This is a genomic window from Streptomyces sp. F001 (assembly GCF_004187715.1).
Taxonomy (GTDB): Bacteria; Actinomycetota; Actinomycetes; order Streptomycetales; family Streptomycetaceae; genus Streptomyces; species Streptomyces flavusporus.
This window is the reverse complement of the sequence record NZ_QZWF01000024.1, coordinates 1-57,130: the sequence shown is the minus strand read 5'-3', so window position 1 is coordinate 57,130 and position 57,130 is coordinate 1. Positions and strand designations below refer to the sequence as shown.

49 protein-coding genes and 9 pseudogenes are annotated in these 57,130 nt (G+C 72.0%); 44 read left to right on the top strand and 14 right to left on the bottom strand.

Going from position 1 to position 57,130, the window contains the following annotated elements; all coding sequences use genetic code 11:
• Positions 1-156: 156 nt before the first annotated feature.
• The 10 genes and pseudogenes from StrepF001_RS38550 to StrepF001_RS38505 all read left to right on the top strand — a co-directional run.
• Positions 157-900, top strand: a pseudogene (locus StrepF001_RS38550) (arginase family protein); the annotation flags it as partial.
• Between the two features lie 55 nt (positions 901-955).
• Positions 956-1,519: pseudogene (locus tag StrepF001_RS48745) on the top strand (ABC transporter substrate-binding protein); the annotation flags it as partial.
• Between the two features lie 32 nt (positions 1,520-1,551).
• Positions 1,552-1,761: pseudogene (locus StrepF001_RS48740) on the top strand (iron ABC transporter permease); the annotation flags it as partial.
• A pseudogene (locus tag StrepF001_RS38535) lies at positions 1,751-2,128 on the top strand (ABC transporter ATP-binding protein); the annotation flags it as partial. The pseudogenes StrepF001_RS48740 and StrepF001_RS38535, both read left to right, overlap by 11 nt.
• Before the next feature lie 192 nt (positions 2,129-2,320).
• Entirely contained in the window at positions 2,321-2,554 is a 234-nt protein-coding gene (locus tag StrepF001_RS38530) for a hypothetical protein (protein WP_129802817.1), read from the top strand.
• A gap of 255 nt (positions 2,555-2,809) precedes the next feature.
• The gene (locus StrepF001_RS38525) at positions 2,810-3,037 is read left to right on the top strand and encodes a hypothetical protein (RefSeq protein WP_129802816.1); all 228 of its coding nucleotides are present in this window, start codon (positions 2,810-2,812) and stop codon (positions 3,035-3,037) included.
• A 122-nt stretch (positions 3,038-3,159) separates the two neighbouring features.
• The gene (locus StrepF001_RS38520) at positions 3,160-3,636 is read left to right on the top strand and encodes an MFS transporter (protein WP_240797856.1); all 477 of its coding nucleotides are present in this window, start codon (positions 3,160-3,162) and stop codon (positions 3,634-3,636) included.
• A 17-nt stretch (positions 3,637-3,653) separates the two neighbouring features.
• On the top strand, positions 3,654-5,480 hold the full coding sequence (asnB, locus tag StrepF001_RS38515) for an asparagine synthase (glutamine-hydrolyzing) (protein WP_129802815.1): 1,827 nt from the start codon (positions 3,654-3,656) through the stop codon (positions 5,478-5,480).
• 12 nt (positions 5,481-5,492) lie between these two features.
• The gene (locus tag StrepF001_RS38510; protein WP_129802814.1) at positions 5,493-6,749 is read left to right on the top strand and encodes a cytochrome P450; all 1,257 of its coding nucleotides are present in this window, start codon (positions 5,493-5,495) and stop codon (positions 6,747-6,749) included.
• Positions 6,750-6,884: 135 nt separating this feature from the next.
• Positions 6,885-7,819 (top strand): annotated as a pseudogene (locus tag StrepF001_RS38505) (isocyanide synthase family protein).
• A 37-nt stretch (positions 7,820-7,856) separates the two neighbouring features.
• On the opposite strand, the pseudogene StrepF001_RS38500 reads toward StrepF001_RS38505, so the two are convergent.
• Together StrepF001_RS38500 and aztA are read right to left on the bottom strand one after the other, a co-directional pair.
• Positions 7,857-9,106: pseudogene (locus tag StrepF001_RS38500) on the bottom strand (MFS transporter).
• Between the two features lie 158 nt (positions 9,107-9,264).
• Entirely contained in the window at positions 9,265-10,008 is a 744-nt protein-coding gene (gene aztA / locus StrepF001_RS38495; RefSeq protein WP_129802813.1) for a zinc ABC transporter ATP-binding protein AztA, read from the bottom strand.
• 15 nt (positions 10,009-10,023) lie between these two features.
• Here aztA and aztB point away from each other — a divergent pair, with 15 nt between their 5' ends.
• From aztB to aztD, 4 genes are all read left to right on the top strand, one after another.
• Positions 10,024-10,884 (top strand): zinc ABC transporter permease AztB, encoded by an 861-nt coding sequence (gene aztB / locus StrepF001_RS38490; RefSeq protein ID WP_129802812.1) that lies wholly within the window; start codon positions 10,024-10,026, stop codon positions 10,882-10,884.
• A gap of 21 nt (positions 10,885-10,905) precedes the next feature.
• The gene (locus StrepF001_RS38485; RefSeq protein ID WP_129802811.1) at positions 10,906-12,138 is read left to right on the top strand and encodes a hypothetical protein; all 1,233 of its coding nucleotides are present in this window, start codon (positions 10,906-10,908) and stop codon (positions 12,136-12,138) included.
• Positions 12,135-13,112, top strand: a complete 978-nt coding sequence (aztC, locus tag StrepF001_RS38480) for a zinc ABC transporter substrate-binding protein AztC (RefSeq protein ID WP_129802810.1) — start codon at positions 12,135-12,137, stop codon at positions 13,110-13,112. The genes StrepF001_RS38485 and aztC overlap by 4 nt, the downstream gene beginning before the upstream one ends.
• 87 nt (positions 13,113-13,199) lie before the next feature.
• Positions 13,200-14,402, top strand: coding sequence for a zinc metallochaperone AztD (aztD, locus tag StrepF001_RS38475; protein ID WP_129802809.1), 1,203 nt, complete (start codon positions 13,200-13,202; stop codon positions 14,400-14,402).
• Positions 14,403-14,512: 110 nt separating this feature from the next.
• On the opposite strand, the gene StrepF001_RS38470 is transcribed toward aztD, so the two are convergent.
• Positions 14,513-15,712 carry a hypothetical protein gene (locus tag StrepF001_RS38470; RefSeq protein ID WP_129802808.1) on the bottom strand — a complete coding sequence of 400 codons (1,200 nt, stop codon included), beginning with the start codon at positions 15,710-15,712 and terminating at the stop codon, positions 14,513-14,515.
• An 87-nt stretch (positions 15,713-15,799) separates the two neighbouring features.
• Between StrepF001_RS38470 and StrepF001_RS38465 the strand changes: the two genes are divergently transcribed.
• The 15 genes and pseudogenes from StrepF001_RS38465 to StrepF001_RS38400 all read left to right on the top strand — a co-directional run bounded on the left by StrepF001_RS38465 (position 15,800) and on the right by StrepF001_RS38400 (position 33,563).
• Complete coding sequence (locus tag StrepF001_RS38465) at positions 15,800-16,777, top strand: ABC transporter substrate-binding protein (RefSeq protein WP_206307069.1); 978 nt, start codon at positions 15,800-15,802, stop codon at positions 16,775-16,777.
• Between the two features lie 104 nt (positions 16,778-16,881).
• On the top strand, positions 16,882-18,048 hold the full coding sequence (locus StrepF001_RS38460) for an iron ABC transporter permease (protein WP_129802832.1): 1,167 nt from the start codon (positions 16,882-16,884) through the stop codon (positions 18,046-18,048).
• A 71-nt stretch (positions 18,049-18,119) separates the two neighbouring features.
• Positions 18,120-19,052, top strand: coding sequence for an iron ABC transporter permease (locus tag StrepF001_RS38455; RefSeq protein WP_240797858.1), 933 nt, complete (start codon positions 18,120-18,122; stop codon positions 19,050-19,052).
• A 20-nt stretch (positions 19,053-19,072) separates the two neighbouring features.
• Entirely contained in the window at positions 19,073-19,894 is an 822-nt protein-coding gene (locus StrepF001_RS38450; RefSeq protein ID WP_129802806.1) for an ABC transporter ATP-binding protein, read from the top strand.
• A gap of 56 nt (positions 19,895-19,950) precedes the next feature.
• Entirely contained in the window at positions 19,951-20,064 is a 114-nt protein-coding gene (amiA, locus tag StrepF001_RS48735) for a streptamidine family RiPP (protein ID WP_240797855.1), read from the top strand.
• 91 nt (positions 20,065-20,155) lie between these two features.
• The gene (locus StrepF001_RS38445) at positions 20,156-21,010 is read left to right on the top strand and encodes a hypothetical protein (RefSeq protein WP_129802805.1); all 855 of its coding nucleotides are present in this window, start codon (positions 20,156-20,158) and stop codon (positions 21,008-21,010) included.
• A pseudogene (locus tag StrepF001_RS38440) lies at positions 21,007-22,440 on the top strand (CocE/NonD family hydrolase); the annotation flags it as partial. The gene StrepF001_RS38445 and the pseudogene StrepF001_RS38440, both read left to right, overlap by 4 nt.
• A 40-nt stretch (positions 22,441-22,480) precedes the next feature.
• Positions 22,481-23,860: a YcaO-like family protein gene (locus tag StrepF001_RS38435; RefSeq protein WP_129802804.1), complete on the top strand. Its 1,380-nt coding sequence runs from the start codon at positions 22,481-22,483 to the stop codon at positions 23,858-23,860.
• A 674-nt stretch (positions 23,861-24,534) separates the two neighbouring features.
• Positions 24,535-25,020: a hypothetical protein gene (locus StrepF001_RS48730; RefSeq protein ID WP_240797854.1), complete on the top strand. Its 486-nt coding sequence runs from the start codon at positions 24,535-24,537 to the stop codon at positions 25,018-25,020.
• Positions 25,017-26,756, top strand: a complete 1,740-nt coding sequence (locus StrepF001_RS38425) for an ATP-binding cassette domain-containing protein (protein WP_129802803.1) — start codon at positions 25,017-25,019, stop codon at positions 26,754-26,756. Before StrepF001_RS48730 ends, StrepF001_RS38425 begins: the two co-directional genes overlap by 4 nt.
• Complete coding sequence (locus StrepF001_RS38420) at positions 26,753-28,510, top strand: ABC transporter ATP-binding protein (RefSeq protein ID WP_129802802.1); 1,758 nt, start codon at positions 26,753-26,755, stop codon at positions 28,508-28,510. The genes StrepF001_RS38425 and StrepF001_RS38420 overlap by 4 nt, the downstream gene beginning before the upstream one ends.
• Positions 28,511-28,628: 118 nt before the next feature.
• Complete coding sequence (locus StrepF001_RS38415; protein WP_240797853.1) at positions 28,629-30,125, top strand: Y4yA family PLP-dependent enzyme; 1,497 nt, start codon at positions 28,629-28,631, stop codon at positions 30,123-30,125.
• Positions 30,122-31,459: a pyridoxal-phosphate dependent enzyme gene (locus tag StrepF001_RS38410; protein WP_129802801.1), complete on the top strand. Its 1,338-nt coding sequence runs from the start codon at positions 30,122-30,124 to the stop codon at positions 31,457-31,459. The genes StrepF001_RS38415 and StrepF001_RS38410 overlap by 4 nt, the downstream gene beginning before the upstream one ends.
• Entirely contained in the window at positions 31,456-32,682 is a 1,227-nt protein-coding gene (locus StrepF001_RS38405; protein WP_129802800.1) for an aminotransferase class V-fold PLP-dependent enzyme, read from the top strand. The genes StrepF001_RS38410 and StrepF001_RS38405 overlap by 4 nt, the downstream gene beginning before the upstream one ends.
• Before the next feature lie 80 nt (positions 32,683-32,762).
• Positions 32,763-33,563, top strand: coding sequence for a class I SAM-dependent methyltransferase (locus StrepF001_RS38400; protein WP_129802799.1), 801 nt, complete (start codon positions 32,763-32,765; stop codon positions 33,561-33,563).
• A gap of 22 nt (positions 33,564-33,585) precedes the next feature.
• Here StrepF001_RS38400 and StrepF001_RS38395 read toward each other — a convergent pair whose 3' ends face one another.
• Both StrepF001_RS38395 and StrepF001_RS38390 read right to left on the bottom strand, forming a co-directional pair.
• Positions 33,586-34,116, bottom strand: coding sequence for a GNAT family N-acetyltransferase (locus StrepF001_RS38395; RefSeq protein ID WP_240797852.1), 531 nt, complete (start codon positions 34,114-34,116; stop codon positions 33,586-33,588).
• Positions 34,117-34,258: 142 nt separating this feature from the next.
• Positions 34,259-34,720: a Fur family transcriptional regulator gene (locus StrepF001_RS38390; RefSeq protein ID WP_240797851.1), complete on the bottom strand. Its 462-nt coding sequence runs from the start codon at positions 34,718-34,720 to the stop codon at positions 34,259-34,261.
• Between the two features lie 144 nt (positions 34,721-34,864).
• On the opposite strand from StrepF001_RS38390, the pseudogene StrepF001_RS48725 reads away from it, so the two are divergent.
• A pseudogene (locus StrepF001_RS48725) lies at positions 34,865-35,065 on the top strand (chorismate-binding protein); the annotation flags it as partial.
• Positions 35,066-35,160: 95 nt separating this feature from the next.
• On the opposite strand, the gene rpsR reads toward StrepF001_RS48725, so the two are convergent.
• The 4 genes from rpsR to rpmG are packed head-to-tail and all read right to left on the bottom strand — an operon-like array spanning position 35,161 to position 37,067.
• Entirely contained in the window at positions 35,161-35,397 is a 237-nt protein-coding gene (gene rpsR, locus StrepF001_RS38380; protein WP_129802797.1) for a 30S ribosomal protein S18, read from the bottom strand.
• A gap of 49 nt (positions 35,398-35,446) precedes the next feature.
• Entirely contained in the window at positions 35,447-36,601 is a 1,155-nt protein-coding gene (locus StrepF001_RS38375; RefSeq protein ID WP_129802796.1) for a GTP-binding protein, read from the bottom strand.
• Positions 36,601-36,855 (bottom strand): type B 50S ribosomal protein L31, encoded by a 255-nt coding sequence (locus tag StrepF001_RS38370; RefSeq protein ID WP_129802795.1) that lies wholly within the window; start codon positions 36,853-36,855, stop codon positions 36,601-36,603. Before StrepF001_RS38370 ends, StrepF001_RS38375 begins: the two co-directional genes overlap by 1 nt.
• Positions 36,856-36,902: 47 nt before the next feature.
• Positions 36,903-37,067: a 50S ribosomal protein L33 gene (gene rpmG, locus StrepF001_RS38365; RefSeq protein ID WP_129802794.1), complete on the bottom strand. Its 165-nt coding sequence runs from the start codon at positions 37,065-37,067 to the stop codon at positions 36,903-36,905.
• Between the two features lie 67 nt (positions 37,068-37,134).
• On the opposite strand from rpmG, the gene rpmB reads away from it, so the two are divergent.
• Positions 37,135-37,371: a 50S ribosomal protein L28 gene (rpmB, locus tag StrepF001_RS38360; RefSeq protein WP_129802793.1), complete on the top strand. Its 237-nt coding sequence runs from the start codon at positions 37,135-37,137 to the stop codon at positions 37,369-37,371.
• A complete protein-coding gene (gene rpsN / locus StrepF001_RS38355) occupies positions 37,371-37,676 on the top strand; it encodes a 30S ribosomal protein S14 (protein WP_129802792.1) in 306 nt (101 codons plus the stop codon). Before rpmB ends, rpsN begins: the two co-directional genes overlap by 1 nt.
• Positions 37,677-37,846: 170 nt before the next feature.
• Here rpsN and StrepF001_RS38350 read toward each other — a convergent pair whose 3' ends face one another.
• The 4 genes from StrepF001_RS38350 to StrepF001_RS38335 form a co-directional block, all read right to left on the bottom strand.
• Positions 37,847-38,674 carry a class I SAM-dependent methyltransferase gene (locus StrepF001_RS38350; RefSeq protein ID WP_240797850.1) on the bottom strand — a complete coding sequence of 276 codons (828 nt, stop codon included), beginning with the start codon at positions 38,672-38,674 and terminating at the stop codon, positions 37,847-37,849.
• A gap of 75 nt (positions 38,675-38,749) precedes the next feature.
• On the bottom strand, positions 38,750-39,937 hold the full coding sequence (locus StrepF001_RS38345; RefSeq protein WP_129802791.1) for a GTP-binding protein: 1,188 nt from the start codon (positions 39,935-39,937) through the stop codon (positions 38,750-38,752).
• Between the two features lie 6 nt (positions 39,938-39,943).
• Positions 39,944-40,114, bottom strand: a complete 171-nt coding sequence (gene rpmF / locus StrepF001_RS38340) for a 50S ribosomal protein L32 (RefSeq protein WP_129802790.1) — start codon at positions 40,112-40,114, stop codon at positions 39,944-39,946.
• Positions 40,115-40,585: 471 nt separating this feature from the next.
• On the bottom strand, positions 40,586-41,011 hold the full coding sequence (locus StrepF001_RS38335) for an ABC transporter ATP-binding protein (RefSeq protein ID WP_240797849.1): 426 nt from the start codon (positions 41,009-41,011) through the stop codon (positions 40,586-40,588).
• A gap of 387 nt (positions 41,012-41,398) precedes the next feature.
• Between StrepF001_RS38335 and StrepF001_RS38330 the strand changes: the two genes are divergently transcribed.
• From StrepF001_RS38330 to StrepF001_RS38290, 9 genes are all read left to right on the top strand, one after another.
• Positions 41,399-42,625: an MFS transporter gene (locus StrepF001_RS38330; RefSeq protein ID WP_206307072.1), complete on the top strand. Its 1,227-nt coding sequence runs from the start codon at positions 41,399-41,401 to the stop codon at positions 42,623-42,625.
• Positions 42,626-42,930: 305 nt separating this feature from the next.
• Positions 42,931-43,671, top strand: a complete 741-nt coding sequence (locus tag StrepF001_RS49765) for a DUF1775 domain-containing protein (protein ID WP_276322873.1) — start codon at positions 42,931-42,933, stop codon at positions 43,669-43,671.
• A 318-nt stretch (positions 43,672-43,989) separates the two neighbouring features.
• Complete coding sequence (locus StrepF001_RS38320; RefSeq protein ID WP_165396497.1) at positions 43,990-45,726, top strand: ABC transporter ATP-binding protein; 1,737 nt, start codon at positions 43,990-43,992, stop codon at positions 45,724-45,726.
• A complete protein-coding gene (locus tag StrepF001_RS38315; protein ID WP_129802788.1) occupies positions 45,723-47,525 on the top strand; it encodes an ABC transporter ATP-binding protein in 1,803 nt (600 codons plus the stop codon). The genes StrepF001_RS38320 and StrepF001_RS38315 overlap by 4 nt, the downstream gene beginning before the upstream one ends.
• 165 nt (positions 47,526-47,690) lie before the next feature.
• Positions 47,691-48,431: a class I SAM-dependent methyltransferase gene (locus StrepF001_RS38310; RefSeq protein ID WP_129802787.1), complete on the top strand. Its 741-nt coding sequence runs from the start codon at positions 47,691-47,693 to the stop codon at positions 48,429-48,431.
• 61 nt (positions 48,432-48,492) lie between these two features.
• The gene (locus StrepF001_RS38305) at positions 48,493-50,091 is read left to right on the top strand and encodes an ABC transporter substrate-binding protein (protein WP_129802786.1); all 1,599 of its coding nucleotides are present in this window, start codon (positions 48,493-48,495) and stop codon (positions 50,089-50,091) included.
• Positions 50,092-50,093: 2 nt separating this feature from the next.
• Complete coding sequence (locus tag StrepF001_RS38300; RefSeq protein ID WP_129802785.1) at positions 50,094-51,086, top strand: ABC transporter permease; 993 nt, start codon at positions 50,094-50,096, stop codon at positions 51,084-51,086.
• Positions 51,083-53,068 carry a dipeptide/oligopeptide/nickel ABC transporter permease/ATP-binding protein gene (locus StrepF001_RS38295; RefSeq protein WP_129802784.1) on the top strand — a complete coding sequence of 662 codons (1,986 nt, stop codon included), beginning with the start codon at positions 51,083-51,085 and terminating at the stop codon, positions 53,066-53,068. Before StrepF001_RS38300 ends, StrepF001_RS38295 begins: the two co-directional genes overlap by 4 nt.
• Entirely contained in the window at positions 53,061-54,863 is a 1,803-nt protein-coding gene (locus StrepF001_RS38290; RefSeq protein WP_129802783.1) for an oligopeptide/dipeptide ABC transporter ATP-binding protein, read from the top strand. Before StrepF001_RS38295 ends, StrepF001_RS38290 begins: the two co-directional genes overlap by 8 nt.
• A gap of 128 nt (positions 54,864-54,991) precedes the next feature.
• Here the strand turns inward: StrepF001_RS38290 and StrepF001_RS38285 are convergent.
• Positions 54,992-55,282: pseudogene (locus StrepF001_RS38285) on the bottom strand (malate synthase A); the annotation flags it as partial.
• A gap of 247 nt (positions 55,283-55,529) precedes the next feature.
• Between StrepF001_RS38285 and panD the strand changes: the two are divergent.
• From panD to StrepF001_RS38270, 3 genes are read left to right on the top strand one after another with little or no spacing between them, the layout of a single operon-like run.
• Positions 55,530-55,949, top strand: a complete 420-nt coding sequence (panD, locus tag StrepF001_RS38280; RefSeq protein ID WP_129802781.1) for an aspartate 1-decarboxylase — start codon at positions 55,530-55,532, stop codon at positions 55,947-55,949.
• 23 nt (positions 55,950-55,972) lie between these two features.
• Positions 55,973-56,320 carry a GNAT family N-acetyltransferase gene (locus StrepF001_RS38275; protein WP_129802780.1) on the top strand — a complete coding sequence of 116 codons (348 nt, stop codon included), beginning with the start codon at positions 55,973-55,975 and terminating at the stop codon, positions 56,318-56,320.
• Positions 56,321-56,338: 18 nt separating this feature from the next.
• Positions 56,339-57,034: an aspartate/glutamate racemase family protein gene (locus StrepF001_RS38270; RefSeq protein ID WP_240797848.1), complete on the top strand. Its 696-nt coding sequence runs from the start codon at positions 56,339-56,341 to the stop codon at positions 57,032-57,034.
• Positions 57,035-57,130 lie beyond the last annotated feature (96 nt).

Genomic DNA, 57,130 nt, shown 5'->3' with positions numbered 1-57,130 from the left:
CCAGTTGGAGCGCACCCGCCGCCAGCCGGGGCAACGACGCATCGCGTGCCCCTCAGCCAGGCAGCACGGTGCGCCCGGACTGACGTACGCCGCCGTGAGTACGCGAACGTGGTCCCGCCCCGTGCACCACGGCGGACCGCCCGTGAAAGGAAACCCATGAGCCACGCCACCACCTCCGACGGCGCCTCCCGCGGCGCGGGCGACCATCTACGGCTCGTCTGGCCCCAGTGGCAGGGCGCCGGCGCGGGTGTCGTCAAGGAACTCGCCCCCGAGTTCCCCCTGGACGTCGCCCGCCGCGGCTACACGGTCGGCACCACGGTCCTCGAAGCGGTCCTGCCGCCGCACGACGGCCCCACCGCGACCGTCCCGGTCACCATGAGCGACGACGGCCTGGAGGAACGCGACGGAGTCGAAGCCAAGCAGGTCGTGCTGAGGCAGTTGGCGGGCGCGTTGGATGTCATCCGTGACCACGATCCGGCGCGGATCACGACCCTGGGCGGCGAGTGCGCGGTCAGCGTCGCCCCGTTCGCCGAACTGGCCCGCCGCTACGGCGACGACCTGGCCGTCATCTGGATCGACTCCCACCCCGACATCGGTACGCCTGACAGCGCGTACAAGGGCTACCACGCGATGGCCGTCAGCGCGCTGACCGGGCACGGAGACCGCGACGTGCAGAAACTCCTGCCGGCCACCGTGTCCCCCGAGCGCGTTGCCCTCGTGGGCTTGCACGAGTGGACCGAGGACGACATTCCCCACGTCGCCGCCTGGGGCATCCGGTCGTTCGGCCCTGACGAGCTGCGGGCCTCCACCAGGCCCGTGCTCGACTGGCTCGCAGCCACCGGCTGCTCTCGGGTGGCGGTCCACTTTGACGTCGACACCGTCGACAGCGACGAGATCGGCCTCGGGCTCGGGTTCGTACCGGGTGGGCTCACCAGCGGCGAAGTGCGACGCGTCGTCACCGACCCGGCTCGGGTCGGCACGTGGCGACGGCGCGCCGCAGCCCCGGGTTTTCGTCATGGGCGCTCCCGGCGCAGGAGTCCGCGGCAATCCGGAGGACTTCAACTCCGAGCGGCAGTACCGGGCGATGGGCGCGCACCTGAACACGGTCGCCGCCAACGAGGCACTCGTACTCCGGGGCGCCGACCGGCTGCCCGGCCCGGCCTGCTTCGGCCTGAACCGGCAGGTCGGCAACGCGGTGATCACCCTGGCCGGTGCCCGCAACGTCTTCGCCGACTGCGACGGCGACTACAAGCAGGTCGGCTGGGAGGACGTGATCGCCAAGAACCCGGACTGGATCCAGCTCGGCGTCCGCAACCGGGGCAGTGAGGCGGCGAACGAGAAGGCCTTCGACGAGGCGGAGAAGTGGCTGAAGTCCAACTCGGCCGCCAAGGGCCTTACGGCGGTGAAGGAGGGTCACTTCCTGCGTATCGGCTCGGAGCAGACCACCATCGCCGGGGTCGAGAACGCCGACACGGTCGAGGAGATCGCGAAGACCCTCTACCCGGGCAAGGTCGGCTGACCGCGCTCGATGTCCCGGTGAGCAGGAAGGACATGGACGCCGCCCCCGCGCGGTCGCGGCGTTCCGTGCCCGCCGGGCCGTCGGCGCTGCTCCTCGGGGTGGCGCAGCTCGCTGCCCTCACGGCGGTGGTCGCGTGGGGCTCCACGTCGATCCCGCCGAGTGACGTGTGGCGCGTGGTCTGGCGGCGCCTGACCGGCGAGGCGCCCAGGCCCGGCACCAACGACCTGATCGTCTGGCAACTCCTTCACGGAACTGTCCGGCGACGAGCGCCAACGCGTGCTGCTGGCCCGCGCGTTCGCCCAGCAGCCGGACGTCCTGTTCCTGGACGAGTCCACGAACCACCTCGACAGCCGCCACCAGGTCGAACTCCTCGCCCTGCTGCGCGGCAGGCGCCGTACGACCCTGGTCTCGCTGCACGACCTCAACGCCGCCGCCTCCGTCTGCGACCGGCTGCACGTCCTGCACGACGGCCAGGTCGTCGCCTCCGCCCCGCCCCGCGAGGTGCTGGCCCCCGCTCTGCTGGCCGAGGTGTTCGGGGTGCGCGCCGCCGTGGTGGAGCACCCGCTGACCGGCGATCCGCTGATCGCCTTCGACCACCGGGAACCGGCGGACGGCAGCCTCTCTCAGAGGGGCGGAGCGAGTTGCCGTCAAGTTCCCCATAAATATTGTGAGATGACACATCCGCGCTCTGCGACTGGTGTGCGACGGGCGAGGGTATCACCCGGGCGGTACCGGGAAGTGCCCCGGGCCGGTTCCGGGCGGTCACCCCGGTGGGCGCCCCGAGCGCGAAAGGGTGAAACCATGAGTGACATCGACGGGCTGAACGGCCTCAACGGCTTGGAACCGGTGGCGACCTTCTGTGGCAACTGCAACTGCGGATGCCCTCAGCTGTTCGTCGACCCCGCCGCCCCCGCCGACCGCCGTGTCGTCCTCACGGACGACTTCGGGCAGCGGGTGCAGATGAGTGCCGACCAGTTCTCGAACCTGATCGAGGACGCCAAGTCCGGCAAACTCGACGGCGTGGCGACAGCCTGACGTAGGAGTCGAAGCAGCCGCTCCACCTCCTTCCCGCCCGGTCCGTCGCGGCCGGATGCGACGGGTTCCCAACACCCCCTCGGTGGGAAGGACTCCTCCGCGGTCCGCGACGGACACGGGCGTACGGGCCGACACGGACCGGGCGGGAAGGAGGCGTCAGATGGCTGGACCGGCTGGAGTCGCGCGGAAGTCCGGTGGGCTGGTGGATCCGTCCTGGCCCCCTGGGAGCCGGAGGCCGGAAGGGCTTGGCGGGCCGTGGGCCATCGCGCCTTCGGAGGCTCCTGGCCGCTGACCGCCGCCACCCTGTCCGTACTGGCGGGCGGCTATGGCTGGTTGGGTTCGGTCGTCGTCGGCGGCGGCTCCGGCGCCGTGGTCGGCTGTGCCGCAGGGCTCGCGCTGAGCGGACTGCTGTACCTCCTGGTGGAGACGGCTGTTTCAGGTCCGTGCGCCGCACGCCGTCACCGGTGCCGTTCCCCGCACTGATCTCCGGCCCGCCCCACTACCCCCACATTTTCGGCCAAGCCCGGGAACTCACTCCTTGACTCTCCCGACTTCTGGGACGAGGCCGCTGCTCGGCGGCCGACCAGAGTGGGGGAGGACCACAGGTGTCTGACCACGGATCCAAGCCGGAGCAGCCCGGGGACATACCCGAAGTCCGCGACCGCTGGCTCCTGGTGGCCGTGGCGGGCGCGCTGTCGTTCGTGGCGATGCTCGACATGAACATCGTGAACGTGGCGCTCGCGGACATCTTCGACGGTCTGCGGATACCGGCCGCGACGGCCCAGTGGGCGGTGCTGGGTTACCAACTCCCCGTCGTCGCCCTGTTGTTGCCCGTCGGACGCTGGCTCGACGCCGTGGGAACCCGATCGGCACTGCTGGCCGCGACCGTCGGCTTCACGCTCGGCCCCGCCCTGGCGACGGCTGTCTGGGGCCTGACCGGCCCGGACGGCGGCGTACGTGCGGGTCTGGCACTGGCGGCCGTCGCCGCCTGTCTCGCCGTACCGCTGCTGACCCTGCCGCCGCGCGGCCCGTCACCGCTGCCCCCGAAGACCACCGACGCGGCCTCCGCCGCGCACCACTGACCGAGGAGTCGTACCTCATGTGCGGAATCACCGGCTGGGTGTCCTACCACCAGGATGCCCGCACCCAGGCCCCGGTCATCGAGGCCATGACCGCCACCCTCACCCCGCGCGGCCCCGACGCGGGCGGCGTCTGGCTCGGCGAGCGCGCCGCGATCGGCCACCGCCGGCTGGCCGTCATCGACCTCGAAGGCGGCGCACAGCCGATGACCGACCGTCCGGACGCCCCGACGGCGGTCCTCACGTACAGCGGCGAGGTCTACAACCACCACGAAATCCGCTCCGAGCTGCGGCAGTTGGGTCATGAGTTCCGTACCCGCAGCGACACCGAGGTGGTGCTGCGCGCCTACGTCGAGTGGGGCGAGGAGGTCGCCGATCACCTGGACGGCATGTTCGCCTTCGCTGTTTGGGACGAACGTGCACAGCGGCTGCTCCTCGTCAGAGACCGGCTCGGCGTCAAGCCGCTGTACTGGGCGGCCGTCGGCGGTGGCCTGGCCTTCGCATCCGAGCCCAAGGCGCTGTTCGCGCACCCGGAGATACGGCCCCGGGTTGACGCGGACGGGCTGCGGGAGGCGTACAGCCTGCTGTTCAACACCGGGCCCACGGTGTGGTCCGGGGTGCGGGAGGTCGAGCCGGGCGGGATGCTCGTCCTGGACCGGGACGGCATCCGCGAACGTCGCTACTGGCAGCTGGAGGCCGGTGCGCACGAGGACGACCGAGACGCGACGGTCGCCCGTATCCATGATCTGGTGAGCACCTCGGCCCGCAGCCAGCTGGAGGCCGACGTCCCGCTGTGCAGCCTGCTGTCCGGTGGTATCGACTCCACCGTCCTGACCGCTCTCCTCGCCGACGAACTCCGCCTGCGCGAGGGCCCGGACGCCCGTATCCGCTCCTACGCCGTCGACTACAGCGACCAGGCCGAGCAGTTCACCGGCGACATCCTGCGCACCGGCCACGACACCCCGTACGCCACCGAGGCGGGTGCCTTCATCGGCACCGACCACAGCACCGTCGTACTGGACCCGCGGGCACTGCTCGACCCCGAGCACCGCAAGGCCGTGGTGGTGGCGCGTGACTCGCCCATCGGCGTGGGCGACATGGACACCTCCCTCTACCTCCTCTTTGGGGAGATACGGAAGCACTCCACCGTCGCTCTCTCAGGCGAGGCCGCCGACGAGGTCTTCGGCGGATACCCCTGGTTCCACAACCCCAAGGCGCTCGCCGCCGACACCTTCCCCTGGCTGCTGGTCACCGGCGACGAGGCCGCCATGCCGCTCAACCCCGAACTGGACCTGCACATCGGCGAGTTCCGCGACGACACCTACCGCAGCGCCCTGGACGCCGTACCGCATCTGGACGGTGAGAGCCCCACCGAGCACCGGCAACGCGAGATGCAGCACCTGTCCCTGACCCGCTGGCTACGCCAACTCCTGCACCGCAAGGACCGGTTGAGCATGGCGCAGGGCCTGGAGGTCCGGGTCCCGTACTGCGACCACCGCCTGGTCGAGTACGCCTTCACCACCCCCTGGGCGCTGAAGAGCTTCGACGGCCGGGAGAAGAGCCTGCTGCGCGCGGCAGGCGCCGGCCTCGCGCCGGACTCGGTCCTGCACCGGCCCAAGAACCACTACCCGGCCACCCACCACCCCGACTACAACCGCGGCCTCCAGGACATGGCCCGTGACGCCCTGGCCGACGACACCGTTCGGTCCCTCGCCGACGAGGCCCGTATCAAGCCCTGCCTCGACATCGCGCCCGACCAACTCCAGTGGGGCCACCGCCTCCGCCTCGAACGTGTCGTCGACCTGGCCCTGTGGCTGGACCACCATTGCCCCGAACTCGACCTTTGAGGAGCCCCGTTCATGACTGTCCAGGAACCCGAGACGGCCACTGAGGCGCAGCCCGAGCCCGTACCGCTGATGGGCTGCCCGTACAAGGCCAACCCCTACCCCCTCTACGAGCAGATGCGCGAGGCCGGCCCGGTCCACCGCGTGCTCTTCCCCAGCGGCGTACAGGCATGGCTCGTCACCGGCTACGAGGCCGCGCATTCCGCCCTCAACGACGACCGCCTGGGCAAGAACCACGACCGGGGCAACGACCGTTGGCGGGCGCGCGCCTCGATCATGCCCGAGCCTCAGCACTCCCAGCTCCAGGTCCACCTGCTCCACCAGGACCCGCCTGAGCACACACGTATGCGGCGCTTCGTCACGGACGCCTTCACCCCGCGCCGGATCGAAAGCCTGAAGCCCCGCTTCCAGCAGCTGGCCGACGCCCTCGTCGCCGCCCTCCCCGAGAACGGGCCCGCCGACCTGGTCACCGGCTTCGCCGCCCACTTCCCCTTCCAGGTCCTCGCCGAAGTCATCGGCCTGCCGACCGAGTTGGCGGCCCGCTTCGATCGCGACTGGGGCAAGGTCGTCCAGCCCGTCGGCCCCACTGACCCCGGACGACCGCTCTACGAGGCCCGCCTGCACGGTCTCCAGAGCTACATAGCCGAGGTGGTCGCCCACAAGCGGGAGCACTGGGACGACGACCTGCTCAGCCGTCTCGTCGTGGCCCGCGACCGCCGCGAACTGTCCCAGGAGGAGCTGGACTCCATGATCTTCCAGCTTCTCGTCGCGGGCCAGGAACCGGTCACCAACCAGATCACCACCGCCCTGATCGCTCTCTTCCGCCATCCCGCCGAACTCGCCCGTCTGCGCGACAACCCGGACCTCATGCCGCGCGCGGTCGACGAACTCCTGCGCTACGACAGTGCCTTCGAGCTGACCACCTGGCGCTTCTTCGACCGGAACGGCGACCTGCACGGCACCGAGGTCCCGGCCGGTGACTCCGTGATCATCTCCCTGTGCGCCGCCAACCGCGACGCGCGCCGCTTCCCCGACCCCGACACGCTCGACCTCGACCGCAGCCCCAACCCGCACCTGGCCTTCGGCCACGGCATCCACTTCTGCCCCGGCGCCGCTCTCGCCCGCGCCGAACTCCAGATCGCCCTCGGCACGCTGCTGACCCGGCTCCCGGGCCTGCACCTCGCCATCAGGGACGAGGAGATCGAGTGGATCCCGTCCGTCCTGGGCCGCGGCACCAACCACCTGCCCGTCGGCTACGACCGCCGCGTCTGACCGGCCGTACATGACCCGGCGAGGCTGACCGCCCACCGCCTGCCCGCACCCGTCCGCCGACGCCCGGCGCACCCCGCCGAGGCGCCGTACGGCCATGCCCGCATGCCCTCACACCGTCTCGGAGGACCCCACCCCATGCCACTGACGACCGCACCGGACACCCGCTCCACCAGCAGCATCAGCGCCGCGATCCTGAACCTGCTGCTCCCGCACCACCGCACCACCGACCCTTCCCGAGCAGGAGCGCAGGCGTTCCCGCACCAACTACGCCAGATCGACGCCTTCGTCCGCGCGGGCGAAGGCGTGGTCTTCACCCTCCCTGGCTTCCCCTGCAAGTCACCCAACCCCGCCAAGGTCCTCGGCCACCTCCCCGACCAGGGCGAACGCCTATCCCTCACCTTCCTGAACACCCTGTGCGGCGAGATCGAGCGGATCCACGCACCCGGCGCCCGCGTGATCATCTGTTCCGACGGCCACGTCTTCGGCGACCTGATCCGCGTCCCCGATGCCCACATTGACGCCTACTCCGACGAACTCAGAGCCCTCATACGCAACCTGGGCCTGCACCGCCTCTCCGTCTTCGACCTGCGAGATGTCCTCGGCGACCTCCCGCACGACACCAAACGCGCCCACGTGCACGAGCGATATGCCCCCACCCTGGACGCCCTGCGCGCCGAGGTCCGCACCCACGCCCCCACCCCGCCCTCTACCGGGGCATCACCCGCTTCCTCGTCGACGACACCGCCGACTTCACCGGCACCCGCTCCGCCCTCCAGCGCGAGTGCCGCAAGCGGGCGTACGGCGTCATCCAGCGCAGCCGCGCCTGGGGCGACCTGATCGCCGAGCACCATCCTCGCTCGGTACGCCTGTCCATCCACCCCCAGCCCGTCGGCACGCCCAAGTTCGGCATCCGCCTCCTCGACGCGCCCGACGCCTGGACAACCCCCTGGCACTCGGCGGCCCTGCGCCGCACCGACGGCACCTGGACCCTCATGCCCCGCGTCCGCGCCGAACAGCTGGGCCGCCTGGTCCACCACGACGGCAGACCGAGCCACTTCGAACAGGGCTGAGCCCCCCGCCCTCCGTGCCGAGGACCCGGCGTCACTGTCAGCGTGCCGGGTCCGCTTCCGGACCGCGCGGCAGCAGCCCTACCGTCAGCGTGGGTACGGCGGCGAGGACCAGCCATGGCACGGCGGCCGGGAGTCCCAGGTCGAGCAGGGAACCGGTGGCCGAGCTGCCGATGAGGACGATCAGCCCGAAGACGGAGGACAGGGCGCCCGTATAGAGGCCGATGCGGCCCTCCTCGGCGAGGTCGGGAACCCAGGCGCGCGCGGCGGGCACGATCAGCCTCTGGCCGAGGGTGAGCAGGACGAGGTACCCGGCGGCGGGCAGCAGCCCCGCGAGGCCGGTCCAGCCCGCCGGGCGCGCCGCCGCCACGACGGCGAACCCGGCCGCGACCAGCAGCAGCCCGTCGGCCATGGAACGGCGCAGGTCGAGCCGGTCGCCCACCCACCGGGTGACCGGCAGCTGTGCGACCACGACCAGCAGGGACGACAGGGCGAACAGCCAGGACAGGGCTGCCTGGGAGCCCGTCGTGCGCTCCACCTCGTCGGGCAGGGCGAGGTAGAGCTGGTTGTAGGCGAGCAGATAGCTGCCGTAGGCGCAGCACAGAGCGAGGAAGCGGCGGTTGCGCAGCAGCACGCGTATTCCGCCCTGGTCGCGGGTTCGGACCCGGCCGGGTATGGGCTGCGGCATCAGCCGCGCGTGCCCGGCGAGGACGAGGACGAAGACGCCCGCCCCGGCGAGGCAGGCGGTACGGAAGTCCACGGCGAGCAGCAGTCCGCCGAGCAACGGGCCGACGAAGGCCCCGGCCTGGCCGGCGGCGGACAGCAGGGCCAGCACGCGGGTGCGTGAGCCGTGTTCCTCCTCCTCCCAGACCACCGCCTGCCGGGCCACCTCCGATCCACGGCCGGGGAGAACAGCGCGGCCGCGAAGCCGATCAGCAGCACCGAGCCGATCACCGTCCAGGTGGCCTCCGCGAACCCCAGCCAAGCGAACCCGGCGACGCGCAGGACGCAGCCCACGAGGACGACGGGCCGTACTCCGTACCGGTCGACGAGCCAGCCACCGACCACGAACAACCCCTGCTGGCTGAAGGTCCTGAGGCCCAGTACGAAACCGACCAGCCGGCCCGCCATGCCGATCGCCGTGCCGAGGTGCTCGGCGAGAAACGGCAGGACGGCGTAGAAGCCGATGTTGAAGGCGAGTTGGGTCAGGATCAGCAGCCGCAGGAGCGGGGAGAGGTGCTTCCACGTGCGCGGCGACGAGACCGGTGACCGGCGCTCTTGGTGCGTCAGCGCCCCACGGCGGCCCCTGACCGGGAGAGCTTCTCCCAGTGGGGGCCGGGCGGGAGGCTCCTCACGGTCGGTGTGGGCACGTCGGGCCGGTGCCTCGGTCCCGGGTGTTGACCGGCGACCTCGGCCCGGCCGTCGAAAGTGGTGTGTGTCGCCGCTTTTCAGAGGGGTTGCCAGATGCGGGCCAGTGCCGACGTGGTGAGGACCTGGTCCGGATGTCCCTGCCCGGCAAGGCGGCCGTCCCGGAGCAGGAGGCATGCGTCCGCCGTGCGCGCGGCCTCCAGGTCGTGCGTGGCCTGAACGACCGTCACCCCGTCTGCGACGAGGTCCTTCAGCAGCGCCCCGATTCGCTCCCGCGCTTCCGGATCCAGGCCCGTGGTCGGTTCGTCGAGGAGCAGCAGGTCCGATCCCTGCGCCAACCCCTGTGCGATGAGCGCGCGTTGACGCTGCCCGCCCGACAGCTCGCCCAGTTGACGTGAGGTGAGGTCCCGGATGCCGAGCCGGTCGAGCGCGGCGTCGACGATCGCGTGGTCCTGGCGGGCCAGCCGGCGCCACGGGCCGCGCTCGCCCCAGCGCCCCATCTCCACGGTCTCCCGGACGGTGAGCGGCAGGGTGTCGCCGACGGCTCCGCGCTGCGGCACGAAGGCGGGCGGCCGGTCTCCGTTGCGGTGGAGATCGCCGGATGTCGGACGGATCACACCGGCGAGCACGCCGAGCAGGGTCGACTTGCCGCTGCCATTCGGACCGACAAGCGCGGTCGTGGCCAACGCGGGTACTTCCGCGCTGACTTGATGGAGTACTGGGCGCCCTGGATAGCCGGCACACAGCCCGTGGAAGCGGATGTGGGCGGTCCGCTCCAGGGGTGGGGTGGGTGAGGGGCCGGGTTTTTTGAACATGGTTTTCATTGTAGTGTCTCGGTCATGGAATGGTTGACGGCCCCCTTCGAGGTCACCTTTGTGCAGCGGGCCCTGTGGGGCGGGATTCTCGTGTCCGCGATCTGTGCACTGGCGGGCACCTGGGTGGTGCTGAGGGGAATGGCCTTCCTGGGGGACGCCATGTCGCACGGGCTGCTGCCGGGTGTCGCGCTGGCCGCGCTGTTCGGCGGGAACCTGATGGTGGGCGCGGTGGTCAGCGCCGCCGTCATGACGGCCGGCGTCACCGCGCTGGGCCGTACACCGAGGCTGTCCCAGGACACCGGCATCGGACTGCTGTTCGTGGGCATGCTCTCGCTCGGCGTGATCATCGTCTCGCGTTCGCAGTCCTTCGCGGTCGACCTGACCGGTTTCCTCTTCGGTGACGTGCTCGCCGTCCGGCAGCAGGACCTCCTCGTGCTCGCGGCGGCGCTGCTCGCGGCGCTGGTGGTGTCGGTCCTTGGCCACCGCGCCTTCCTGGCCCTGACGTTCGACGCGCGCAAGGCCCAGACCCTGGGGCTGCGGCCGCGTCTGGCCCACGCGGTGCTGCTCGGCCTGCTCGGCCTGGCGATCGTCGCCTCGTTCCACATCGTGGGAACGCTGCTCGTCCTCGGACTGCTCATCGCGCCGCCGGCGGCCGCGCTGCCCTGGGCGCGCAGTGTGCGCGGGGTCATGGCGCTCGCCGCCGTCCTCGGAGCCACCGCCACGTTCGGCGGCCTGCTGCTGTCCTGGCACTTGAGCACCGCCGCCGGCGCGACCGTCGCGGCACTCGCGGTGAGCCTGTTCTTCCTCTCCCACGCGGCGTCCGGTCTGCTTCACCGCCGTGCGCCCCACGCCCCCGCCGCCGCTGCCGTACTCGAAGTCAACTGAAAGAAGCTTGAGGCGATCGTCATGACCGTCCGCAGAAACGTCACTCCGTGGGCTTCGGCCGCACTGGCACTCACCGCGCTGCTCGCCACGGGCTGCGCGGCGGACAAGGGCGACGACTCCCGCCCTGCGGCGAGTTCCCCCTCCGCCACTCCGCACGGGTACGTCGAGGGAGCGCGGGAGGCCGCCGAGCAGCAGTCCCGGCTCCTGCTGAACGACCCCCGCAGCGGCAGTAGCAGGGTTCTCGACCTCATCACCGGCAAGGTGCAGCAGACCGACCGGGTGAAAGGCGCCGTCCGGCTCGGAACGGACGGGCGGTTCGGCTACCTCCACGCGTCCGGCGGTACCCATGTGATCGACAGCGGCGCCTGGATGGTGGACCACGGTGACCACGTCCACTACTACAGCGCGGCGGTACGCGACGTGGGTGAACTCCCCGCGCGCAGCCGGGCGCAGGTACGCAGCGATGCCGCCGTGACGGCGGTGACCGACGACGGGCGCGCCCTCCTCTACGACCGCGGCAAGCTGGAGAAGGGAAGGATCGCATCCCCCCGGACGCTGCCGGGCACCTACACCGGCGCCGTCGTGCCGTACGAGGAGCACCTGCTCGCCTTCGCGGACAAGGGCGGCGCCACCAGGCTCGTCGTCCTCGACCGCAAGGGCGAACGCGTCGCCTCCCCGGACGTGGAGTGCGAGCAGCCCCGAGGAGACGCCGTCACCCGGCGGGGCGTGATCCTGGGCTGCGCCGGTGGCGCCCTGCTCGTCCGGACCGAGGACGGCGCCTTCACCGCCGAGGAGATCCCCTACGGAAGGGACGTTCCGGCGCGGGAGCGGGCGACCTCCTTCCGCCAGCGGCCCGGCAGCGACACCCTCACCGCCCCGGCCGGAAGCGACGCCGTATGGGTCCTCGACGTCACCGAGCGGACCTGGACCCGGGTCGACACCGGTCCGGTCGTCGCGGCCAACACGGCCGGAGAAGGCTCCCCACTGCTCGTCCTGCAGTCCGACGGCGCGCTGCACGGCTACGACATCACCACCGGAAAGCGGACCGCGCGGACCAAGCCTCTGCTGACCGGAGGGAAGGGGGCAGGCGCCGACGGCAGCGCCCCCGTGATCGAGGTGGACCGCAGCCGCGCCTACGTCAACGACCCCGAAGGCAAGAAGGTGTTCGAAATCGACTACAACGACGGCCTGCGCATCGCGCGCTCCTTCGACCTGGACGTCAAGCCGGTCCTCATGGCGGAGACCGGCCGATGAGCCGGACCGAGGCGAAGCAGCGCGCGAGGGTGGGCATCGCGCGTCTGCGCAGTCTGATCGTGGGCCTGCTCGCCCTCGTCACCGCCGCGACCGCGACGGCGTGCACCACCGACGACGACCGGCCCGGCGTCGTCGTCACGACCAACATCCTCGGCGACGTCACCCGGGAGATCGTCGGTGACCAGGCCGACGTCACCGTTCTGATGAAGCCCAACGCCGACCCGCACTCCTTCGGTCTGTCGGCGGTGCAGGCCGCCGAACTGGAACGGGCCGATCTCGTCGTCTACAACGGCCTGGGGCTGGAGGAGAACGTACTCCGGCATGTGGAGGCCGCCCGCGAGTCCGGTGTCGCCACCTTCGCGGCCGGCGAGGCGGCCGACCCGCTCACCTTCCGCACGGCCGACGACGGCGGCCCTCGCAGTGAGGAGGGGCAACCCGATCCGCATTTCTGGACCGACCCCGACCGGGTGCGCAAGGCCACCGGTCTGATAGCCGACCAGGTCATCGAGCACGTCGACGGCGTGGACGCCGGCACGATACGCGCCAACGCCGACCGCTACGCCGAGGAACTCACCGGCCTCACCGCCTGGATGGAGAAGTCCTTCGACCGCGTTCCCGAGGGCAAGCGGGCCCTGGTCACCAACCACCACGTCTTCGGATACCTCGCCGACCGCTTCGGCCTGAGGGTGATCGGCGCGGTCATCCCCAGCGGCACCACGCTGGCCTCGCCCAGCTCCTCGGATCTCCGCTCCCTCACCGAGGCGATGGAACGGGCGGGCGTACGCACCGTCTTCGCCGACTCCTCCCAGCCCCGACGGCTCGCCGAGGTGCTGCGTGCGGAAATGGGCGGCCGGGTTCAGGTCGTCGAGCTCTACTCGGAGTCGCTGACCGCCAAGGGCGAGGGCGCCGACACCTATCTGCGGATGATGCGGGCCAACACCACCGCCATGGTCGACGGTCTGACCGGCGGCTGACCCCACGGGCCTCACTTGCACCACCGGCTGACGAGCCATCCCTCCACCTCACTGCCGCCACCGAGCGGCGCGGAAAGGAACACACCGATGAACAAGTCGATACGCAACAGAGCTCTCACGGGCACGGCACTCGCCCTGGCGGTGTCCACGGTTCTGACCGCCTGCGGAGGGGAGGACTCTTCCTCCTCTTCCGACACGAAGGCGAAGAACGCCCCGGGCGCCAAGGCCACCGCGGTCAAGGACCCGCTGGTTGCCACCTTCGACGGCGGCCTCTACATCCTGGACGGCGAGAGCCTCAAGACGGCCAGGACCATCGAGCTCCCCGGCTTCAACCGGGTCAACCCGGCGGGTGACGAGGACCACGTCGTCGTCTCCACCGACACCGGCTTCCGCATCCTGAACGCCACCGGGCAGACCCTCACCGACATCGCGTACAAGGGTGCCGAGCCCGGCCACGTCGTACGTCACGCCGGGAAGACGGTGCTCTTCACCGACGGCACCGGAGAGGTCAACGTCTTCGACCCCGCAGACCTGAGCAGCGGCAAGAAGCCGGAAGGACGCACCTACACCTCCGCCGAGCCGCACCACGGTGTCGCCATCGAACTGGCCGACGGCACACTCCTCAGCACCCTGGGCACCGAGGAGAAGCGCACCGGCGCGCTGGTGCTGGACAAGAACAACAAGGAGATCGCGCGCAACGAGGACTGCCCCGGTGTCCACGGCGAGGCGGCCGCCAGGAACGAAGCCATCGGCATCGGCTGCGAGGACGGCATCCTGATCTACGAGGACGGGAAGTTCACCAAGATCGACGCCCCCGACGACTACGGCCGCATCGGCAACCAGGCCGGCAGCGACACCTCGCCGATCCTCCTGGGCGACTACAAGACCGACCCGGAGGCCGAGTTGGAGCGGCCCACCCGCATCTCCCTCATCGACACGGAGAAGAAGAAGCTGCGCCTGGTGAACCTGGGCACCAGCTACTCCTTCCGCTCACTGGCTCGCGGACCGCACGGGGAGGCCCTGGTCCTCGGCACCGACGGCGCCATCCACGTCATCGACCAGAACACCGGCAAGGTCGAGAAGAGGATCCCCGCCGTGGGGGAGTGGCAGGAGCCGCTGGACTGGCAGCAGGCCCGGCCGACCCTGTTCGTCCGCGACCACACCGCGTACGTGTCCGAGCCCGGCAAGAAGGCCCTGCACGCCATCGACCTGGAGACGGGGAAGAAGATCACCTCCGTCACCCTGCCGAAGAGCACCAACGAGCTGTCGGGCGTCGTCGCCGGTCACTGACCGCCTGCTGTCCTGCCACGCCATCGTGCCCTCGCCGCCCCGGCCTTCCGGCCGCGCCGGCGGGGGCACGCCGCTCGCCCGGACCGGCCCGGTCCGGTCCGGAACTCGCCTCAACGGCCGACGGGATCACCGTCGGCACCGTCGTTCCGGCCGCACAGTGCCATGTGGCCGCCGTGATGCAGAGGTGTGCTCAGCCGGACGCGGGTCGCCTCGTGGCCGGTCTCCGCGTCGACGAGGTGCACCTCGCCGTGGCCGCCCCGGCTGACGGCGACCCAGTCGGAGCCCGGTGAGGCGGCCACCGCCCGGCGCTGGACGCCCTCCCAGGGGGTGCCGCCGCGACGTGGAGCGCCGTCCATGGAAGGCAGGGGACAGCGGTGGACGCTGCCGTCGTCGTCCAGGAGGACCAGTTCGTCGCCGTCGGGGTGGATCCGCGTGAAGGCGGTGTGGCGCCGGGCGAGGGCCAGGCGGAAGACGAGTCCGGGGCCGAGTTCCGTGTGGAACGTGCGTCCCGTCTCCAGGTCGTGCCGCCACGCCTGGTTGGTCCATTCCGGCCACCGCAGCGGGTCCGGATCACCGCCGCGCAGCGTGCTCCACAGGGCCTGCCGGCGGGTGTCGAGCCGGAGGTACCAGCCCCGGGCGGGCGATCCCCAGGGGATGACCGTCTCTGCGGTGAGTGCGTCCCCCTTCCTCCGGGCCCGGTGCACCCCCTCGCCCGTGGCCGCGAACACATGTTCCGTGCGGGGATCCTGAGCGTCCCCGTGGCCGTCGTCCGGCAACGGCAGAACTGCGTGGGGTGTGACCGGAGGACAGCCGGGCGCAGCCGCGAGGAGGTCCGCGAACCGGTGCACGGCCAGCGCACCGGATTCCCGGTGCCGCAGCACGACCAAGGGGTCCTCGCCGCCCAGCACCGTCACGCCCGGCTCGCCGACACGCGTGCGTACATGGGCGGCCTCTCCGGTGGCCAGGTCGACGACCGTCAGCAGGTCCGACCACGGTTCGGTGTTCCCGCCCAGGCCGGTGGTCACGGCCAGCCGGTGACCGGACGGGTCGCACGCGATGTGCTCGGCCGGCACGGCGACCGGGACCGCCCGTTCCACGAGCTCCTCCGCGAAGGGATCGAGCACCAGCAGCTCCCCACGGCGGTCGTCGACACAGGCCACCCGCCCTCCCGGCAGCGCCAGAAACCCGGCGTGCTCCGAGAGATGACGGCCGGTGAGACGCCCCGCGACGGCGCCGTCCGGCACGGTCACCACATGTACGGAACCGTTCACGTGGTCGGAGACGAGCAGGACGGGAGCGGCAGCGGGCATGAAATCCTCCAGAAAACCGGTCTGGTGAAAACGATTATCATGTATCTTCGGTGCGTTCCCAGCACTTGAGAAGAAGCGAGGGCATCGATGCTGCGCTCACCGTCGAGATTCGTCCGCACTTGGATCACCGCAGCGGTGGTGGGTTCCGTCCTGGTCGGCTGCGGCTCGTCGTCCGAGGAACCCGCGAGCGACAAGGCCAGGCCCGCCCCGAAGACCGAGGTCACCGTCGAACCCATCGAGGCGGCGACGGAGTTGACCGACACGAACGGCGCCAAGATCGCCCTGAAGAAGAAGCCGGAGCGGATCGTCTGCCTGTTCGCCCTGTGCGACGACATCCTGACCGAACTGGGCATCGTGCCGACGGCCACCAACAGCGCGCTGCTGGCCCACCCGGACTTCCTGGGGGAGGCGAAGGCCAAGGAGGTCGACGTCATCCCCGGCGGCTTCATCGCCCCCGAGGTGGAGGCGATCCTCTCCCACAAGCCCGATCTCGTCATCGGGCTGGGGGACACGCACGGCAAGCTCGCCCCGGCGCTCAAGGGCGCCACCACGTTCTGGGCCATGCAGCCCGAGACGTGGGAGGACAGCGTCGGATACCTGCGCGACGTCGCCGCGCTCACCGGACGCACCGCCGAGGGGGAGAAGGCCGAGAGGACCTTCCGGACCAAGCTCGCCGCGGCCGAGAAGGCCCCGAGTGAGAAGACCGCCCTCATCATCTACGGCAGTGACGAGAACTTCGGCGTGGCGACCCCGGAGAGCGACGTGGCCGCGAGCCTGTTCCCCAAGATCGCCGACTACCCGTGGAAGTCCCGTGGTGTGGAAGGCAGTTACAGCCTCGAGGAAATCCTCGCCAAGGACGTCGACGTACTGTTCGTCGAGACGATGAGCTTCGGCGACGCGGACGGCAAGCTCTCGGAGAAGCTGGCCGAGAACCCTCTGTGGGGCAAGATCCCGGCAGTGAAGAACGGCGACGTCCACGAGGTGAACTCCGAGGTGTGGGCCAAGGGGCGCGGCACCCGTTCGCTGGGCATCGTCCTCGACGAGGCCACGGCCGCGCTGCGGTGAGGTCGCCCCTCTCGGCTCCCGCCGCGGTGGATCGCACCGCGGCGGGCGGCCTTCGGCCGTCGCGCGACGCACGGAGGTGGCAACCACTCCTGGTCGTCGGACTGCTGGCCGTGTCCTCGGTCTGCGCGCTCAGTCTCGGCACCCCCGGCGTTCCCCCGCACCGGCTGGTCGCCGCGGTGCTGGACGGGGACAGCACGCTCGCCGGGATCGTCGTCACCGAACTCCGCGTGCCCCGACTGGTGCTTGCGCTCGTTGCCGGAGCCTGTCTGGGGGCGGCCGGGCTGGTGCTCCAGGAGGCGCTGCGCAATCCCCTGGCGGTGCCGGAGATGCTGGGTGTCTCGTCCGGCGCCGCTCTGGGGGTGGCCGCGCCGCTGGTACTGAGCCTGTCGCTGCCGGCCGCCGTCGTGCCGCTGCTGGCCATCGGCGGGGCCGCGCTCGGCGGCGGGCTCACGCTCCTTGTCGCCGGGCTGGGCCGCAGTCCGTCCGCGGTGCTGCTGACCGGTGCCGCGGTGGCGGCCGCCCTGCAGGCCGCGCTGCTCGTCCTGATGGTCATGGCCGACCAGTTCGACCTCCAGCTCATCTACCGCTACCTGCTCGGCTCCCTCTCGGCCCGGACCTGGGACGACGTGACGGGCCTGTGGCCGTGGCTGCTCGTCGCCGCCCCCGCACTCGTGCTGTGCGCGCCGGTGCTGTCGGTGCTGCGGCTGGGAGACGAGGACGCCGAGGCGCTGGGTGTGCGCGCGCAGCGCGCGCGGCTGGCCGCGCTGGCCATCGCCGTGGTGCTGATCGCCCCGGTGACGGCTGTGTGCGGACCCGTCGCGTGGGTGGGTTTCCTCGCCCCGCACCTGGCGCGCTGGTTCGACCCCGCTGCGGGGGCGGTGCGCTGGCTTCCGTGGTCCGCCGCCTGGGGTGCCGTCGTCGTGACGGCCGCCGATGTGCCGGCCAGGCTGGCGCTGGCTCCCGTGGAGACACCGGCCGGTGCCTGGACGGCCCTGCTGGGGGTGCCGGCCGGGGTCGCGCTGATGCGGTCCGGCGGGCGCGGCCGTGGGGGCCGGGGTGGAACGGCCGCTGCGGCTGCCGTGCGCACGACGCTGCACCGGCCGAGGAGGCCGGTATCCGGTGCGGCGGACGGAGTCCCCCGCACAGGGGCACCGGACAACGCACATCGATACGAGTCCGGACGCGGTGGCCCCGGCGGTGCCTGGCCGCCACCTTCCAGGACTTCCGGAACGGAACCTTCCAGGACTTCCGGAACGGAGGACGTACGGTGACCCGGCGCTTCACGGTTCTCGCGGCACTGGCCGTCGTGTGCGCCGGTGTGGAACTGGTGGCCGGGCGCGGCATGTCCCCGGGCGCGGCCTGGGACGTCCTCAACGGCGGCGGTGACGCGACGGAACGTCACATCCTCTTCGAACTTCGCCTGCCCAGGCTTCTGGTCTCTCTCGGTGCGGGCGCGTGCCTGGCCGTGGCGGGACTAGTCCTGCAGTCCGCGCTGCGCAATCCCCTGGCCGGGCCGGAGGTGACGGGCGTGACCCCGGGTGCGGTGCTCGGCGCCGTCACCGCGACCGCGCTGGGACTCGCCGGGTGGGACTCGCCCCTGGCCGTGGTCCTCGCCGCGTGCGCGGGCGGGTGTGCCGGAGCGGCGCTGCTGTGGCTGCTCGCCGGCCGCGGGCGCGGTGACCCCGCGCAGACCGCCGTGCACGGGGTGCTGGTGTCGGCAGTGCTCGGCGGACTCACCGCCATGGTGCTGCTCGTGGAGCCCGGCGAACTCGGCAGCGTTGTCCAGTGGCTGGTGGGCACCACGGAGGGCCGGGTGTGGCAACACTGGCACCTGCTGTGGCCGTGGGCGCTCGCCTGGGGGGCCGCCGCCTGGCTGCTGGCCGGGCCGCTGACCCTGCTGCGCTGCGGGGACGACATCGCCCTGGCCGCCGGGCTCTCGGCTCGCCCGGCCCGGACCCTGGCCCTGCTGTGCGCGGTGGCGCTGACGGCGGGCGCGGTGGCCGCCGTCGGGGCGCTGGGCTTCGTCGGTCTGCTCGTTCCGCACCTGGCCGTGGCCGTCTTCGGTGCGGACCTGCGGGTGAGCCTGCCCGGCGCCGCCCTGGTGGGGGCTGTGGTGGTGTGCGGGGCGGACGCGACGGCGCAGCTGTCCTCGCGGCTGCTGGCGGGGGCGCTGGACTCCGGGCGGCTCACGCTGCCGGTCGGAGCGCTCACCGCCTGCCTCGGCGCCGCCCTGCTGCTGGTCGTCGTGCGCCGCACGCCGAGCCGTACGTTCTGACGTCGAATCGAGGACAGAGCATGACCGAGTCCGTGGGGATCCACGTCGAGGGGGTCCACTTCGGCTACCCCGGACGACCTGTACTGCGGGGCGTCGACCTGACCGTCCGCCCGGGCGAACTGACCGCCCTCATCGGGCTGAACGGCTGCGGCAAGTCGACCCTGCTGCGGCTGGCCGCCGGGCTGCTGCAACCGGACGAGGGGCGCGTTCGCCTCGGAGGGGACGACCTCGCTCGGCTCTCGAGGCGCGCCACGGCCCGGCGGGTGGCGCTGCTGCACCAGTCCGCCCCGGCCGTCCCGGGCATGACGGTCCGTCACCTCGTGCGACAGGGGCGATACGCGGCGCGCGGACCGCTGGGCATGCTGCGCGAGGGCGACGACCCCGTCGTGCACCGGGCGCTGCGTGACGTCGGGGTGGAGGAGTGGGCCGACCGTGACGTCGACGCGCTGTCCGGAGGCGAGCGGCAGCGGGTGCGGCTGGCGATGGCGCTCGCCCAGGACACCCGCGCCCTGCTGCTCGACGAGCCGACCACCTACCTGGATCTGCACCACCAGCTCGACGTGCTGCAGACGGTGGTCCGCCTGCGCGAGGAACGCGGGCTCACCGTGGTGATGGTGCTGCACGACCTGGCCCACGCGGCCCGGTTCGCCGAGCGGATCGTCGCCCTGCGCGAGGGCCGTGTGGTAGCCGACGGAACACCGGGTGAGGTGGTGACCCCGGGATTGCTGGCGGACGTGCTGAAGGTGGCGGGACGGGTCGGCCGGGACCCCGAGGGAGGCTGGCCGGTGTGTTATCCAGATCACCCCCTCTCAGGTCTAGAATATGAAAATCAGATTCATTAGCGTGTGTCACGGCGCTCACTCGAACGCCGCAACTCCCGGATGTATGAGGAGAGTTCATGGACAACGAGCAGATCTTCACCCCGATCGCCGACCAGGGTCAGCTGGCCCACGCCTCGGCCTCCCACTCCAACGCGCTCGTCGAGAACCCCTTCGACGACAACGAGGAGTAAGCGAGGGTCCAGCCACCCTCGACCGTGGGCCCGCCCGTTGCCTTCCGGGCGGGCCCACGCCCATCCCCCACCTTTCGTCAGGAGGATCACCGTGTCCCGCAGCCGACTCGTCCCCGGTGTCGAGGTCGTCGCCGTGCCCGGACGAGGGCTCGCCGTCCGGACCCAGGAAGGGGAGTTCCTCAGCGTCAGGACGGGGAGGGCCGACGAGGACGTTCTGCTCTCCCGGCTCACCGGCGTGACAACGGACCCGGTGGGCGAGGAACTCGAGCGTGTGGTGCGGGCGTTCGAGGCGGCAGGCTACCTGGCGGAGGGGCCGCAAGACTCGCAGTGGCCCGCCGCTCGCCGGGACATCCGGGTCCTCGGCGACTCGGTACTGACGGAACCGCTCGCCGCACAGCTGGCCGCCCTGGGCGCCCGGCCTCTCACGACCGAGGCCGCCACCGCCTCGGGCCGATCACCGGTGGGCGTCGAGGACCTGCTCGACGGAGACCCCTCCGCGGTCGTGTGGTGCCTCGACGGACCCGTCCCGGACGGACTGTGGGACGCCGCCGACACCCTGCCCGGCCACGGCGTCGCGTGGCTGCGCTGCCACCGCGAAGGCTGGCAGGCGTACGTCGAGCCGGTGGCCGCCGCTCCCGGAGACGTCACCTCGGCCCACGTCCGCTCCCGCCGGCTCGCAGCCACCGCCGCCCACCGCGAACTGGCCGCGTACTGGAGCGGGTCCCGCACCTCCGGCGCGCCGGTCCGGCTCACCCCACCCGCCGCCACGCTGCTCGCGGCGCTTCTCGCGGACGATCTCACTCGGTGGGCCACCGGCGCCCCCGACCAGGCCGGCCTCCCGGCACGTCGCCGGCTCCGGTGCGTGGACCTGCGCACGCTGACCGTCACCGAGCACCCCGTCCTCCCGGTGCCCGTCGTCGCACCGATGCCGAGGAAGGAGATATGACGGCGTTCAGTGCGGCGGTGGCGGAACTCGCCACTGACGTATGTCTTCCGGCCGGCGACGGCCCCTTTCCCGCCGTCCTGATCCGCACCCCCTATGACCGGACCCGGCACAGCGCCGAGGCGCGAGGCTGGGCCCGCCGCGGATTTGCCGCCGTCGTCCAGGACGTGCGCGGCCGCTTCGCGTCACCGGGGGAGTGGCACCCGTACACGCACGAGGCCGCCGACGGAGCGGCGGCCGTGCGCTGGATCCGGCGGCAGCCGTGGAGCGACGGGCGGCTGGTGGCCGTCGGCGCCTCCTACGCCGCCCACTGCGCCCTCGTCCTCGCCCTCGACGTGCCCGAGGACGCCCGGCCCGACGCCGTCATCGCGGCCGTGCCCGCACTCGGGCTCGCGGACACGGCGCGCGAGCCGTCCGGCCCGGAGCGGCTGCTGTCCCGCGCCGGATGGTGGGCCGCCCACGGTGACCGGCGGGACTCCGACGAGAGCGCGCTGGACAAGGCCCTCGCCGCGGACCCCGGCCTCCTCTCCCACCTGCCGGTGTCCGGTCTCCCCGAGCGGCTTGGCCGGAGTCTGCCCTCCTGGGAGGGGCTGTGGCGCCACCATGATCGCGGGCGCCTCGTCGTTCGGGCGGCACACGCCGGGACACCCCTGCTCGCGGTGGGCGGCCACCACGACCACTTCACCGCCGAGACCGTCGCGCTGTGGCACGCCTGGGGCGGTTCCTCGGCGCGTCTGCTGCTCGGTCCGTGGGGGCACGGCCTGGTCGGCGCGCCCGGCCCGGACGCGGGACCCGCGCATCGGCTGAACCTCGGCGAGCTGTACGTGCGCTGGGCCCGCCGCGCGCTGACCGGCGAACTCGCCCCCGGCCGCCACGGTGCGCTCGCGCTGGGCGACACCGGCCTGTGGCTGCCCGCCGGCACCGACGGCGCACCGCGTACCCCACGGCTGCGGCCGCTGCACGGCCTCACCTTCACCGCCGACCCCGACCGCCCGGTCCGCTCCGACGACCTGACCGTCCCCACCGACGGCCCGCCCGACCGCTGCCTGCTGGTCACCGCGCCGCTGCCGCGTCCGCTCGACGTGGTCGGACCCGTGCGGGTCCGGCTGCGGGTCACCGCCGACACGCCGTCCGCCGACTGGGCAGTCCGGCTCGTCGCCCTCGCACCGGAGGGCACCGCCGAGCGTCTCGCCGTCGGCGTCCTGCGGCGCGAGGAACCTGCAGGAAGGGCAACCGAGTTCACCGTCGAGCTCGGCCGGCTCGCGCGCCGGCTTCGGGCCGGTACCCGGTTGCGCCTGGAGATCGCCGGGCACCACTTCCCGGCCCACGCCCGCAATCCCCACACCGGCGACGACCCGGTGACGGCCGGCCGGCTGCTCGTCTCCCGGCGCGAAGTCGACCCGGCCGGGGTGGCGCTCACGCTGCCCGTGCTTCCGTCCCGCCCACCCCATCGACCGCCGAGGAGATCCTGCGATGACGGCGCTGCCCCTGGAAGCACTCGTCGACCCTGTCTGCGGCATCGTCCGCAAGGTCGAGCCCGTCGAGCACCCCGCGGGCGCCCCGCCCCGGTACACCGCGCTCACGGCCGAGATATCCGACGCCCGCAGACACGGGTTGTGGCCCGCCGACCGGGTCTCCCTCGGCACCACCTTCGGCGACCCGGCACAAGCCCGCGTCGCCGCCATAGCCGAAGGGGTGGAACGCTACTGCGGCAACCGTGTGCCGCCGCCCGGCCACCCCGACGCCCCCGTGCGGGCCACCGCCACGGAACTCACCGACAAGGGTTTGCGGCTCTACGGCCCGCAGGACCTGCCCGCCTACGCCGACTGGCAGTACGCCCGCGAGAAGTTCCCGTACCGCCCCCTCACCGCCGACACCCCGGCCCTGTGGACCCGCGGCAGCGAACGACTGCCCGACGGGACGGCCGCCGAGGTCTGGGCACCCGTCTCGCTCACCCACCTCAACTGGCGCCAGGGCGCCCTGCGCGAGCTGCCGCGCACCCACCACCTCAACTACGCCGGCATTGCCACCGGGCAGGGCTTCGAGGACGCCGTCGAACGCGGCCTGCTGGAGATCGTCGAGCGCGACGCCCTGGAACTGTGGTGGCACCTGGACGGCCCGGCCCGCGGTATCGACCCGGCGAGCGTGCCCGGCCTCGCCGACGATTTGGCCGGCTCCGCGTTCGACGTCCACATCGTCGAGATGCACTCGGAGTTCGCGCCCTGTATGGCCGCGCTCGTCCACGACCCGCGCCTCGGCCTGTACGCCGCGGGTTTCGCCTGCAAGTACGACCCGGCCGAAGCCGCCCGCAAGGCCGTCCTGGAAGCCGTGCACACCTGGGTCTTCACCCAGGGCCTGACGGACGCCGGGGGCTGGGTGTTCCAGGCCGTCGAGGCCGGGCTGCTGGCGCGCGGGCTGTACCTGGACCACCGGGCCGACGGCCGCTATCTCGACGTGTGCGGCGAGCAGTTCGAGCATGTGCGGGACCTGGGCGCGCATGTGCAGGTGTGGCTGGACGAGCGGATGGCGGCCGAGGCCCGGCGGTTCACCGCACCGGCCCTCGGAACCGTGTCCGTCGACGCGGTCGAGCCCGGCAGCCGGGAGCGGCTGGACAACGCGCTGCGCGCCGGCGGCCACCGTGTCATGACGTTCGACCTCACCACCGAGGACGTGGCCGAGACCGCGCTGCGCGTCGCCAGGGTCCTGGTCTCCGGGCTCCTGCCGAACGCCCCCGCGGCCTTCGGCTACTTCGGCTGCCCGCGCCTCGCCGAAGCCGCCGTCACCCGCGGCTGGCGCGCCGAACCGCCGCAGGCGCCGGGGGACTTCACCCTGGCGCCCCCGCCGCACATGTGAGGGCCTCCCCGTGGAACACGCCCGTGAGGACCGTCTGCCGGACCTCGTCGCCGCCCTCGCCCGCGCCCGCTCCGTGGAGCGGCCCGGCCCCGACACGCCCGCCGGAACAGCCGTCCGGGCGTGGCCGGGTGCGCCGCGCCCGATTCCGGCGGCAGGCCCGGCGGACCTCGACCTGTGGACCCTGCTGCGGCTGTCCCTGGCCGCCTCGGACAGCTCCGGACGGTTGCGGCCCGCGCCGTCCGCGGGTGCGCTGCATCCGGTGGACACCGAACTCCTGGTGGGCGCCGGCTGCTCCCTGCCGCCCGGACGCTACGGCTACGACCCGCTGCGCCACCGCGTCCACCCTCTTGGCCAGCCTCCCGACGGCACACCCCCGGGTGTGACCGCCGAACTGTCCGTCACCGCTCGGCGCACGGTGTCCCACTACGGGCACCGGGGCTGGCCCCTGCTGCTGCTCGACACCGGGCACGCGGCCGCCGCGCTGTTCCTGGCGGCTCGCTCACTGGGCGCGGGCGAGCCCGGGGTACGACTGGACGGACTCACCGAGAAGCCCTTGGCCGTCGTGCACATCCCCCTGCCCGGCGGGCGGAGCCCGGTGCGTCCGGCTGACGGCGCCCGCACCGGGGAGCCGGCGGGAGGCCCGACCCCGCACGCGGCACTGCTGGCGCGCCGCAGTGCCCCCGCCCCTGCAGGGAGCCCCCTCCCGGGACGCGCTGGCAGCGGTCCTTGCCACCGCCGCCCGGGCGGGCACCGGCGACCTGCGCTGGTGCGCCGCCGTCGGCCCGCCACGGCCCGGCCTCGTGGAACTGGCCTCCGACGGCACGACCCTGCGGCGGTACGCGTCCGGCGAGGCCCGTCCGACGCTCGCGGTCTGGGCCGCGGGCCAGGCGTGGATCGCGGACGCGGGCGCCGTCCTGCTCGCCATCGGCTGCCCCGCCGACGCCGACGCCCCGCACATCCGCCGCGCCCACCTGCGGGCCGGCTTCGCCGTTCACCTGGCCCATGTCACCGCCCGGCGCCATGGCCTGTCCGCCCGACCCGTCGGCTCCTGGCAGCAAGCGGACCTCGGCGCCGCCCTCGGAGCCACGCCGGGCCATGACTGGGTCGTCCACGCACTGGCCCTCGGCACCCGCCACGCCGACGAGGAGAACACCCCGTGATCGTCCACCCCGAGCTACGCCGCGCCGCCCGGCCCGCACGGCTCCCCCTGCTCGCGGCCACCCTGTTGCAGGGCGCCGTCACTCTCACCCACCTGGCGCAGGCCGCACTCCTGGCCCTCGCGCTCGCCGGCCTGGCCCGCGGCGATACCGGCCGGCTTCCCTGGCTGCTGGCGGCGGTGCTCGCCGTCGTCGCCGCCCGCGCCGGGCTCGCCGTGTGGCAGCGGCGCACCGCCACCCGCGCCGGGGCCCGGGTCAGGGTGGCCCTGCGGGACGAACTCCTGGCCCACCTGGGCCGGTTGGGTCCCGCTCATCTGACCACCGCGCGGGCCGGAGCGGTCCGCACCACCCTTGTCGACGGGGTGGAGGGCGTCGACGCCTACGTCTCCCGATACCTGCCCCAGCTCCTGGTCACCTTCACGGTGCCGTCCCTGGTGCTGGCCGGTCTGGCCGCGGTCGAACCGTGGGCCCTCCTCGGCCTTGTCCCCGCCCTGGTCCTGGCGCTGGCCGGGCCACGGGCATGGGACCGGGTGCTGGCGGCCCGCGGCAAGGAGCACTGGGACACGTACGAAGGGCTGGGCGCCGACTACCTGGAGGCGCTCCAGGGCATGCCGGCCCTGCGCGCCGCGGGCGCGGTCGGCCGCACCCGGGCCCGTCTGGAGGAGCGGTCGGCGGCGCTGCACCGGGCGACCGTCGCGAAACTGCGGGTCTCCCTGGTCGACACCGGCATCACCGACCTGGCCATCCAGGGCGGCACCGCCGCCGCGGCCCTCCTGGCGTGCTGGTCTGCCGTCACCGGTTCCACCACGGCGACCGGCACCTATCTGGTGCTGCTGCTGGCCTCCGAGTGCTTCCGGCCGGTCCGTGACCTCGCCCGTGAATGGCACGCCGGATACCTGGGCGTGTCGGCCGCGGACGGGCTCCGGGCCCTGCGCACCGCAGAACCGGCCGTCCCCGACACCGGAACGGCCTCCGTGCACGGGCAGGCGCCGCCCGAACTAGGCTTTGAGAACGTCCGGTTCACCTACGACGGTGCATCGGTACCCGCCCTGGACGGCGTCTCCTTCACCGCGCGGGCGGGCCGGACCACGGCGATCGTCGGGCCGTCCGGCGCGGGCAAGTCCACGCTGCTGGCGCTGCTCCTGCGCCATCACGACCCGCAGGAAGGACGGATCACCCTCGACGGCCGTCCCACGACCGAGTACGCGCTCGACTCGCTGCGGCAGCACATCGCCGTGGTCTCGCAGGAGACGTACCTCTTCCACGCCAGCATCGCCGACAACCTGCGCATGGCCCGTCCCGGCGCCACGGACGACGACCTGGCCCGGGCGGCGCGCGCCGCCGGGATCCACGACGAGATCACCGCCCTTCCGGACGGCTACGCCACCGTTCTCGGTGAACGCGGTGCCACCCTCTCGGGCGGCCAGCGCCAAAGGCTCGCCCTTGCGCGGGCCCTGCTGGCGGACGCCCCGGTGCTGGTCCTCGACGAGGCCACGAGCGCGGTCGACGAGCGCCGCGAGGCGGACATCGTCCGGGAGTTGCTGCACGCGGCGAGCGGCAGGACGGTCCTGGTGGTCGCACACCGGCTGGCCGCCGTCCGGCACGCCGATCACATCGTCGTCCTCGATGCCGGACGGGTGGACGCCGTCGGCGACCACACCGGCCTGATCGAGGCCGGCGGCGTCTACACGAGGCTCGTCGAGGCCGGCCGCGCCCACCGAGGAGAACTCGCCGCATGAGCACCGTCACCGCCACGACCACCCCCGCCGGAGCGGACGTCCCCGCGCGAGGCGCACTGCGCGCCCTTCTTCCTGCCCTCGCCGCGCACCGCGCCATGACGGTGCGCACCTGTGCCGCCGCCGTGCTCGAACAGGGTTCCCTCGTCGCGCTGCTGACCCTGGCCGCGCACACCGTGGGCACCGCCGTCATCGACGGGCACGGCCCCTCGGCCGGCACCGTCGCCGCGCTCGTCGCCCTCGTCGTGACGCGCGCCCTGATGACCTGGCGGGAGATGGACCTCTCCCACGACCTCGCCTACCGGGTGCTGGCCGTCCTGCGGGTGCGCGTCTTCGACGGACTGGCCCGCAGCGCGCCCGCCCGGGTCGCGGGCCGCCGCAGCGGCGACCTCGCCGCCACCGCCATGGCCGACGTGGAGGCCCTGGAGTTCTTCTACGCCCACACCACCGCCCAACTGCTCGCCGCGGGAACGGTCTTCACCGGCGGCTCCGTGGTTCTCGCTACGGTGGAACCGTGGCTGCTGGCGGCCGTCCTGCCGGTCGCGGCTCTGCTCGCCGTGGCGCCCTTCGCCGACGCCCGGGCGCGCGCGGCGCGCGGCGGCCGCACCCGTACGGCCGTGGCCGCGCTGTCGGCCGACACGGTGGAGACCGTCGACGGGCTGCGCGAACTGCTCGCCTTCGGCGCCCTGGGCGGACGCCGCCGCACCCTGGCGGAGCGGGGGCGGCAGGTGGGCGACGCCCAGCGCGCCGAGGCCACCTGGGAGGCCGTCGCCGCCGCCGTCCGCGACCTGCTCATCGTGGCCGCCGTCCTCGGCGTGGTCGCCGCGGCCGCGCAGTCCGTGACCGCCGGACGGCTGCACGGCGCCTGGGCCCCGGCGGCGATGACCCTGGCCCTGTCCGTCCTCGGGCCGGTCGCGGAGTCGGCCCGCGCCCTGAGCCAGGCCGTGGCACTGCGGGCCGCCGCCTCCCGGGTCGACGCGGCCGTCAAGGCCCCCGCCCTCGCCCCCGCCCCCACGCCCCGCGCCCTGCCGCCGGGACCGCTGGGTGTCCGGCTGCACCGGGTGCGGTTCGACTACGGCGGCGGGCCCGTGCTGGACGGCGTCGAGCTGACCGTTCGCCCGGGACAGACGCTCGCCCTGGTCGGCGCTTCGGGCGCCGGCAAGTCCACCTGCGCCCACCTGCTGGCCCGCTTCTGGGACCCTGCCGAGGGCGCGGTCCAGCTCGTGTCCGCCCACGGCGACCCCGTGGACGTCCGGGAGGTGAACGACGCGGAACTGCGGCGCGCGGTCGTCCTCGTCGGACAGGAGACACCCCTCTTCCACGGCACCCTCGCCGAGAACCTGCGGCTCGCCGCACCCGAGGCCGACGACCGGGCGCTGGCCGAGGCGGCACGGCTGTGCGGCGTCGACCGGATCGCCCCGCTGGACACGCTGGTCGGCGAGCGCGGCGCCACGCTCTCGGGAGGCCAGCGGGCCCGCATCGCCCTCGCCCGCGCGCTGCTGGTCAGCCCGAGAGTGCTGATCCTTGACGAGTCCACCGCACACCTGGACAACACCGGCGACGCCCAACTCGCCACCGCCCTGCGGCGGGAGGGCCATACCACCATCGTCATCGCACACCGCCCGGCCACCATCCGCCGCGCCGACCGCATCGCCGTCCTCGAGGGGGGCCGCGTCACGGAAGAGGGCACCTGGGAGGCACTCACCGGCCGCCACGGCAGCGCGCTCAACCGCATCCTCACCACCACCCCCTCCTGAGCACGTGACGCCGGCCCGGTATCCGGGCCGGTGAGGCTTAGCGGCGGGTTTACCTGGAAACGACTACTCCCGAACGATTGTCCGGACGACGGTCGGCCGACACCGGGAGGGGTCCCACGTGGATGCGCCCTTGTACCTGAGGCCGAGGGTGGATCCGCCGCTCGCCGCACTGCTGGCGGACCGGCCTTTCCTGCACTCGCTCGTCGACGCCCTGGGGTCACCGCTCCATGTGCTGCTCCCCGAGGCCGTCGCGGAGAACACCGCCCGCTTCCGTTCGGTCTTCCGCCGCCACCATCTGGCCGGACGCGTGTACTTCGCGCACAAGGCGAACCGCTCCAGCGCCCTGGTACGGAGACTGGCGGCCGAGGATCCGGCCGCCGTCGGTGTCGACGTCGCCTCCCTGGAGGAGCTGAAGCACGCACTGGGCTGCGGATTCACCGGGGACCGCATCATGGCCACGGGCCCCAAGGACGCCGCATTCCTCTGGCTGGCGGCCCGCGTGGGCGCGACGGTGAACCTCGACTCACCGGGAGAACTGGAACGGCTCTCCGGCCTGGTGCGCTCGCATGGTCTCGGCCGGGTCGCCGTACTGGTGCGCCTGTCCGGATTCGAGTCCGCCGACGGCCACGGGGGAGCGGGCACGCGGATTGTCTCCCGGCGCAGCCGCTTCGGCACCCCGGTGCGGGACACCCAGGCGCTGCTGTCGGCGCTCGAACGCAACGCGGATGCCGTGGAGTTCACCGGCGCCGCCTATCACCTGGACACCACCGGCGTGGAGGAGAAAGCGCGGGCGCTGGAGCAGTGCGTGCTGTTCCTGGACCAGTGCCGGGCCCGGGGACTGGCGCCGCGGGCCCTCGATGTCGGGGGCGGATTCGGCGTCGGCTACGTCGCCGAGGCGGGGGAGTGGGAGCGGTGGACCACCGCGCTGACCGAGGCCGTGCTCGGTGTGCGCCCGCCGCTGACCTGGCGCGGTCACGGCTACGGGCTGCGTAACGAGGGCGGCACGGTGCGCGGGGCCGCCGCGCTGTACCCGGCGTACCGTCCCACCGCCGGCCCCGGGTACCTCGACGAGCTCCTCTCCCTCCCCGCACCGGCGCTGGGCCGGTCGTCGGCCACCCTCCTCCTGGAGCACCTCCACGATCTCTACATCGAACCCGGTCGTTCCCTGGTCGACCAGTGCGGGCTGTCGCTCGCGCGGGTGCTGGACGTCCGGCCCGCGGACACGGACTCCGGCCACCACCTCGTCCGCCTCGGCATGAACGCCGGAGACATGAGCCTCGAGGAGCACGGAGTCCTCGTGGACCCGGTCCTGCTGCCCCGCGGCGAAGCAGCGGCCGGTGACGAGGCACCGGCCGGCGTCTACCTCACCGGCAACCTGTGCCTGGAAGGCGATCTCATCACCCGTCGCCTGGTGTTCCTGCCCCGGCTGCCGCAGGAGGGGGATCTGCTGGCCTTCGCCAACACCGCCGGCTACGCCATGGACTTCCACGCCCACCACGCACAGCGGCAGCCCATCGCGCGGACGGTCGCGGTGGAGCGCCAGGGCGACTCCTGGCGCTGGTGCCCGGACGAGGACTACTGGCCGATCACACCCTTGGGGGGAACGACCGCATGAGGTACGACAGCATCACCGAGGCCATAGGCAACACACCCCTGGTGCGCATCGATCCGGCCGTGCACGGGCTGCGCCACATCGACCTCTACGCCAAGCTGGAGATGCTCAACCCCTTCGGTTCCGTCAAGGACCGGCCCGCCTGGCACATGGCCCGGCCCCATCTGGAGGCCTCCGCCGGCGGCGACGGCACGGTCGTGGAACTGTCCAGCGGCAACACCGCCAAGGCCCTCGCCCTGCTGGCCGGCATGCACGGGCTGAGGTTCAAGAGCGTCACCAACCGCATGCGCGTACCCGAGATCAAGGAACTCCTGCTGCTCCTCGGCGCCGAGATCGAGGAACTCCCCGGGCGCAGCGAGTGCCTCGACCCGACCGACACGGACGACCCGCTGACTCACTTCCACCAGGCGCTCTCCGACCCGGACAGCACCTACCTGCACACCGACCAGTACTTCAACCCGCGCAACGTCGAGGCGCACGCGGCGGGCACCGGTCCCGAGATAGTGAAGGACCTGGACGGGCGGGTGCCGGACTGGTTCGTCGCCTGCGTGGGCACGGCGGGCTCGTCGACCGGTGTCGCCAGGGTGCTGCGCGAGCACGACCCGCGGGTGCGCGTCCTCGGCCTGGTCGCCCACAAGTCGGACTTCATCCCCGGCATCCGCACCATCGACGAGGTGCACCAGGTCGGCCTGTTCGACTCGGCGACGTACGACACCATCGAGTCGGTGACCTCCGGGGAGGCCATCGACGGGATGCTCACCCTGATCCGCCGCTGCGGACTGCTGTCGGGGCCGACCGGAGGCGCCGCCTACCAGGGAGCGGTCCGGCACCTGCGGCAGGCCGACGCGGAGCTGGACGACACGGGGGAGCGCCGGACGGCGGTCTTCATCGTCTGCGACCGGGCCGAGAGTTACCTCAGCTATGTGCGTCAGCGACGTCCGGAACTCCTGGGCCGCACGGACCGGGGGCACTCCGCGACGGCCGTCACCGACGCCGAAGCCCGCGCGGTGGCCCGCGTCATCGGCGTCGACGACGCCCGGCGCTGGACCGCCGGGGGTGATCCCCGGCCGCTCGTCGTCGACCTGCGCAGCCCGCACGCCTATGCCGCCCTGCACATCGAGGGCTCGGTCAACATCGTCGACGAGGTGTTCGAGGACCTGCTCCGCGGCGGGCTGCCCTTCAGCAAGCGCACTCCCGTGCTGCTCGCCTGCCCCGTCGGGGAGAAGTCGCTGCGTTACGCCGCTGCGCTGGCCCGGATGGGCCACCCGGACGTCCGCAGCCTCGACGGCGGGATCGTCGCCTGGCGGGACGCGGGCGCGCCGCTGGTGCGCGAATGAGCGCCGCACCGCCGCTGCCCGGGACGGACGGCGAGGACGACCTGTCCTGGCAGCGGGACCTGAGGGAGCAGTTCCCGATCATCGAAGACCATCCCGAGCTGGCGTACCTCGACAGCGCGGCGACGTCCCAGAAGCCCCGTGCCGTACTGGAGGCCGTCCAGACCTACCTCACGACGTCGAACGCCAACGCGGGCCGTGGCACCTACCCCTGGGCCAACCGGACCACGGAACTGGTGGAATCGACCCGGCAGCGGGTGAAGGAGTTCCTCCACGACCCCGAACCGGACCGCTCCGGCGTCCACTTCACCGGCGGCACCACCGAGGGACTGCGCACCGTCGCCCGCGACTGGCTCGTCCCGTACCTCACCGACGGCGACGAGATCCTCGTGCCCCACGCCGACCACCGGGCCAATCTGGACCCCTGGCTCGAGGCCCGGCGGCTGCTGGCCGAGCGCGGTGTGGACGTCCGCGTACGGGCACTGCCGTACCAGCCGCTCTCCGGCGACTACGACCACCGGGCGCTGGGCGAGGCAGTGGGCCCGCGGACCCGCTTCGTGGCCGCCACCCACGTCCACCACGTCTACGGCGGTGACATGAACGTGCACCGCATCCGCGCGGCGGTCGGCCCGGACGTACCGATCTGCCTGGACGCGGCGCAGAGCGTCGGCCACCTGCCCGTCCACCTCGACGATCCGTCCCTCGACGTCGACTTCGTGGTCTTCTCCGGGCACAAGGCGATGGCCCTGCCCGGATCGGGGGCGGTATGGGCGCGCAACGCCCGGGGGCCCGTGTTCCGGCCGGGCGGCTGGCAGGGCACGCCCAACACGGCGGGCATCGCCTCCCTGCGGGCCGCGCTCGACTGGCTCGACGCGGCCGGAGTTGAGCGGATCGCGCGGTGGACGACCACGCTCACGACCCGGCTGACGGACCGGCTCAGGCGCCTCGGTCCGTACGAGGTCCTCGGCTGCCCAGCGAGCCTGGCCGCCGACTCCGCGCTCCCGACGGCCCAGCGCCGCCACGCCATCGTCACCTTCCGGCACCGCGACATCCCCTCCGACGACCTGGGGTTCATCCTCTACAGCCACGGCTTCATGGTGCGCGCCGACAGCCTCTGCCAGGCCGGAGCCGACGAGCGGGAGGGTTCGGTACGGGTGAGCCTGCATGTCTACAACACGGCGGAGGAGGTCGACCGCCTGCTGGGCGTTCTGGCCTCGATCACGTGAAGGGTAACTGATAACCGTTTCCACCTGTAGATTCGTCAGTGCCCAGGGACGGACGAGAGACGGACGAGGTGGCGCGAGCGATGGGCGTGAGCATGGCGACGGCCCGGATGTGGGTGGAGCGCTGGGAACGGCAGCAGGAGCGGTACGCCGTGGACCGCGAGGAGCGGTTCACCGTGATCGCGGACGTCGTCGAGCACACCACCACCGGCCGTGACCACCCCCTCCTGCTCGATCTGGGGTGCGGCCCCGGCTCCTTGGCCGCCAGGCTCGCCGCCCGCTTCCCGCATGCCGAGATCGTCGCCGCAGACATGGATCCCCTGCTGCTGGAACTGGGGCGGACGCATCATGTCGACGCCGCACGCTACGTCGACACCGTCATCGGTGAGGAGGGCTGGACCGACGTCCTCGCACTGCAACGCCCCCTGGATGCCGCCGTCTCGTCGACCGCGCTGCACTACCTGCCCGAGCAGGCGCTGCTGCGCACGTACCGCTCGCTCGCGTCCCTGCTCCGCCCCGGCGGCGTCCTCGTCAACGGCGACCACTTCCCGCCGGGCGCGGCACCGTGCTCGGCCCTCACTGCCCATGTGGGCCGTCGCAGGTCCGAGCGTACGGGCGGACCCGCCGAGGAGGACTGGCGGTCCTGGTGGGAGGCCGCGGCCCGGGACCCCGAACTGGCCGACCTGCTCGACGAACGCGGACGGCGCCAGGCGGCGCACGCCGGGAGCGGGGGCGACGAGGAGATGACGGTGTGCCGCCACGCCGAACTGCTGCGCCGGGCCGGCTTCGCCCATGTGGCGCCGGTCTGGCAGTACGGCGACAGCGCCGTACTGGTGGCGGTCATGGACGACGCTCGCGGGGGCGGTGCTCCCGTCGGGCCATGAGCCCGCAGGGGAGAGAGACGCTTCAGAGGGCCAGGCTCATCAGGATCTCGTCCCGGTCGTCACCGGGCGCCACGCGCAGCGCGCCCGGCCACCGGCCGACCTCGGTCCAGCCCGCCTTGCGGTAGAAGCCCTCGAGTCCGAGGCCGGACCGCACGGCGAGCTGCAGCCGTTCCAGACCCATGTCGTCGCGTGCGACGCCTCTGGCGTGTCGCAGCAGAGCGGTCCCCACGCCCATGCCCCGGAAGCGGACATGCGTTTGGACGTGGTTCACCATGCCGCAGTGCGCCACGAGAGGGTGCTGCTCGCGGCGCAGCAGCATCCAGCCCGCGAGCGCGCCGTCCACCCTCGCCAGAAGGAGTCTGCTCCGGTCCGGGGACAGGTCACGCGTGATCCTCTCGACGGCCGGCCGGAGCGCCACCTCCGTCACCGGCGGGAGTGGGCAGTCCATCGGCACGACGGCTCCCCCGGCGTTGATGACCGCCGCCCAGCATGCGGTGAGTTCCCTCCGGACGGCGGCGGTGGCGCCTTCGGCGTGGCTGATCTGTGCGGTCACGGGATTCCGCACTGCCTCATGAGCTGTCACAGCCGGTAGCTTGCCAGCCTTCCGCTGCCCCTGGGCGTTGTCCGCGGACTTGGGCAGGGCCTGCTTCCCCGGCGGGATCCCGCGTGCCACCGGCCCGGGTGTGAGCCGCCGCTCAGGAGTGCTGCTCGGCTGAGCTCCGCACGGCCGGGGTGACGCGGCAGCGGTCGCAGACGCCGGTCAGTTCCACGGTGTGCTCGACCTCGGCGAATCCCATGGTCCCTGCCACGTCTTCGGCCCAGCGTTCCACCGCGTCCGCGTCCACCGCCGTGCTGAGGCCGCAGTCGCGGCAGACCAGATAGTGGCGGTGTCCGTCGGCGGGCCGGGGCCGGTAGAGCCGTTCCCCGGACTTCTCCCGCACGACGTCGACCTGTCCGGAGCGGTCCAGGGCGTGAAGGGCCCGGTACACCGTGGTCAGGCCGATGGGGATGCCGTCGGCCTCGAGCGCCTCGTGCAGTTCCTGCGCGGAGGTGAAGCCGGCGCAGTCGTGGAGTGCGCTCAGTACAGCCTTCCGCTGCCGTGTCGGGCGCCACGGCACCGATGACGGTGCCGCCGTTGCGTCGCCCAGAACGTCCACCTCCCTCGAAGTGGGGCTCAGTTGACTGTATGTCAGGACGGCCGCGCTGCTTGGCCCTCCGAGATGACGCACATGGTAATCATTTCCATAACTGAATCAAAGGGTACCCCCAGGTGGTCGGCGCCGCCGGGTTCCGTGGGGGCCGGTGGCGCCGTCTTCCGGGGGAACACCGGCGGCGCACTGGACGCCGCCCTCGTCCTGCGCACCCTCATCGGCGCGGATGACGTGGCGTGGCTACGGGCGGGTGCCGGCGTCACCATCCAGTCCAGCCCCGAACGCGAGATCGAGGAGACCTGCGAGAAGCTCCGCAGCATCGCGCCGTACCTGCGGTTCGCCAGGAACTGACTGTCTGAATCGCGCACTGGAACAAGGGAAATGCACCCCATCTTGCACGGGGTGCATTTTCTTGCGCGCTGTCAGCAGTCGAGCTGTCGTCAGCCCTACCGGCTGGCGTACGGGAGCAGCGCCATCTCGCGGGCGTTCTTGATCGCCTTGGCGAGCTGCCGCTGCTGCTGGGCGGTGACGCGGGTGACGCGGCGGCTGCGGATCTTGCCGCGGTCGGAGATGAACTTCCGCAGCAGGTCCGTGTCCTTGTAGTCGATGTACGTGATCCCTGCCGCGTCCAGCGGGTTGGGGCGGGACTTCAGCGGCTTGCGGGGGTCTTGGCGGCGGGCCATGCGTGTTCCTTCTGTGATGGGTTGCGGCCGGGCTGTCCGCGGACGGCGTCTATGTGACGGGGTCGAGGAGGGAGTCGAACGCGGCCGGCAGGTGCTTCCAGGTCTCGGGCCCCGCGGCGTACTCGGCGTCCGTGAGCAAGCAGGAGTCGAGCAGCCGTGCGAGCCCGTCGCGGTCGAGCCCGGGAGAGGTGAAGACGAGGTGCTGGCAGCGGTCACCGTGCTCCGGATGCCAGTCCAGGGCGGCCGCGGCCCGGCGTACGGGCGGGACCAGGTCCCAGGCGGCGTCGGGCAGCGAAGCCAGCCAGGGGCCGGCGCTCTCCACACACAGGGCTCCGCCGGCGGCGTCCCAGGAGAGGAGGGTGTCGGGGCGATCTGCGAGCCAGAACCGCCCGCGGCTGCGGGCTGCGGCGCAGCAGAGATCCTCCAGTGCCTCATAGAGGCGCTCCGGGTGGAACGGACGGTGGCGGCGCCAGACGAAGGTGGTGACTCCGGCTTCGTCCGCGTCCTGGGGGAGCAGGGCGCAGGCCGGGTGCTGGGCGGCGGAGGCCGCCTCCACGTCGAAGCCGGCGAAGGCCAGTTCAGTGAGTTCCGCGGAGCCGGCGTTCACCTGGCGGGCGGTGGGGTGGAGCTGGGTGAGGAGCGCGCGGTCCTCGTCGTCGGCGTCCTCGCTCTCCACGACGGCGATGACAGGGGCGTACTCCAGTTGCCTGGCCCAGGTGTCACCGACGGTGCGCTGGTCGGTCGCGGCCGCCGCGAGACCTGCCTCCGCGAGATCGTCGCCGTTGCCGAGGCAGGGGAGCACCAGTGCCGGGTCGACCGCGGTGATCACGTTGGTGAGACGGATCCTGTCCGTGCCGTGGGCGGCGACGACTTCGGCCATGGCCTTGGGCTCGACGGAGTCCCACAGCTCGACGACGGCGAGCCGGGTCAGACCGCCGTCGGCCAGCCGCTCGAGTTCGGGGACCAGATCCTCGCGCAGCGCACAGCACGCGCAGTCGTTGACCAGCGGGGCATCACCGCGCGACAACTCACCCGAGGCGTCGCGTACCTGGCGCAGAACGGTGCCTTCGCCCGCCGTGGACAGGTCGTGATGGAGGGCGACACTGCCGGCGACCGTTCGGAGCAGGCCCTCCACGACCGTCCGGCGAGCCTCGGAGTGGAGCCCGCCCACGATCAGCACCGGCAGTCGGGGCGCGTCCTGCATCAGTTCGCTCCGCGTCGGCCGTAGCGGCGCTCGAACCGCTCGACCCGCCCCGCGGTGTCCAGGACGCGGGCGGTTCCGGTGTAGAAGGGGTGGCTGACGTTCGAGATCTCGACGGCGACCACCGGGTAGGTGTTGCCGTCCTCCCATTCGATCGTCTTGTCGCTGGTCATGGTGGAGCGCGTGAGGAAGGCGTAGTTCGCGGCCCGGTCACGGAAGACGACGGGACCGTACGCGGGGTGGATGCCAGGCTTCATCGCGGCGTTCTTTCTGGTCGGGGCGGGCGGTGGCAGGAGGGGGCGGGTCAGCGTTCCTCGCGGAAGTCGACGTGGCGCCGGGCGATGGGGTCGTACTTGCGCAGGACCATGCGGTCGGGGTCGTTGCGGCGGTTCTTTCGGGTGACGTACGTGTAGCCGGTCCCCGCGGTGGAGCGCAGCTTGATGATCGGGCGTACCTCGTTGCGAGCCATGCGGGTATTGTATGGAAATGGTTTCCATTACCAAAGACTGGCCGTCCAACGAGAGGTAGGTAAGACCTTGTCCGCCCACTGCCAACTGACCGGCGCCCAGCCGGGCTTCGGCAACACCATCTCCCACTCGCACCGGCGCACCTCGCGCCGCTTCGATCCCAACATCCAGCGCAAGCGCTACTGGCTGCCGAGCGAGGGCCGGTACGTCCGGCTGACGCTCAGCGCGAAGGCGATCAAGACCGTCGACAGCATCGGGATCGAGGCCGCGGTGGCCCGCATCCGCGCCCGGGGAGTGAAGGTCTGATGGCCAAGAAGAGCAAGATCACGCAGAACGAGAAGCGCAAGGCGACCGTCGAGCGGTACGCGGCCCGACGGGCGGAGCTGAAGGAGATCATCCGCCGCCCGTCCTCCACCGACGCCGAACGCCAGGCAGCCGTGGAAGAGCTCCGGCGCCAGCCCCGCAACGCCAGCGCGACCCGCGTGCGCAACCGCGACAGCGTGGACGGGCGGCCTCGCGGCCACCTGCGGAAGTTCGGTCTCTCGCGGGTCCGCATGCGGGAGCAGGCCCACGCCGGCTTCCTCCCCGGGGTCACCAAGTCGTCCTGGTAGCAAAGGAGTTCCCGCCGGTAGACGGAACTTCTGGCGTCTCGCGGCAGACGGAGCCCCTGGCCGCGCCTCGGCGGAGTCGCGGCCAGGAGCTCGCCCGGCGCATGCCGCCCTCGTGCCTCCGGTCGGTCCCCCTCGCGGGTTTCTGGGGACCGACCCCGCGCTCGGTGGTGTCAGGGCAGGCGCAGGAGATTGAGCCGGTAGCCCTCGGCCTGAGGGAGCCGCTGTGCGGCGAGGGCGGACAACATCTCCTGGTAGGAGATCGGCAGTTCGCCGACGAGAGGGCCGGGAAGGCTCGTGAGCGTGTGCGACGCCAGCACCTGGACGCCCGGCCGCCAGGCGGCCAGTCCGGCCGGGTCGGGGCAGTACCAGTGCATGCGGGCCGTGACCTTACCGAGAGCGTCGTGCTGTTCCTGGGTGTCGAAGAACCCGGGACCGGCGGTGTCGAGTGCCAGCAGTGAACCCGGGAAACGGCCGGAGAGGAGATCGACGACTCGACGGACATCGGGTTCGTGCAGGTAGGGCAGCACGGCCTCCGCCATGAAGAGGTACGGCCCGTCGGTTCGAGAGGCCACCTCGGCGGCCCATGTCTCGTCCGTCACCGAGGCCGCGATCATCGTCCGCCGCGCGGTGTCCGCGAAGAAGTGGGCGCGCAGGGCGATCGCATCGGGCAGGTCGAGGTCGAACCACGTGACCCGGCCGTTGTCGACACGCTCGTAGCGTGTGTTCAGCCCGGTGCCGATCTCCACCACGGTTCCGTCGGGGTGTGCGGCCAGGAAGTCCGCCACCCAACGGTCGAAGAGCAGGGTGCGCAACATCGCGCCGGTGAGGCTGGGCAGACCGTCGAAGCGTGCGAAGTCGTAGTCGATCGCGGCGACGATCTCCTCGGCCCGGGTGTCGCGCAGCAGGGAAGACTCCTTGCGATTCTCCACGGCGCGCGCGTACAGCGGGATGAGGAGCGTCTCCTGAACCGTCCCCAAACGCGGCTTCATCCTGTCCATGGCCGGCCTCCCAGCAGCAGATCGGGTACCGGGCCGGACGGTGCCGTGGCTGCGACCACCGTCCGGCCCGGAGTCTCAGGGCCCCGTCACGGAGGTGAGGGGTTCGTGCTCGTGCTCGCAGACCTCGTCGAAGCCGTAGGTGTCCCAGGCGGGGAAGGGGTCGGTATGAGGGTCCGGCTCGTCTTCCCTGACCAGGCAGTCGGTCAGGGCCGCCCGCAGGGACTCGGTGTTCAGGTGGGTGCCGATGAACACGAGTTCCTGGGCGAAGGGGCTTTCGACGTCACGTGCGGAGGAGGGCTCGAAGCGCGCCACCGAGCCGGCCTGGGACCACAGTCCTGTCACATGAGGGCGGGTGGCCAGCGTGAAGAAGCCCTTGGACCTGAGTACCTGTCCGTGGGTGCCGCTGTCGAGCGAGTCGGTGATGAACGTCCACAGCCGGCCGGGGTGGAAGGGCGTCTGGGAGCGGAAGACGGTCGAGGAGATGCCGTATTCCTCCGTCTCGGGAACGTGATCGCCGTTGAGTTCTCTGACCCAGCCCGGAGCCTGCTGTGCTCGCTCCAGGTCGAAACGGCCGGTGCCCAGGAGCTCGCCGGTCGGTACGCGGCCCCGTACGGCCGGTACGACGCGGGCGGCGGGGTTGAGCCGCGCCAAGGTGGCTCGCAGCCGGTCGGCGGACGCGGGGTCCACCAGGTCGAGCTTGTTGAGAACGATGACGTCGGCGAACTCGATCTGGTCCATCAGCAGGTCGCTGACCGTGCGCTCGTCCTCCTCGTACTGATCCAGGCCCCGTTCCACCAGTTCGTCCCCGCCGGCCAGTTCGGGCAGGAAGTTGGCGGCGTCCACCACCGTGACCATGGTGTCCAGCCGGGCCAGGTCGCCGAGGGTGGCGCCGTCGTCACGTGCGAAGGCGAACGTGGCGGCGACCGGCATGGGTTCGGAGATGCCGGAGGACTCAATGAGGAGGTAGTCGAAGCGGCCCTCGCGCGCCAGCCGGTCCACCTCTTCCAGCAGGTCGTCGCGCAGGGTGCAGCAGATGCATCCGTTGGTCATCTCGACCAGGCGTTCCTCGGTGCGCGACAGGGCTGCCTCGCCGCCGCGCACCAGGGCGGCGTCGATGTTGATCTCGCTCATGTCGTTGACGATGACGGCGACGCGCAGGCCCTCACGGTTGGCGAGGACATGGTTGAGCAGGGTGGTCTTGCCGGCGCCGAGGAAGCCCGACAGAACGGTGACGGGCAGGCGGCGCGAGGGGGTGTGCGTCATGCGGTGTCAGCCCTCGGGGCGGAGCAGGCCACGCTCGTACGCCTTGGCAAGCCGCTGGGGGACACGGTACGCGACCCCGTCCACCGTGACCGTCATCAACTGGGGCGTCGCCGCCTTCCATTGCGCGCGACGGTGCCGGGTGTTGCTGCGCGACATCTTGCGTTTGGGCACGGCCATGGGGACCTCCGGGTGCGATCAATGAGCCAGGCCCACGATACATGAAAATGGATGTCATTACGAGATTGGTGATGCTTGGTGCTGCCCTTAAGTGGTAGGTACTGTGACGACTTGGCCTCGTTCCTGCAGATGCTGTCCTGACGTGCGGCTGGCTCGCTAAATCTGGTACACCGAGGAGACCGGTACGCACGCCGATCCCCAACCCTCCTCGTCTCCGGCAACGCCGCAGATGCCAGCCCGCAACTGAAGGAAACGGCGCTGCAGTTCTCGCCGCCTGGCAGGTGTAGTTGCAGCCGGAGAGGATGAGTAGACGCCGGCGGAAAACGCGCCGCCGCCTGCCCGGTGTCGGCATTCACCTCTTGAGCTGGGTGCCAGGCGTGCTCGACGGCCACACACGGGCGGTCGCGGCCGTCCCGTGGCGCGGTGCCGCGGTAGGAGACCGCGAGGTTGCCGAGGCCGTCGAAGCCGACATCAGCGTCGACCTCGAACACGTCGGCGAGCCGGGCCGGGGTCAGTACGTCCGGGGGTGGTCCTGCGGCGATCAGCTGTCCCTGGTGCATGAGGGCCAGCCGGTCGCAGTAGCGGGCGGCCAGGGACAGGTCGTGCAGGGCGACCAGCACCGTCTTGGTCGGTGCCGGCCAGCAGGTCCATCAGCTCCAGCTGGTGCTTGATGTCGAGGTGGCTGGTCGGCTCGTCGAGGAGGATGCACCAGGGCCGCTGGGCCAGGGCGCGGGCCATGTGGGTACGCTGGCGTTCCCCACCGGACAGCAACTTCCGGTGCCGGCCGGCGATTTCGGTGAGCCCGAGCCGGGTCAGGGCGGCCGCGATGACGGCCCGGCCGGTGGCGTCAGGGCCGCACCAGCGGTCCCGGAACGGGGTGCGGCCGAGGCCGACCACGTCGGCGACGCTCAGGTCGCTGTCGGTGTCGGTGGACTGTTCGACGAAAGCGCGTGCCGGGCGATCCGGAGCGTGTCCCAGCCGTGGATCGGCTCACCGTCGTAGAGCACGGTCCCTGCCGTCGCGGCTTGGAATCGATTCAACAGCGGGTGCCCGTGCTACGCCGTGCGCTGTCGGATAAGAAGCGGCCATCAACGGGCCGGTGGTTGACAGTCGACCCGGCGTGCCGCGGGCCGCGTCCGCGGCCGGTCCGGCGAGGAGCACGAACGATCCGACCAGGACCATGAACGACAGGAGCGTCACGACGTGCCGATCCCTCCCGGACCAACCACAGGGTCCGAAGCCCTTCCCGGAAAGCAGCGGTCCATCCTGCTCGACCCCGCCTTCCTGCGGTTGTGGTCGGGCGCCACGGCATCAGGTCTGGCCACCTGGGCCCTGCCGTTCGTGCTCGGGCTCGCGGTGCTTGACCGCACGCTCACGGCCACCGACCTCGGCCTCTTGCTCGCGGCCCGCACTGTGGGATTCCTCGCCGCGGTGCCTGTCGCCGGAGTACTGGCAGACCGGCACTCCCGCCGGGGCGTCGTGCTGTGGGCGGGACTGGCCGCCGGGGTCGCGGCCCCGCTGATCGCCGCCGGACTCGGCCGTTCGGTCCTGCTCATGGCGGTGGCCGCTGCCGTGGCCGGTGCGGGGCAGGGCGCTTGCCGGCCCGCCTTCCAGGCCCTGACCGCCGAAGTCGTCGACGCCGAGCACAGGCAGCAGACCAACGCCGCCATGACGTTGGCGGTCCGGGTCAACACCCTCGTGGGGCCTTCGCTGGCCGCCCTGCTCGCCGTGTTCCTCGACACCCGGGCGCTGCTGCTGGGCATCGGGTTGCTGTGGCTCGTCGCCGCACTCGTACCCGGAACGGGCACACGTGCCGACACGGGCGCCAAGGACGCTCCCGCCGGCGAACGCCCCGGACGGGTCGCCTTCTTCACCGAGTTCGCCGACGGCATCCGTGAAGCCCGCAGGCACCCGTGGTTCCTCGCCGGCCTGGGCGCGCTGACGGCCGTCATAGCCACCGGCTACTCCGCGACCGGTGTCGCCCTGCCCCTGGTCAGTCGCGACGAGTACGGCACCGAAGTGGTGCTCGCCGGCGCGATGACCGCCTACACCGCCGGAGCGCTGGGCGCCGCCCTGCTCATCGCCCGCTGGCGCCCGCGCTCGGCGGGCTGGACCGCCCTGGCGGGGCTGGCCGCCTACGGATTCGCCCCGCTCAGCCTGATGTTCCCCGTCCATCCCGTCGTCGTGATGTCCGCCTACGCCGTCGCCGGGATCGGCATCGAGCTGTTCAACGTGCCCTGGTTCACCGCCACCCAGCGCGAGGTCGCCCCCGACAAGCTGGCCCGGGTCTCCTCCCTGGATTTCCTGCTCTCCTACGGCCTCGCCCCGGTCGGGCTCGTCCTCATCGCCCCCGCCATCGAGGCTTTCGGTACCCAGACCGTCCTCGCGGTCTGCGCTCTGACCTGCTTCGCCGCACCGGCCGTCGCCGCGCTCGTGCCCAGCGCCCGTCATTTCTCCCGCCGGCCCGCGGGGTCGCCGCGAGCTGAGCGGAAGACCGAGAGCGCCACCTGATGCGGCAGTCTCGGGCCATGCACTCACCCAGCCACACCGGCCGGCCGCCCGCTTCCCTCGCATGACCCGGGCGTTGACCCCGCCCGGGTCCCCGGCGGACGAGAGCAGGAGGCCCGTGCCCTCCTGGCGCGGGACGGTGCTGTCGTCCTCATCGGCTCCGAGAACACCGCCGACGCCCTCGTCGTCGCAGCGGCTCACACCCTCGGCAGCCGCCTGCGCCGGCTGTACCCGCACACCACCGCGGACCGGCCGCAGCCCACGCCGAGGTCGAGGCGGAGGGCGCCCGGGCTCTCGACCAGTACGTCGTGCTGACCTTCTCCGCCGCCTCGGAGTCGGGCTCCGCTGGCATCGACAAGCTGGGGGTGGTCCTCCCCGACGGCACCACTGCGGACGACCTCACCTACAAGGAAGGCCCCGAGGGCTGGAAGCCCGCTCCCGCCAGCTGGGGTTACACCGTCTCGGGGCCGAAGCTCGACGTGGGTGAGGACGCCGAGTACGTGGTCGTCGTACGGCAGTTGCCCGATGCCAAAAAGCTCGTCTTCAAGACCCTGCAGAGCTACAGCGACGGCCGGGTGGACCGCTGGATCGAACTGGAGGACAACGCCGAGGACGACCACGGTCACGGACACGGGCACCCCGCGCTCGTCCTGCGGCTGAAGCCTGCCGCACCGGGTGCGAAGCCCGTGAGTCCCAGCCTCACGCAGGAGCCCACCACGGCCGCCCCCCTCGCCCGACACCACCTCGGGTGCGCCAGCGGCCGGGACGTCGGAGGAGTCGGGGGAGGCCGTCGTGGACGGCACGGACGGAGACGGCGGCGTGCCGTTCGCCGTGACCCTCGGTATCGAGCGGGCCTCCTGGGAGCCGGTCGCGCGCTGTGCCTCGTCGGGCAGGGCGAGGTACAGCATGGTTGTAGGACGAAGACGGCGCCTCCGGCGAGGCAGGCGGTGCGGAAGTCCATGAGCAGCAACAGGCCACCGAGCAAGGGGCCGAAAAGGGCACCGGCTTGCCCGGATGCGCTCAACAGGACCATCGCACATACCGGGTGACGTGACGTCAGCGGGGGCAGGACTGAACTCCACTCACTGCCTGCTCGGGTAGAAACTGATCGCGGGCGGCGGACAGCGGTCAACCGCTGTGCTTGAAGCTCCTGGCGGTCGGCGAGGAAGGGGTGTTGGGCAGCAGGATCGACGTCTGCCCGTCCGGAGCCGTCGAACAGATCAAAGTGACAACCATTTCATTTAAGGTCGTCGAAGCCTTGACGGCGCCACGCCGGTGGACTACTTATTGCCAAGAGGTTGCAATAAGCCTCCGTCCGGGGCTGAGTGTCCCACGGTGTCAGCCCAGCCGGGCGGAGAGGATCTTTCGTGAGATCGGCGGTTGCCCTTTTCCTGTCCTTTTCGAAGCGCGCCCGGATCGAGGTCGCGGGGCTGGTCGTTCTGCTCCTGCTTGTCACCGCCACCTACATCGGGCAGGGGCTGCTGATCGCGAGGCTGCTGGCGAACGTGCTTGGCGGCGCCTCGGTGGGCGAGCTGGCGACTCCGGTGGTCGGGATCGTGGCGCTGCAGCTCGCCCGTATCGCCGTGATCGTCCTCCGCGACAGCTGGGCGCCCCGCGTTTCCGGGCGGGTGAAGGAGACGGTGCGGCAGCGGCTCACGGCGAAGCTGATCGAGATCGGGCCGGGTCAGGCTCAGCAACTGCGGACCGGGGACCTGCAGTCCACCGTCGTCGACTCGGTGGAGCTGCTCGACCCCCTGGTCGGCCGCTTCGTGCCGTCGGTGTACGCGTCCATGCTCGGAGCCGGCGCGGCATCGGCATGCATCATGGTGATCGATCCGCTGGTCGGTGTCATCGTGCTGGTGTGCGCCCTGCTGGCGCCGCTGTCCGAGCTGGTCGGCGCGCGGTGGGTCAAGGATCGCGGTGATCGCTGGATGCGGTCCTACCGCGGCCTGTACGCCGAGAACCTCGACGCCGTGCAAGGCATGGCGACGCTCAAGGCGTTCAACGCCAGCGGGCGCCGCGGACGGGAACTGGCCGCCCGGGCCGAGGCTTTCTGCGCGGACTCGATCCGGCTCATGTGGTCCTGGGCCGCCTCCTCCAGCGTCGCGCAGCTGCTGGTGCCGATCGGCACCACCGCGGCGGTCGCGCTCGGCGCCTGGCACGCGGCCCGGGGTTCGATCAGCGTTGCCGGGCTCTTCGTCATTCTCATGCTCACCCGGGAGACGTTCCGGCCGATACACGACCTGGAAGCCGCCTACCACGCCGCGTACTCCGCGATCCCGGCGAGCGTCGGCGTGGCGGAGCTGCTGCGGCTCGAGCCGAACGTGACCGACCCGGCCACGGCGGCCCCCGCGCTCACCGAGGACCCGCCGGGCCTGACCTTCTCGGACGTCTCCTTCACCTACCCGACGCGACGCGCCCCGGCCCTGCGGAACTTCAGCCTCACGGTGGCACCGGGTGAGCGACTGGCGGTCGTCGGCCGTTCCGGCGCGGGCAAGAGCACGCTGATCGCGCTGCTGATGCGCTACTTCGACCCCGACGACGGTGTGATCCGGCTCGGCGGGCGGGACATCCGCGAACTGCCGCTGGCACAACTGCGTGCGCTCGTCGGCGTGGTGTCCCAGGACACGTACCTCTTCCACGGCACTGTCCGGGACAACCTGCTGCTGGCAAAGCCGGAGGCGCGGCCGGAGGAGCTGGACCGGGCAACGGCGGCGGCCCGTGCCGACAGCTTCATCCGCGCACTGCCGCAGGGCTACGACACCGTGATCGGTGAACGCGGGCTGAAGCTGTCCGGCGGCGAACGGCAACGGCTGGCGATCGCACGTGCGCTGCTCAAGGACGCGCCGGTCCTGGTTCTCGACGAGCCGACCTCCAGCGTGGACGCCGCGAACGAGGCCGAGATCACCCAGGCGCTGACCGAGCTGATGCGTGGCAGGACGAGCGTCGTCATCGCGCACCGGCTGTCCACGGTCCGCGACGCCGACCGGATCGTGGTGATGGACGGCGGCCTCGTGGTCGAGGCGGGCAGCCACGCCGACCTGCTCTGCTCAGCCGGTGCGTACGCCGAGCTCGTCGCCACTCAGACGGGAGCGACGCGATGACCGCTGTCACCCATGACCACCGGCACGACACCGGTGGTGAGGATCGCGTGAGGCCGCGGTCGTTGAGTGCCCGGCTGCGAGTGCTCATGCCGCTTCTCGGGGAGCACCGGAAGCTGATCGCCGTCGCCTATCTCGCGGGCGCGGTGCACCAGTTGCTCGCGCTCGCTTCGGCCGGGATCGGCGCCTACGTGGTCGCGCTCGCGGCCACCGGTACCCCGGCCGGGGAGCTCACCGGGTGGATCGTGCTGTTGGCGGCGCTCATCGTGCCGCTCGCCTTCTTCAACGTGGCCGACAGCGTGTTCGCCCACGTCGCCGCCTTCCGTGCCCTGGCCGACACCCGCGGCAAGGTGTACGCGGCTTTCGAGCGGCTTTCCCCCGGGTACATGCTCGAACGCCGGTCAGGTGACCTGGGATCGGCGGCGATCGCCGACGTGGAGCAGATCGAGCTCTTCTTCGCGCACACGCTGAGCCCGCTCGCGGTGGCCACCACGGTCCCGGTGGCGACCACGGTGGCGCTGGGCAGCTTCCACTGGTCGCTGGCGGCGGCGCTGGTGCCGGTGCTGCTGGTGCTCGCCTCGGTGCCGGCCTGGCTGCGCCGTCGGGCCGAGACGCACGGCCGGGAACTGCGCGAGTCACTCGGGCGGATCGGCGCCGACAGCGCCGACACCTTCCAGGGCCTGCGCGAGCTGGTGAACTTCGGTGGCCGCGAACAGCGGCTGAAGCTGCTGCGCCGGGAGGGCTCGCGGCTCGCAGCGGCGAAGGCTCGGCACGGTCGGCGGTCCGGAATCGAATACTCCGCGACGGACACCATCGCCCTGGTCGGCATCCTCGTGGTCCTGGTGCTCGGCGCCCGCCTGGTGGCCGAGGGCGAACTGGCCGCCACCGCTTTCCCCGTCGCCGTCGTGCTGGCCGCGATGTCGATGATGCCCGTGCTCAAGGTGACCGAGGTCGCCCGGGAGCTTTCGGTGGTGGCCGCCGCCGCGGAACGCATCGTCACGTTGATCGAGCAGCCTCCGCCGGTGACCGATCTGGTCGATGCCGGGCCCGCCGGTCCGATCACGCCGGTGGTGCGCTTCGACGGGGTCGGCTTCGCCTACCGCGATGACCTGCGGCCCGCCGTCGAAGGCGTCTCCTTCGAGATCCGGCCCGGGGAGACCGTGGCGCTGGTCGGGCACTCCGGGGCCGGCAAGTCCACCTGCGCCAACCTGCTGCTGCGGTTCTGGGACGTGGCCGCCGGCTCGATCACGATCGGCGGACACGACGTGCGCGACTTCCCGACCGAGGACCTGCGCCGGCTGATGACACTGGTGCCGCAGGACACCTTTCTGTTCAACACGTCCCTGCGCGAGAACATCCGGCTCGGCCGCGCGGACGCCACCGACGCGGAGGTCGAGGCGGCCGCACGGGCCGCCCAGGCGCACCAGTTCATCGCCGAGCTGCCCCATGGCTACGACACGGTGGCCGGGGAGCTCGGCGCCAGGATGTCCGGCGGGCAGCGGCAGCGCGTCGCGATCGCTCGCGCGCTGCTCAAGGACGCGCCGATCCTCGTCATGGACGAGGCGGTGTCCAACCTCGACGCCGCCAGCGAACAGGCCGTCACGGCGGCGATGAACAGCGCCAGGCAGGGGCGCACCACGCTGGTCATCGCGCATCGGCTGTCCACCATCCGCACCGCTGACCGGATCGTCGTCCTGGACCGGGGCCGGGTCGCCGAGACCGGCACCCACGCCGAGCTGGTCGCCGCCGACGGCCGCTACGTCAGCCTGCTCGCCGCCCAGCTCGACGAGGAATCAGTGTGACCGCCGCGACCATCCCTCCCGCGCGTATTCCGTCGGGAAGGACATCGCCGACGCACCGGCCCGTCCCGCGGGACCGGACCCTCCCACAGGACGTCGCCCCCATCACGCACGGGCTGTCGGCCGCCGGTGGCCCAGGGCACTAGCAGAGGAACTGGAGTAACCGGAATGACCGACTCCGACGTGCAGGAAAGAATCACGTCGTACTGGAGCGACCACGGCCCCGACTACGACGCGCACCCGACCAGCCGGCTGCACATGGGCGAGGCCGCACAGCGCTGGCAGCAGGTCTGGGCCTCGGCGCTGCCCCAGGCACCGGCCGACGTGCTCGACGTAGGCACCGGCACCGGCCAGGTCGCGATCCACCTGTGGCAGCTGGGGCACCGGGTCACCGGGGTCGATCTCGCCGAGGGGATGCTGGACCTCGCCCGGGCCAAGGCCGCGGAGTTGGACGACCCGCCGGTCTTCCGGGCCGGGGACGCCGTGCGACCGCCGTTGCCCCCCGCATCGTTCGACGCCGTCACCGCGCGGTACCTGCTGTGGACGCTGCGCGAGCCGGTGCAGGCGCTGCGGAACTGGCGCGAGCTGCTGCGGCCCGGGGGGCGTCTCGCCGTCGTCGACGGGCTGTGGTTCGCGAACGGGATCGACACATCCCGGGACACGCCGGACAGGGCCGTGTTCCGCTCCGCCTACCAGCCCCATGTGGTGCAGGCGCTGACGCTCTCGGAGTCCGCTGATCGGCAGGACTTCGCCGAGGCGGTCCGCGACGCGGGCTTCGTCGACGTGCGCATCCGTGACCTGCCGGAGATCCAGGCCGCGGAGCTGGAGCTTTCCCACGATCCCGCGGTGGGCCACCAGGTGGACCCCCGGATGCAGTTCCTCATCACCGCGCGACGGGCGCCGTCATGAGGTATGCGCGACGCCTTGCCGCGAGCGCGTCCGCCGACGCCCGCACGATTGGAGAACCCTCGTGAGCCCTTCCCGCCGCCGACCCCGGGTCGGTCGGTTCCGGTCGCTGACGGCCGGTCTCACCGCGACCGCCGCCGCGCTCGCCCTCGCCGCCTGCGGACCCGGCGAGCCGAAGGCAGGCGAGCCGAAGGCAGGAGGGACCCTGCGCATCGGCCTGGCCTCCGAGTCCGGGGCGCTGGACCCGCACACCTTCAGCGCCAACTTCCTCGTCCTCGACGGCGTCTTCGACGCGCTCGTCGGATATGGACCCAACGGCAAGCTGCGACCGGAGCTGGCCGAGTCCTGGACCGTGGCTCCGGACGGCAAGTCGGTCGAGTTCGACCTGCGCGACGGCGTGACCTTCCACGACGGGACCGCGTTCGACGCCAAGGCGGTCAAATGGAACTTCGACCGCTGGGTCGGCAAGAAGGACTTCGCCTTCTTCCGCGCCTCCAAGGTGATCACCGGTGTCGAGGCGATCGACCCGGACACCGTCAAGCTGAACCTCTCCGAGCCGTACGACCCGCTGTTGCAGGAACTGTCGATCGCCCGGCCGGTGCGCTTCCTCAGCCCTGCCTCGGTCGGCGCTGACGGCAAGTTCTCCGCACCGGTGGGCACCGGGCCGTGGAAGTTCGTCTCCAACTCCGCGACCGGCGCGGTGCTGGAACGAAACGACGCGTACTGGGGCAAGAAGCCGCTGTTGGACCGCCTGGAGTTCAAGGTCATCCAGGACTCGCAGTCGCGCCTGGCCGCCCTGCGTAACGGTGAGTTGGATGTCATAGGCGGCGCCTACCTGGCCCCGATGACCCCGGTCGAGGCGAAGTCGTTGAGCAAGGGCGGTGCCGGAGCACGGCTTCTCACCGGCGAGCCCGACGTCACGGTCATGCTCGGGTTCAACCCGAAGGGCCCGGCCGGGGACAAGGCTGTCCGTCAGGCAGTGGCCAAGGCGCTCGACCGCAAGGCCCTCATCAAGGCGCTCTACCTCGGCTACGGCGAGCCGGCGTCGCGCTTCTTCCCGCCCGCCGTCCCCGACTCCGGCGCCGATCAGACCTTCACCTTCGACAAGGCCGCCGCCGAAGCGGCGCTCGACGCCGCCGGGTACACCCGATCCGGCGACACCCGCAGCAAGGACGGCAAACCCTTGCGTCTGCGGTTCCTGGTGTCCTCCAACGCCAACGGCATGCAGGACGCCCGAGGCAGCGCCGAAGCGGTCGCCGGGGCACTGAAGGAGGTCGGGATCGCCACCGACATCGACTTCGTCGACGACACGGCCTACTACGAGGACAAGGCGGCCGGAAAGTGGGACATCGCGTTCTTCGAGACCTACGGCGCCCCCTACGACCCGTCGAGCACGGCGGTCGCCTTCCTCGCCGAGGGCGCCGAGTCACCGGTGTTCGCGACAGGCGCCTACGACCGGCTGGTCGACGCCGCCCTGTTCGCCCGCGACCCGAAGGACCGCAAGGCCAAGTACCAGGCCCTCTACGACGCCCTGTACGCCGACGCCGGTTACGTGCCGATCGCCTACCGCACGCGACTGTGGGCCGTGCGTGACACCGTGACCGGGTTCGCCATCCCGACCACCGAGTACGACCTCGAACTCAACGGCGTCGGACTGAGGTGAGTGTGCCCGCATCGACCACTCCGGGGCGTGCGGTAGGCGCGCCCCGGACCGGCGCCACGGTGGCGGGGTTCCTGTTGCGCCGCGCGGCAGGTCTCGTGATGGTCCTGCTCGCTCTGTCGGTGATGACGTTCGCCCTGGCCCAGCTCGCCCCCGGCGACCCGGCCCGGGCCGTGGCCGTCGACCGGATCGGGGATGCCGCCACCGCCGAGGACATCGAGACGGTACGCGCCGAGCTCGGCCTGGACGGCCCGGTGGCCGAGCAGTACCTCCGGTTCCTCGGCAACGCGCTCACCGGAGATCTCGGTGAGTCGTACCGGACCGGGCAGCCGGTGACCGCCGAGCTGGCCGACCGCGTGCCGGTCACCCTCTGGCTGGCGGCGCTCGGCGGTGGCCTCGGTGTGGCCCTCGGCCTGGCCCTCGGGCTTGCGTCGGTGCGCGCCCGCGGGCGGTTCGTACGGGGGATGCTGCGTACGGTCGGTCTCACCGCCTCCGCGGTGCCACCCTTCTGGCTGGGCTACCTGCTGGTGCTCTACCTCGCGTTGACGCTCGGCCTGGTACCCACCGGCGGCATGGCCGGACCGGGCACTTGGCTCCTGCCCACGGTCGTCCTCGCGCTTCCGGTGGCAGGGGTGCTCAGCCGGGTCGTCGCGGTCACCGTGGCCGACGCGCTGGCCGCACCCCACATCCAGGCCGCCGTGGCCCGGGGCGCCTCGCCGCGCCGGATCCTGCTGCGCGAGGCGCTGCCGAACGCGGCCGGGCCGGTACTGACCGTGGCCGGGTTCACCGTCGCCGGACTGCTCGTCGGCACCGTCATCGTCGAGCAGATCTTCGGCTGGCCGGGGGTCGGAGACTACTTCGCCCAAGCCGTCGCCGCGCGGGACCTGCCCGCCCTGCAAGGCGGCGTCGCCTACTTCGGGTTCGCCATCGTGGCCGCCAACGCGGCCGCCGACGCGCTGCACGGCCTTGTCGACCCGCGAGTCCGGAGCGTGCGGTGATCAGACGTCAGCGTGGGGCCGGCACGGCCCTGTCCCGTCGCCGTCGGCGGACCATGGCCGCGGCCGTCCCCCTGGTCGGATTCGTCCTGCTCGGCCTGAGCGCGCCCTGGCTGATGCCGTACGACCCCACCGCCAACGACCTGGCCGCCACGCTGCAGGCCCCCGGGGGAGAACACCTCCTCGGCACCGACCAGCTCGGTCGCGACCAGCTGTCGCGGCTTCTGCAGGCGGCCCGGATCTCCCTGACGGTCACGGCTGCCGTGCTGCTGCTCTCGATCACCCTCGGCGTTGTCCTCGGTGTCACCGCCGGCTACGTGGGCCGCGCCTTCGACCGGATGCTGGTCGGGCTGGTGGACATCGCGATGGCCGCCCCCGCTCTGCTGGTCGCGTTGGCCGTCATCGGTGTCCGAGGGCCGGGCACGGAGAACATCGTGCTGGCCCTCGCCCTCACCGGGTGGGCGCCCTACGCGCGGATCGCCCGCGCCCAGGTCCGCGGCGCTCGCAGCGGGGTGCACCTGGACGCGCTGCGCGTGCTCGGTGCACCCCGCCGCCGGATCGTCGGGCGACACCTGCTCCCGGCCACCATCGGCCCCTGCCTCGTCTACGCCAGCACCGACCTCGGGGTCATCGTGCTGGCCGTGGCGTCGTTGAGCTTCCTCGGGCTCGGCGTCCCACCACCCGACGCGGAATGGGGGGCGATGCTCGTCGAGGCACGGCCTTTCCTGGACTCCGCGTGGTGGCTGGCCTATCCGCCTGGGATTGCCATCACCGCGGTCGTGCTGGCGGCGAACCTGCTGGGTGAGAACCTCACGACCGGCGACCGGGCACGCCCGTCGGCATTCTTCGTCGGCCGGCGGGTTCCACGCCGCCGCCCGAAGTCGGCCGGCGCATCCGTGAACGCCCCCGTCCCGGCAGGCGCATCCGTGAACGCCCCCGTCCCGGCAGGGCCAGCCGCGGACCGCGCGGAGCCCACAAAGGGAAGCGCGGTCTTCGAGGTCCAGGCGCTGAACGTCTCCTACGGCGATCAGCGGGTCGTGGCCGACATGAGCCTTCGCCTGGCGCCCGGGGAGATCCTGGCGCTGGTGGGGGAGAGCGGGAGCGGCAAGTCGAGCTCGGCACTGGGGCCCCTGGGCCTGCTCGGCCCATCGGCGCGGGTGAGCGGCTCGGCACTGCTGCGGACGCCAGCCGGCGCCCTCGACCTGATCGGGGCGCCGGAGACGGCCCTGCGGCAGATCTACGGGCGGGAGATCGGCGTCGTCTTCCAGGACAGCCTGGCCGCCCTGAACCCGCTGCGTACCGTCGGCGCATCGCTCGATCAGGCCATCCGGTTGTCCGGCTTCGCGACGGACCGGGCCGCGGTCCGGCTCCGGCGCGCCTCTCTGCTGGACGCCGTCGGGCTGCCCGACGCCGCGCCGCGCTATCCGCACCAACTCTCCGGAGGTATACGCCAGCGGGTCCAACTCGCCATCGCGGTGGCCGGCCGGCCGCGTCTGCTCATCGCCGACGAACCCACCTCCGCCCTGGACGTCACGGTTCAGGCGGACATCCTCGACCTGCTGCGGCGCTACCGCGACCAGACCGGAGCCGCCATCCTGCTGGTGACCCACGACCTAGCGGTCGTCGCCGAGATCGCCGACACCGTCGCCGTCGCCTATGCCGGTCGGATCATCGAGCACGGGCCGGCCCACCGGGTGCTCACCCGGCCGGACCACCCTTACACCCAGGGTCTGCTCGCCGCCGTGCCCGACCTCGCCGTCGCACCCGGAACGCGGTTCGTGACCTTGCCCGGCGCGCCAGGCGCCGGACCGGACAGCGTCGAGGGGTGCCCCTTCGGGCCGCGTTGCCACCTCGTCCAACCCGGCTGCTCCGCCGAGGTGCCCGAACTGGACCCGGTGGGTGAGGCCCATCGGTCTCGCTGTGTGCGCCACCCCTCGGCCCGGGTGGCCGTCCGACCCCGGCCCCGCGGAGGCGCCCGTGCTTGAGATCGACGCATTGACGGTCGGCTACCCCGGCAGGGGCGGACCGGGCGGGCCGGTGCTGACCGACGTGTCGTTGCGGGTCGAGCGGGGCGAGATCCTCGCCCTGGTCGGGGAGTCCGGGTGCGGCAAGTCGACGCTGGCCCGGACCGCGGTCGGCCTGCTGCAACCAGATCGCGGTGTCGTGCGGGTCGCCGGGGCGGACGTCCACCGGGCGCGGGGGCGGGCGGCGCGCGACGTGCGACGCCGGTGCCAGATGGTCTTCCAGGACGCAGGGCTCTCGCTGAGCCCGCGGCTGAGCGTCCACGAGGCGATCCGTGAACCGCTGCGGATCCACAACGTCGGCAGCCGTGCCGAGCAGCAGGCCCGTGTCGAGTACCTCCTGCACACCGTCGGGCTGGGGCCGGAACTCGCCGACCGACGCCCAGGGCAACTGTCCGGTGGACAACGCCAGCGCGTCGCCATCGCGCGCGCCCTCGCTCTGGAACCAGACGTGCTGATCTGCGACGAGCCGGTCACGGCGCTCGACGTCTCCATCCAGGCCGGGGTGCTCAACCTGCTGTCCGAACTACGGGACCGGCTCGGGCTGGCGTGCCTGTTCATCGCCCACGACCTGGCCGTCGTTCAACGGCTGGCCGACCGCATCGCGGTCATGTACGGCGGCCGGATCGTGGAACAGGCCGCCAGCGCGACGTTCGCCGTGGCACCGCTGCACCCATACACCAAAAAACTGCTCGCCGCGGCACCAGCGCTGAACTCCCCGCACCGCCGACGACCGGTCGAGGAGTCGCCGAGCCGACCGCTGCCCTCGCCGGCCGCACAGGACGGGTGCAGCTTCCGGGCCCGCTGCCCGGACCGCGTCGCGGCCTGCGAGACCAGACCGCCCCTGATCCCGCTGGCCGCCCCGCAGCCCCGCCCGGCCGCCCACGCAGGCCACTACGTGGCCTGCCACCTGCCCGGCTCAGGCCGCCCATCGTCCGATCACCACGGCACCCCGGAGGAATTCATGACCGACACCGCCGAACACACCGACACCTGGACCGACCTGCTCACCCGCTGGGACCGGCAGCAGGACCTCTACATCGAACAACGCGAGCGCCGCTTCGACGTCATGTTCGACTTCCTCGGCGAACTCGCCCCAGGACCCGCCCCCACCGTGCTCGACCTCGCCTGCGGCCCCGGCGCGATCAGCGACCGGCTGCTGCGCCGCTATCCCGAGGGCCGCGCCGTCGCCGTCGACATCGACCCGGTGCTCTTGAAGATCGGGCAGGGCGCGTGCGGGGACCACGGCGGCCGGATGCGCTGGGTCCGGACCGATCTGCGAACCCCCCACTGGGTCACCGCCCTCAATGAGGACGGCAGGCCGGGCACCTTCGACGCGGTCCTGTCCAGCACCGCACTGCACTGGCTGGGCCCGCCCGAGCTGGTCGCGGTGTACCGTGCCGCCGCGACCCTGCTCAAGCCCGGTGGCGTGCTGATCAACGCCGACTACCTCCCAGCCGGCTCGCGGAACAAGCGGATCAAGGGGGCCTCCGTCGCCGTCAACGCCCGCCGTCAGTCCGCTGCGCTCGCCCGCGGAGCCGAGGACTGGGAGACCTGGTGGAAGAACGCGGAATCCGTGCCCGCCCTGGGGGAGGCCGTCGAGGCCCGACGCCAGATCTGGCCGGAGGGCAGCAAGGACGAGTGGGCCTCCCCGGGCGTCGACTATCACGAGGCCGCGCTCCGCGAGGCGGGCTTCGCCGAGGTCGATGTCGTGTGGCAGGACCTCGAGGAGCGGGTGCTGATCGCGCTGATGCCCTGACGGCCGGGCCGCTCACCCCTGCTCCGTAGGAGAGATGAGCGGCCGCTCGCCATCAGGTCGGGACGTCATCTGGGGGTGGCGTGTGGGCGGCCCGGGCCCGGTTGACATAGGCAGGCCCGTCCAGGTACCAGAGTGCTGCGTTCGAAGAGTGCCCGTACCTCGTCGAGGGCGGCCCAGTGGTATTCGGCACCCAGCGCGGCGAGTTCGTCGTCGAGCGCCCCCAGCACCGTCTCCCGGTCCATGACGAGGTGTCGCAGCCACTGCCGGATCTGCACGCGGGCGATCTCGGCTATCGCCGTCTCCTCCATCAGGCCGTACAGGGTGACGGCCCCCCGGCCGCGAAGCCAGGCGGAGAGGTACCGCAGCGCGACCCCGACGTTCGTTCGAAGCCCCTCCGGTGTGGGCGGTCCGCTGATCCTGATCTGCCTGATGATCCATCAGGCAAGTCGGCATCCGATCAGCGTGCGTCCGAGACGGTCTTCCGTACGTGCCCCTGCTCGACGGCTTCGCGGCAGCATGAAGCACGCAGATCGAGCAGGTGAGAAGCCTGCTCGCACGGCGCACGATGTTGTGAAAGGTCTTCGAGTCGAAGGCATGCCGATGTACAGTGAACGACGCCCCTGACCTGCAAGAAGCTGGCAGGGAGCCGTCTTCTAGGAGTCCAAAGTGCTGCGTACTCTGTTCAAGTCCAAGATCCACCGAGCCACCGTCACCCAGGCCGACCTGCACTACGTGGGATCGGTGACCATCGACGCGGACCTCCTCGACGCCGCCGATCTGCTGCCCGGTGAGCTCGTGCACATCGTCGACATCACCAACGGCGCCCGGCTGGAGACGTACGTCATCGAGGGCGAGCGCGGCTCGGGCGTCGTCGGTATCAACGGTGCCGCGGCCCATCTGGTCCACCCCGGCGATCTGGTGATCATCATCAGTTACGCTCAGGTCACCGACGCCGAGGCGCGGGCACTGAAGCCGCGGGTCGTGCACGTGGACCGCGACAACAGGATCGTGGCCCTGGGTGCCGACCCGTCCGCACCGGTGCCGGGCTCGGACCAGGAGCGCAGCCCGCAGGCCGTGTCGGCCTGACCTTTCCGACCAGGAGCGTGCCCATGAGCGACATCGAGATCCGCGACGACCGGGCGGCCGGCCGCCTCGAGGCCCTCGGGGACGGCGGCGAAGTCGTCGGCCACATCGAGTACTTCGCCCTCGAAGCCCCGGGGCGCGCCCTGGTCCCCGTGCACACCATCGTGGAACCGGCGCACGAGGGGAAGGGCATCGCGGGCTCGCTGGCGCGCGAGCTGTACGCCACGGCGAAGCGCGAGGGCATCGTCGTCGCCCCGCTGTGCCCCTACGTCGTGAAGTGGGCGGAACGCCACCCCGAGGAGGCTCCGGCGGCCGACCCGGAGCTGCTCCAGGCGGCGAAGGACTGGCTGTCGGCGCACCCCGGCCGGTTCTGACGTAGGGATCCCTCGTACATGCTCGCTCTCCTGCACACCTCACCCGTCCACGTCCCCGTCTTCGACGCCCTGCGCGACGAGAACCACCAGGGCCTGGAACTACGGCACTTCGTCGACGAGGAACTGCTGGACCGGGCCCGCGCCAAGGGCCCCGAAGCGGTGGCGGACGACCTGCGCGCGGTCCTGGAGCGGGCGGTCGCCGACGGCGCGCGGGCCGTGCTGTGCACCTGCTCGACACTCGGCGGCGTCGCCGAGACGGCCGGCGCCGGCGTCGGGGTGCCGGTGCTGCGCGGCGACCGTCCGATGGCGGCCGCCGCGGTGGCCGCGGGGTCCCGGGTCGTCGTCCTCGGGACGCTGGAGAGCACGTTCGGGCCGACCGTGTCGCTGATCGAGGAGGAGGCCCGCCGCGCCGGACGTCCCGTCGAGGTACGGCCCCGATTGGTGGAGGGCGCGTGGCAGCGGTTCGAGGCGGGCGACACGGAGAGTTACGCACGTCTCGTCGCCGCCGAGGCCGACGAGGTCGCCGACGCCGACGCGATCGTCCTCGCCCAGCCCTCCATGGCCCCGGCCCAGCAGCTGACGACGACATCGGTGCCGGTGCTCTCCAGCCGCCGGGGCTGGGGCGCGGGCGGCGCGGACCGGGCTGTCGCGCTGACGTCGTCCGGCCAGGCTCCCGGGGGTCCACCTCGGGCACGCGGTGACTTCGGCGAGTGACTGGCGGCGCTGGGCCCCGGGTAGGCGGGGAGTAGTCCACAGCCGACGTTCACCGACTGGCGGAGGACATCATGACCAATCCGTACCCCGATCCGG

What these genes read in the sequence shown, in the direction of transcription:
- StrepF001_RS38530 (WP_129802817.1), top strand. Translation starts at nt 2,321, where the DNA reads ATGAGTGACATCGACGGGCTGAACGGCCTCAACGGCTTGGAACCGGTG.
- asnB (WP_129802815.1), top strand. Translation starts at nt 3,654, where the DNA reads ATGTGCGGAATCACCGGCTGGGTGTCCTACCACCAGGATGCCCGCACC.
- StrepF001_RS38510 (WP_129802814.1), top strand. Translation starts at nt 5,493, where the DNA reads ATGACTGTCCAGGAACCCGAGACGGCCACTGAGGCGCAGCCCGAGCCC.
- aztA (WP_129802813.1), bottom strand. Translation starts at nt 10,008, where the DNA reads ATGAAAACCATGTTCAAAAAACCCGGCCCCTCACCCACCCCACCCCTG.
- aztB (WP_129802812.1), top strand. Translation starts at nt 10,024, where the DNA reads ATGGAATGGTTGACGGCCCCCTTCGAGGTCACCTTTGTGCAGCGGGCC.
- StrepF001_RS38485 (WP_129802811.1), top strand. Translation starts at nt 10,906, where the DNA reads ATGACCGTCCGCAGAAACGTCACTCCGTGGGCTTCGGCCGCACTGGCA.
- aztC (WP_129802810.1), top strand. Translation starts at nt 12,135, where the DNA reads ATGAGCCGGACCGAGGCGAAGCAGCGCGCGAGGGTGGGCATCGCGCGT.
- aztD (WP_129802809.1), top strand. Translation starts at nt 13,200, where the DNA reads ATGAACAAGTCGATACGCAACAGAGCTCTCACGGGCACGGCACTCGCC.
- StrepF001_RS38470 (WP_129802808.1), bottom strand. Translation starts at nt 15,712, where the DNA reads ATGCCCGCTGCCGCTCCCGTCCTGCTCGTCTCCGACCACGTGAACGGT.
- StrepF001_RS38465 (WP_206307069.1), top strand. Translation starts at nt 15,800, where the DNA reads ATGCTGCGCTCACCGTCGAGATTCGTCCGCACTTGGATCACCGCAGCG.
- StrepF001_RS38455 (WP_240797858.1), top strand. Translation starts at nt 18,120, where the DNA reads ATGTCCCCGGGCGCGGCCTGGGACGTCCTCAACGGCGGCGGTGACGCG.
- StrepF001_RS38450 (WP_129802806.1), top strand. Translation starts at nt 19,073, where the DNA reads ATGACCGAGTCCGTGGGGATCCACGTCGAGGGGGTCCACTTCGGCTAC.
- amiA (WP_240797855.1), top strand. Translation starts at nt 19,951, where the DNA reads ATGGACAACGAGCAGATCTTCACCCCGATCGCCGACCAGGGTCAGCTG.
- StrepF001_RS38435 (WP_129802804.1), top strand. Translation starts at nt 22,481, where the DNA reads ATGACGGCGCTGCCCCTGGAAGCACTCGTCGACCCTGTCTGCGGCATC.
- StrepF001_RS38420 (WP_129802802.1), top strand. Translation starts at nt 26,753, where the DNA reads ATGAGCACCGTCACCGCCACGACCACCCCCGCCGGAGCGGACGTCCCC.
- StrepF001_RS38410 (WP_129802801.1), top strand. Translation starts at nt 30,122, where the DNA reads ATGAGGTACGACAGCATCACCGAGGCCATAGGCAACACACCCCTGGTG.
- StrepF001_RS38405 (WP_129802800.1), top strand. Translation starts at nt 31,456, where the DNA reads ATGAGCGCCGCACCGCCGCTGCCCGGGACGGACGGCGAGGACGACCTG.
- StrepF001_RS38400 (WP_129802799.1), top strand. Translation starts at nt 32,763, where the DNA reads ATGGGCGTGAGCATGGCGACGGCCCGGATGTGGGTGGAGCGCTGGGAA.
- rpsR (WP_129802797.1), bottom strand. Translation starts at nt 35,397, where the DNA reads ATGGCCCGCCGCCAAGACCCCCGCAAGCCGCTGAAGTCCCGCCCCAAC.
- StrepF001_RS38375 (WP_129802796.1), bottom strand. Translation starts at nt 36,601, where the DNA reads ATGCAGGACGCGCCCCGACTGCCGGTGCTGATCGTGGGCGGGCTCCAC.
- StrepF001_RS38370 (WP_129802795.1), bottom strand. Translation starts at nt 36,855, where the DNA reads ATGAAGCCTGGCATCCACCCCGCGTACGGTCCCGTCGTCTTCCGTGAC.
- rpmG (WP_129802794.1), bottom strand. Translation starts at nt 37,067, where the DNA reads ATGGCTCGCAACGAGGTACGCCCGATCATCAAGCTGCGCTCCACCGCG.
- rpsN (WP_129802792.1), top strand. Translation starts at nt 37,371, where the DNA reads ATGGCCAAGAAGAGCAAGATCACGCAGAACGAGAAGCGCAAGGCGACC.
- StrepF001_RS38350 (WP_240797850.1), bottom strand. Translation starts at nt 38,674, where the DNA reads ATGGACAGGATGAAGCCGCGTTTGGGGACGGTTCAGGAGACGCTCCTC.
- StrepF001_RS38345 (WP_129802791.1), bottom strand. Translation starts at nt 39,937, where the DNA reads ATGACGCACACCCCCTCGCGCCGCCTGCCCGTCACCGTTCTGTCGGGC.
- rpmF (WP_129802790.1), bottom strand. Translation starts at nt 40,114, where the DNA reads ATGGCCGTGCCCAAACGCAAGATGTCGCGCAGCAACACCCGGCACCGT.
- StrepF001_RS38315 (WP_129802788.1), top strand. Translation starts at nt 45,723, where the DNA reads ATGACCGCTGTCACCCATGACCACCGGCACGACACCGGTGGTGAGGAT.
- StrepF001_RS38310 (WP_129802787.1), top strand. Translation starts at nt 47,691, where the DNA reads ATGACCGACTCCGACGTGCAGGAAAGAATCACGTCGTACTGGAGCGAC.
- StrepF001_RS38275 (WP_129802780.1), top strand. Translation starts at nt 55,973, where the DNA reads ATGAGCGACATCGAGATCCGCGACGACCGGGCGGCCGGCCGCCTCGAG.
- StrepF001_RS38270 (WP_240797848.1), top strand. Translation starts at nt 56,339, where the DNA reads ATGCTCGCTCTCCTGCACACCTCACCCGTCCACGTCCCCGTCTTCGAC.